The organism is Aliiglaciecola aliphaticivorans, from assembly GCF_054782055.1.
Genome location: NZ_BAAGTF010000040.1, coordinates 4,766 through 62,436, shown reverse-complemented (window position 1 = coordinate 62,436; position 57,671 = coordinate 4,766). Strand labels below are relative to the sequence as shown.

50 protein-coding genes and 1 pseudogene (1 of these 51 cut by a window edge) are annotated in these 57,671 nt (G+C 40.6%); 21 read left to right on the top strand and 30 right to left on the bottom strand.

Annotated elements, in window-relative coordinates:
- Positions 1–398: the 5' end (the start) of a sterol desaturase family protein gene (locus tag ACYVIL_RS17405; RefSeq protein WP_460313760.1), read on the bottom strand. It extends 412 nt beyond the left edge of the window; 398 of the gene's 810 nt are visible here — the first part of the coding sequence; it begins with the start codon at positions 396–398; its stop codon lies off the left edge, out of view.
- A gap of 127 nt (positions 399–525) precedes the next feature.
- Here ACYVIL_RS17405 and ACYVIL_RS17400 point away from each other — a divergent pair, with 127 nt between their 5' ends.
- Both ACYVIL_RS17400 and ACYVIL_RS17395 read left to right on the top strand, forming a co-directional pair.
- Complete coding sequence (locus ACYVIL_RS17400) at positions 526–1,233, top strand: DUF1499 domain-containing protein (protein ID WP_460313758.1); 708 nt, start codon at positions 526–528, stop codon at positions 1,231–1,233.
- A 176-nt stretch (positions 1,234–1,409) separates the two neighbouring features.
- On the top strand, positions 1,410–4,571 hold the full coding sequence (locus tag ACYVIL_RS17395; RefSeq protein ID WP_460313756.1) for an EAL domain-containing protein: 3,162 nt from the start codon (positions 1,410–1,412) through the stop codon (positions 4,569–4,571).
- A gap of 7 nt (positions 4,572–4,578) precedes the next feature.
- Here ACYVIL_RS17395 and ACYVIL_RS17390 read toward each other — a convergent pair whose 3' ends face one another.
- On the bottom strand, positions 4,579–5,268 hold the full coding sequence (locus tag ACYVIL_RS17390; RefSeq protein WP_460313754.1) for a spermine/spermidine synthase domain-containing protein: 690 nt from the start codon (positions 5,266–5,268) through the stop codon (positions 4,579–4,581).
- Between the two features lie 281 nt (positions 5,269–5,549).
- Between ACYVIL_RS17390 and ACYVIL_RS17385 the strand changes: the two genes are divergently transcribed.
- On the top strand, positions 5,550–6,566 hold the full coding sequence (locus ACYVIL_RS17385; RefSeq protein WP_460313787.1) for a polysaccharide lyase family 7 protein: 1,017 nt from the start codon (positions 5,550–5,552) through the stop codon (positions 6,564–6,566).
- 100 nt (positions 6,567–6,666) lie between these two features.
- On the opposite strand, the gene ACYVIL_RS17380 is transcribed toward ACYVIL_RS17385, so the two are convergent.
- Positions 6,667–7,158, bottom strand: a complete 492-nt coding sequence (locus ACYVIL_RS17380; protein ID WP_460313752.1) for a helix-turn-helix transcriptional regulator — start codon at positions 7,156–7,158, stop codon at positions 6,667–6,669.
- Between the two features lie 145 nt (positions 7,159–7,303).
- On the opposite strand from ACYVIL_RS17380, the gene ACYVIL_RS17375 reads away from it, so the two are divergent.
- Genes ACYVIL_RS17375 through ACYVIL_RS17360 form a run of 4 tightly spaced genes read left to right on the top strand, consistent with a single transcriptional unit; the run spans position 7,304 to position 12,901 of the window.
- A complete protein-coding gene (locus ACYVIL_RS17375) occupies positions 7,304–8,497 on the top strand; it encodes a hypothetical protein (RefSeq protein WP_303475148.1) in 1,194 nt (397 codons plus the stop codon).
- Complete coding sequence (locus ACYVIL_RS17370) at positions 8,494–9,531, top strand: efflux RND transporter periplasmic adaptor subunit (protein ID WP_460313749.1); 1,038 nt, start codon at positions 8,494–8,496, stop codon at positions 9,529–9,531. The genes ACYVIL_RS17375 and ACYVIL_RS17370 overlap by 4 nt, the downstream gene beginning before the upstream one ends.
- Positions 9,532–12,597, top strand: coding sequence for an efflux RND transporter permease subunit (locus ACYVIL_RS17365; protein WP_460313747.1), 3,066 nt, complete (start codon positions 9,532–9,534; stop codon positions 12,595–12,597).
- Positions 12,590–12,901 (top strand): DUF3240 family protein, encoded by a 312-nt coding sequence (locus ACYVIL_RS17360; protein WP_303475143.1) that lies wholly within the window; start codon positions 12,590–12,592, stop codon positions 12,899–12,901. Before ACYVIL_RS17365 ends, ACYVIL_RS17360 begins: the two co-directional genes overlap by 8 nt.
- A 49-nt stretch (positions 12,902–12,950) precedes the next feature.
- On the opposite strand, the gene ACYVIL_RS17355 is transcribed toward ACYVIL_RS17360, so the two are convergent.
- Positions 12,951–15,035 carry an EAL domain-containing protein gene (locus ACYVIL_RS17355; protein WP_460313745.1) on the bottom strand — a complete coding sequence of 695 codons (2,085 nt, stop codon included), beginning with the start codon at positions 15,033–15,035 and terminating at the stop codon, positions 12,951–12,953.
- Between the two features lie 516 nt (positions 15,036–15,551).
- Here ACYVIL_RS17355 and ACYVIL_RS17350 point away from each other — a divergent pair.
- From ACYVIL_RS17350 to ACYVIL_RS17340, 3 genes are read left to right on the top strand one after another with little or no spacing between them, the layout of a single operon-like run.
- The gene (locus ACYVIL_RS17350) at positions 15,552–17,135 is read left to right on the top strand and encodes an alkaline phosphatase (RefSeq protein WP_303475139.1); all 1,584 of its coding nucleotides are present in this window, start codon (positions 15,552–15,554) and stop codon (positions 17,133–17,135) included.
- 14 nt (positions 17,136–17,149) lie between these two features.
- Positions 17,150–19,009, top strand: a complete 1,860-nt coding sequence (locus tag ACYVIL_RS17345) for an alkaline phosphatase (RefSeq protein WP_303475138.1) — start codon at positions 17,150–17,152, stop codon at positions 19,007–19,009.
- Between the two features lie 60 nt (positions 19,010–19,069).
- Entirely contained in the window at positions 19,070–19,795 is a 726-nt protein-coding gene (locus tag ACYVIL_RS17340) for a hypothetical protein (RefSeq protein ID WP_460313742.1), read from the top strand.
- Between the two features lie 62 nt (positions 19,796–19,857).
- Here ACYVIL_RS17340 and ACYVIL_RS17335 read toward each other — a convergent pair whose 3' ends face one another.
- The 3 genes from ACYVIL_RS17335 to ACYVIL_RS17325 form a co-directional block, all read right to left on the bottom strand.
- A complete protein-coding gene (locus tag ACYVIL_RS17335) occupies positions 19,858–21,621 on the bottom strand; it encodes a glycoside hydrolase family 9 protein (RefSeq protein WP_460313740.1) in 1,764 nt (587 codons plus the stop codon).
- A gap of 235 nt (positions 21,622–21,856) precedes the next feature.
- Positions 21,857–22,528 (bottom strand): LrgB family protein, encoded by a 672-nt coding sequence (locus ACYVIL_RS17330; RefSeq protein ID WP_303475135.1) that lies wholly within the window; start codon positions 22,526–22,528, stop codon positions 21,857–21,859.
- Complete coding sequence (locus ACYVIL_RS17325) at positions 22,528–22,893, bottom strand: CidA/LrgA family protein (RefSeq protein WP_460313738.1); 366 nt, start codon at positions 22,891–22,893, stop codon at positions 22,528–22,530. Before ACYVIL_RS17325 ends, ACYVIL_RS17330 begins: the two co-directional genes overlap by 1 nt.
- Positions 22,894–23,211: 318 nt before the next feature.
- Between ACYVIL_RS17325 and ACYVIL_RS17320 the strand changes: the two genes are divergently transcribed.
- Together ACYVIL_RS17320 and ACYVIL_RS17315 are read left to right on the top strand one after the other, a co-directional pair.
- Positions 23,212–24,114: a LysR family transcriptional regulator gene (locus ACYVIL_RS17320; protein ID WP_460313736.1), complete on the top strand. Its 903-nt coding sequence runs from the start codon at positions 23,212–23,214 to the stop codon at positions 24,112–24,114.
- 396 nt (positions 24,115–24,510) lie between these two features.
- Positions 24,511–25,110, top strand: a complete 600-nt coding sequence (locus ACYVIL_RS17315; protein WP_303475131.1) for a Yip1 family protein — start codon at positions 24,511–24,513, stop codon at positions 25,108–25,110.
- 69 nt (positions 25,111–25,179) lie between these two features.
- Here the strand turns inward: ACYVIL_RS17315 and ACYVIL_RS17310 are convergent, their stop codons facing one another.
- Complete coding sequence (locus ACYVIL_RS17310) at positions 25,180–25,785, bottom strand: peroxiredoxin (RefSeq protein ID WP_216050339.1); 606 nt, start codon at positions 25,783–25,785, stop codon at positions 25,180–25,182.
- 277 nt (positions 25,786–26,062) lie between these two features.
- Here ACYVIL_RS17310 and ACYVIL_RS17305 point away from each other — a divergent pair, with 277 nt between their 5' ends.
- The gene (locus ACYVIL_RS17305) at positions 26,063–26,257 is read left to right on the top strand and encodes a (2Fe-2S)-binding protein (RefSeq protein ID WP_303475127.1); all 195 of its coding nucleotides are present in this window, start codon (positions 26,063–26,065) and stop codon (positions 26,255–26,257) included.
- A 66-nt stretch (positions 26,258–26,323) separates the two neighbouring features.
- On the opposite strand, the gene ACYVIL_RS17300 is transcribed toward ACYVIL_RS17305, so the two are convergent.
- The gene (locus ACYVIL_RS17300) at positions 26,324–26,665 is read right to left on the bottom strand and encodes a Grx4 family monothiol glutaredoxin (protein WP_303475126.1); all 342 of its coding nucleotides are present in this window, start codon (positions 26,663–26,665) and stop codon (positions 26,324–26,326) included.
- A gap of 337 nt (positions 26,666–27,002) precedes the next feature.
- Here ACYVIL_RS17300 and ACYVIL_RS17295 point away from each other — a divergent pair, with 337 nt between their 5' ends.
- Entirely contained in the window at positions 27,003–27,584 is a 582-nt protein-coding gene (locus ACYVIL_RS17295; RefSeq protein ID WP_303475124.1) for a superoxide dismutase, read from the top strand.
- Between the two features lie 213 nt (positions 27,585–27,797).
- On the opposite strand, the gene ACYVIL_RS17290 is transcribed toward ACYVIL_RS17295, so the two are convergent.
- Together ACYVIL_RS17290 and ACYVIL_RS17285 are read right to left on the bottom strand one after the other, a co-directional pair.
- Complete coding sequence (locus tag ACYVIL_RS17290; RefSeq protein WP_460313733.1) at positions 27,798–29,837, bottom strand: FAD-dependent oxidoreductase; 2,040 nt, start codon at positions 29,835–29,837, stop codon at positions 27,798–27,800.
- Positions 29,838–29,858: 21 nt separating this feature from the next.
- Entirely contained in the window at positions 29,859–30,746 is an 888-nt protein-coding gene (locus tag ACYVIL_RS17285) for a crotonase/enoyl-CoA hydratase family protein (protein ID WP_460313731.1), read from the bottom strand.
- A 176-nt stretch (positions 30,747–30,922) separates the two neighbouring features.
- Between ACYVIL_RS17285 and ACYVIL_RS17280 the strand changes: the two genes are divergently transcribed.
- Positions 30,923–31,546: a TetR/AcrR family transcriptional regulator gene (locus ACYVIL_RS17280; protein WP_460313729.1), complete on the top strand. Its 624-nt coding sequence runs from the start codon at positions 30,923–30,925 to the stop codon at positions 31,544–31,546.
- Positions 31,547–31,552: 6 nt separating this feature from the next.
- Here the strand turns inward: ACYVIL_RS17280 and ACYVIL_RS17275 are convergent, their stop codons facing one another.
- On the bottom strand, positions 31,553–33,172 hold the full coding sequence (locus tag ACYVIL_RS17275; protein ID WP_460313727.1) for a GMC family oxidoreductase: 1,620 nt from the start codon (positions 33,170–33,172) through the stop codon (positions 31,553–31,555).
- Positions 33,173–33,402: 230 nt separating this feature from the next.
- On the opposite strand from ACYVIL_RS17275, the gene ACYVIL_RS17270 reads away from it, so the two are divergent.
- Positions 33,403–34,128 (top strand): DUF1439 domain-containing protein, encoded by a 726-nt coding sequence (locus ACYVIL_RS17270; protein WP_460313725.1) that lies wholly within the window; start codon positions 33,403–33,405, stop codon positions 34,126–34,128.
- Here the strand turns inward: ACYVIL_RS17270 and ACYVIL_RS17265 are convergent.
- Together ACYVIL_RS17265 and ACYVIL_RS17260 are read right to left on the bottom strand one after the other, a co-directional pair.
- Entirely contained in the window at positions 34,125–35,624 is a 1,500-nt protein-coding gene (locus tag ACYVIL_RS17265; protein ID WP_460313723.1) for a wax ester/triacylglycerol synthase domain-containing protein, read from the bottom strand. The two genes, ACYVIL_RS17270 and ACYVIL_RS17265, sit on opposite strands and share 4 nt — an antisense overlap.
- Positions 35,625–35,652: 28 nt before the next feature.
- Positions 35,653–36,303, bottom strand: coding sequence for a TetR/AcrR family transcriptional regulator (locus ACYVIL_RS17260; RefSeq protein WP_460313721.1), 651 nt, complete (start codon positions 36,301–36,303; stop codon positions 35,653–35,655).
- Between the two features lie 342 nt (positions 36,304–36,645).
- On the opposite strand from ACYVIL_RS17260, the gene ACYVIL_RS17255 reads away from it, so the two are divergent.
- Positions 36,646–37,410, top strand: a complete 765-nt coding sequence (locus ACYVIL_RS17255; protein ID WP_460313785.1) for a ParA family protein — start codon at positions 36,646–36,648, stop codon at positions 37,408–37,410.
- A gap of 62 nt (positions 37,411–37,472) precedes the next feature.
- On the opposite strand, the gene ACYVIL_RS17250 is transcribed toward ACYVIL_RS17255, so the two are convergent.
- Positions 37,473–38,675: a DUF445 domain-containing protein gene (locus ACYVIL_RS17250; RefSeq protein WP_303475109.1), complete on the bottom strand. Its 1,203-nt coding sequence runs from the start codon at positions 38,673–38,675 to the stop codon at positions 37,473–37,475.
- A 444-nt stretch (positions 38,676–39,119) separates the two neighbouring features.
- Between ACYVIL_RS17250 and ACYVIL_RS17245 the strand changes: the two genes are divergently transcribed.
- Positions 39,120–40,607: a DUF3336 domain-containing protein gene (locus ACYVIL_RS17245; protein WP_460313719.1), complete on the top strand. Its 1,488-nt coding sequence runs from the start codon at positions 39,120–39,122 to the stop codon at positions 40,605–40,607.
- A 276-nt stretch (positions 40,608–40,883) separates the two neighbouring features.
- On the opposite strand, the gene ACYVIL_RS17240 is transcribed toward ACYVIL_RS17245, so the two are convergent.
- From ACYVIL_RS17240 to fadR, 3 genes are all read right to left on the bottom strand, one after another.
- Positions 40,884–41,495 carry a hypothetical protein gene (locus ACYVIL_RS17240; protein ID WP_303475107.1) on the bottom strand — a complete coding sequence of 204 codons (612 nt, stop codon included), beginning with the start codon at positions 41,493–41,495 and terminating at the stop codon, positions 40,884–40,886.
- A gap of 101 nt (positions 41,496–41,596) precedes the next feature.
- The gene (locus ACYVIL_RS17235) at positions 41,597–41,953 is read right to left on the bottom strand and encodes a phasin-related domain-containing protein (protein WP_303475106.1); all 357 of its coding nucleotides are present in this window, start codon (positions 41,951–41,953) and stop codon (positions 41,597–41,599) included.
- A gap of 272 nt (positions 41,954–42,225) precedes the next feature.
- Positions 42,226–42,936: a fatty acid metabolism transcriptional regulator FadR gene (gene fadR / locus ACYVIL_RS17230; protein ID WP_460313717.1), complete on the bottom strand. Its 711-nt coding sequence runs from the start codon at positions 42,934–42,936 to the stop codon at positions 42,226–42,228.
- Positions 42,937–43,200: 264 nt separating this feature from the next.
- Here fadR and nhaB point away from each other — a divergent pair, with 264 nt between their 5' ends.
- Complete coding sequence (nhaB, locus tag ACYVIL_RS17225) at positions 43,201–44,787, top strand: sodium/proton antiporter NhaB (protein ID WP_303475104.1); 1,587 nt, start codon at positions 43,201–43,203, stop codon at positions 44,785–44,787.
- Positions 44,788–44,810: 23 nt separating this feature from the next.
- The gene (gene dsbB, locus ACYVIL_RS17220) at positions 44,811–45,335 is read left to right on the top strand and encodes a disulfide bond formation protein DsbB (protein ID WP_460313715.1); all 525 of its coding nucleotides are present in this window, start codon (positions 44,811–44,813) and stop codon (positions 45,333–45,335) included.
- 42 nt (positions 45,336–45,377) lie between these two features.
- Here the strand turns inward: dsbB and ACYVIL_RS17215 are convergent, their stop codons facing one another.
- From ACYVIL_RS17215 to ACYVIL_RS17165, 11 genes are all read right to left on the bottom strand, one after another.
- A complete protein-coding gene (locus ACYVIL_RS17215) occupies positions 45,378–45,989 on the bottom strand; it encodes a YcgN family cysteine cluster protein (protein ID WP_460313713.1) in 612 nt (203 codons plus the stop codon).
- Positions 45,986–46,660, bottom strand: coding sequence for a fumarylacetoacetate hydrolase family protein (locus tag ACYVIL_RS17210; protein ID WP_460313711.1), 675 nt, complete (start codon positions 46,658–46,660; stop codon positions 45,986–45,988). The genes ACYVIL_RS17215 and ACYVIL_RS17210 overlap by 4 nt, the downstream gene beginning before the upstream one ends.
- Positions 46,661–47,650 carry a lytic murein transglycosylase gene (locus ACYVIL_RS17205; protein ID WP_460313709.1) on the bottom strand — a complete coding sequence of 330 codons (990 nt, stop codon included), beginning with the start codon at positions 47,648–47,650 and terminating at the stop codon, positions 46,661–46,663. It lies immediately after the preceding gene.
- Between the two features lie 9 nt (positions 47,651–47,659).
- Positions 47,660–47,941, bottom strand: a complete 282-nt coding sequence (locus ACYVIL_RS17200; protein WP_460313707.1) for a YcgL domain-containing protein — start codon at positions 47,939–47,941, stop codon at positions 47,660–47,662.
- Entirely contained in the window at positions 47,941–49,089 is a 1,149-nt protein-coding gene (gene rnd / locus ACYVIL_RS17195; RefSeq protein ID WP_460313705.1) for a ribonuclease D, read from the bottom strand. Before rnd ends, ACYVIL_RS17200 begins: the two co-directional genes overlap by 1 nt.
- 85 nt (positions 49,090–49,174) lie before the next feature.
- Positions 49,175–50,827 carry a long-chain-fatty-acid--CoA ligase FadD gene (gene fadD, locus ACYVIL_RS17190; protein ID WP_303475093.1) on the bottom strand — a complete coding sequence of 551 codons (1,653 nt, stop codon included), beginning with the start codon at positions 50,825–50,827 and terminating at the stop codon, positions 49,175–49,177.
- A 95-nt stretch (positions 50,828–50,922) separates the two neighbouring features.
- The gene (locus ACYVIL_RS17185; protein WP_460313702.1) at positions 50,923–51,777 is read right to left on the bottom strand and encodes an alpha/beta fold hydrolase; all 855 of its coding nucleotides are present in this window, start codon (positions 51,775–51,777) and stop codon (positions 50,923–50,925) included.
- Positions 51,778–51,920: 143 nt separating this feature from the next.
- Positions 51,921–52,562 carry a Slp family lipoprotein gene (locus tag ACYVIL_RS17180; protein ID WP_303475089.1) on the bottom strand — a complete coding sequence of 214 codons (642 nt, stop codon included), beginning with the start codon at positions 52,560–52,562 and terminating at the stop codon, positions 51,921–51,923.
- A gap of 317 nt (positions 52,563–52,879) precedes the next feature.
- Complete coding sequence (locus ACYVIL_RS17175; RefSeq protein ID WP_303475088.1) at positions 52,880–53,200, bottom strand: hypothetical protein; 321 nt, start codon at positions 53,198–53,200, stop codon at positions 52,880–52,882.
- A gap of 123 nt (positions 53,201–53,323) precedes the next feature.
- Positions 53,324–54,007, bottom strand: coding sequence for a tRNA (adenosine(37)-N6)-threonylcarbamoyltransferase complex dimerization subunit type 1 TsaB (gene tsaB / locus ACYVIL_RS17170; protein ID WP_460313700.1), 684 nt, complete (start codon positions 54,005–54,007; stop codon positions 53,324–53,326).
- Between the two features lie 4 nt (positions 54,008–54,011).
- Entirely contained in the window at positions 54,012–55,940 is a 1,929-nt protein-coding gene (locus ACYVIL_RS17165; protein WP_303475087.1) for an ATP-dependent DNA helicase, read from the bottom strand.
- A 639-nt stretch (positions 55,941–56,579) separates the two neighbouring features.
- On the opposite strand from ACYVIL_RS17165, the gene ACYVIL_RS17160 reads away from it, so the two are divergent.
- The gene (locus tag ACYVIL_RS17160) at positions 56,580–56,948 is read left to right on the top strand and encodes a hypothetical protein (protein ID WP_303475085.1); all 369 of its coding nucleotides are present in this window, start codon (positions 56,580–56,582) and stop codon (positions 56,946–56,948) included.
- A 351-nt stretch (positions 56,949–57,299) separates the two neighbouring features.
- On the opposite strand, the pseudogene ACYVIL_RS17155 reads toward ACYVIL_RS17160, so the two are convergent.
- Positions 57,300–57,671 (bottom strand): annotated as a pseudogene (locus tag ACYVIL_RS17155) (transposase); the annotation flags it as partial.

Sequence of the window (57,671 nt, the reverse complement as noted above, 5' to 3'; positions counted from 1 at the left end):
TGAAAACGCAGTCCTGTGGATGCATCCAAATGCGGATCGGCATGGTGGACTCTATGCAAACGCCATAAAATAGGCACGCGATGAAATAAGCGGTGCTGCCAATAAATCAAACAATCTAGCATAATCACTGCCAGTAAAATTGCTAGCCAATCGGCTAATTTCAAGACATTCAATAAACCAAAATGAATATCATCGGCGAAAATAGCGACTACCGCTAACCCTGCAGGAACCAATAACCGACCCACCACGGCGCCACAAAACACCAAAAAGAAATTACTCAGCCAGCGTTTGCCATTTGCTACAGGAGAGACCCTATTTGGCAATATTGCCTCCCACACCATCATAACCATTAGTACCACTAAAAAACTACCAATGCGCAGCCACGCTTCATTTTGCATATGAATTCCATACCTCTTATTAAGAGATTTACAAGTTGAGCCTAAAACAATTACTGACCGTATCTATTTGTTCATATATCATAAGTCCATAAAACACGGATATTACAATAAGATCGGAGTACTCTCTATGAAGACCTTGGTAAGCCTAATTAGCTTTCTCGCTATTTTACTCGTTGCACTACCTGGCCCCCTATACAAATTTGGAATTTTGGAGCTCGGCCCTGCGTTTACAGCTTTGCGTTATGGTGTTTTTACTGGTATTGGGGCAATCGTTTTGATTCTAGTTCAACTCATTTTTTTACGTAAAAACATCAGTTGGCCAAGTGTCGCAGTATCCGCTGTTTTAGCTATTGTTGCTGTGGGTTTACCCCTTAGCATTATGAGCAAAGCGAAATCTGTTCCGCCCATTCATGACATCTCAACTGATCTAGTTAATCCCCCTAAATTTTCGGCTATTGCAGCCTTACGTGCAGATGCTCCCAATCCTGTAGAGTACGCTGGCGAAGAAACAGCTAAACAACAACGTGAAGCTTATCCGCAATTGAAGTCACAAGTATATACTCAATCTTCCGCGCAAGTTTTTGGCGCAACCGAAGCCGCTATGAATGATTTAGGTTGGGAACTCGTTAATGCAGATAAATCAGCAGGCATCATAGAAGCTACAGATACCACTACTTGGTTTGGCTTCAAAGATGATGTAATTGTTCGCATTGCCAATGCACAAGCAGGTACAGTTTTAGATGTTCGCAGTAAATCCCGTGTTGGTAGAAGTGATCTCGGTAAGAATGCCGAAAGAATTCAACAGCTTATCGCAAAAATCAATAGCCGCTTATAAACATATTAAGCCTCAATATTTTAGTTAATTAAAATATTGAGGCATTTTCTGGTTACTCAAACATTAGCTAAATCGAGATAAAAATACGCTATTATTTAAATGCGATATACTTCTATGGCTATAACATTTGAATATTAACTTTTAGATAACTTATTTTCGGATCTAATTAAATAGACATGAGACGCTTTTTAAAATCAATACAATCAAGACTGGTGTTACTCATTTTATTGGTAGCCTTACCTGGTATATTCACCCTTGTTTATATGTCGATTGAAGAGCGCCAGCATGCCATCCATGCGGCTCAGCACGAAGCTATAAAAACCGTAGAGGTTACTACTACTTTTCAAGCTTTATTAATCAGAAGAACTGAGAATTTTTTAAAACATTTGTCTACGTTTAGTGCAGTGCTAGAGCCTGATTCTTCAGCATGTAGCGACTTTTTAGCTGATATTATAAAAATAAAAGATATCTACTTTAATATTGGCGTACCAAAAGTTAACGGTGAATTGATTTGCAACGCCAAGCCCCTGAATAAAAGTATCAATGTTTCAGACCGTCCTTATATTCAAAAAGCCATTGCTAGCCGGGAATTTTCAATTGGTGAATACCAAATAGATAGAGCAGCAAATGTAACCAGCATTAACTTTGCCTATCCTGTCATACACCCTCAAAGTAATGAGATTATCGCCGTCGCCGTGGCCGTACTGTCTCTAGATTGGTGGAGTAAACAACTTTCAGATTCTCGTTTACCGCAGAATTCAGTGGCGTACATTACCGATCATGAGCAAAAGGTCATTGCCGCTTTTCCCTATCAACCAGAAATACTTGGTTCGCACATCTCAACTATTCAACCCAGTCTAGAACAATACGAGTCTGATTACGGCATCGACGACCAAGACAGGTTTTATGTGACAAGGCCCCTGCGAAAAGACAGTGAACTGATTAATATTACAGTCGGCATTCCTTTCTCAGAAGAGCTAAACGCTATAAATTCACGTTTGCTAAATACAGCTATTGTTCTTTTGCTCATCCTTGTTCTAATGCTTGCCATTGCTAGTTGGGGTATCCAAAAGACTTTAGTAAACCCACTCAAAAACCTTTTGCAATCAACCAAAGATTTAGAGTTGGGAAGAGATATCGACGATATTCCTAAACAAGGCACTTCTGAACTAATTGAATTGCAACATCGCTTTATGCTGATGGCCAAAACACGTTTGAATGCGGAAAAGCAACTTCAACAAAGTCAAGCGTCCCTTTTAAAAAGTGAAAGTGAATTTTCTGAACATATTAAAAATACCCCTTTAGGCTGTATATCTTGGGATAGAAACCTATTTTGCACGAAATGGAACAAATCCGCTGAAAAGATTTTTGGTTACAGCGCCGAAGAAGCCGTTGGTAAACACGCAACGGATCTTATTTTGGTGCCCGAGTTACGAGAAGAACTGCAAAATGTTTATCAGTTAATTTTAGAGCAAAAAGGCGGTGCTAAAAATACCAATGAGAATCTAACAAAAAACCGTGAACTGATTATTTGTGAATGGTACAACACACCAATTTTGAATCAAAACGGTGATGTCACTGGTGTCACCACGCTGGTTCAAGATGTCACAAAAAACAAACAGAACGAGGCACAGCTTACCTTAGCAGCCAGTGTTTTTTCCCATGCCCGCGAAGGCATTATTATCACCGATACTAAAGGCCATATTATTGATGTCAATCAGACCTTTGTAAATATAACCGGTTATACACGAGAAGAAGTTTTAGGGAGAAACCCAAGCTTCCTTAAATCTCACAGGCAATCCCGAGATTTTTATCAAAAACTATGGAAATCCATCGGGGATAATGGATTTTGGTGCGGGGAAATCTGGAATAAACGTAAAAATAATGAAATTTATGCCCAACTGCTAACCATTAGTGCAGTAAATGATGAAAAGGGTAATGTGAAAAACTATGTGGCCATTTTTACAGATATTTCAGAATTTAAAGAGCAACAACATAAACTCGAACACATGGCCCATTTCGATGTTTTAACCAATCTGCCTAACCGAACTTTGTTAGCGGACCGATTAGGACAAGCCATATCTCAAAGTAAACGCAATGAAAGAATGTTAGCTGTCGTATTCTTAGACTTAGATGGTTTTAAAGAAGTGAACGATAGTTACGGCCATAGTTTAGGTGATGAACTGCTAGTTATTATCGCATCTCGATTAAAAGAAACCATGCGTGAGTGTGATACATTATCGCGCTTCGGTGGAGATGAGTTCGTGGCCGTATTGGCAGACCTTGAGCAATTACAAGACTTTCAACCCATTATAAATCGTATGCTAAAAGCTGCTTCTACGCCAGTAATCATAGATAATATTAACCTAAAGGTATCCGCCAGCATAGGTGTGACATTGTATCCAGCAGATCAAACCGATGCTGACCAGCTTATTCGACATGCCGACCAAGCAATGTATTTAGCTAAACAGAAAGGCAAAAATTGTTATCACCTTTTTGATATCAAGTCTGAAGATGCCATTAAGGCGCGCCATGAAACTTTACTGAATATTAAAGCGGCTTTAGAAAACCGTGAATTTGTCCTTTTTTACCAGCCAAAAGTTAACATAAGAACAGGTGCAATTATCGGGGCGGAAGCATTAATTCGCTGGCAGCATCCTCAGCGTGGCTTGTTATCTCCTATCGAGTTTTTACCCTACATTGAGAATCACCAACTTAGTATAGATGTGGGAGAATGGGTAATTGAAGAAGCGTTACGACAATTGGCAAAATGGCAAAGAAATGATCTGGTGCTTCCCATTAGCGTGAATATTGGAGCCCTACAAATTCAACAAAATAACTTTCCAGAGCAGTTACAAAAGTTACTGACAGCTTACCCTGAAGTTGACCCACAATTTTTAGAACTTGAAGTATTGGAAACCAGCGCGCTAGGTGATTTATTGGATGCGTCTGAAATAATGAAAAGCTGTATTAAATTAGGGGTAAATTTTGCTATTGATGACTTTGGAACAGGATACTCTTCACTCACCTATTTAAGAAGATTACCCGCTAGCTTAATTAAAATAGACCAAATATTTGTACGCGACATGTTAGTCGATCCAGAAGATCGAGCTATCGTAGAGGGTATAGTCGCCCTTGCCAAATCTTTTAATCGTGACGTCATTGCCGAAGGCGTTGAGACAATCGCCCATGGTGTGTCTTTGCTCCAACTAGGCTGTGACTTAGTTCAAGGTTACGGAATAGCAAGACCAATGCCCGCTGCGGACATACTCCCTTGGACAACTAACTGGAAAAATGATGAAGTATGGCGCTTATGGTCGACCGACAAACAAAACTAAAGTAGCATTAACTAGATGATGAGGTATTCTTTCTAGCCAAAAATATGCTGTGCTGGGTACCGCTTCGTTTTTGCGAACTTACCACGCGAGTATCTACTTCGAACCCTGCATCTTTTAGACGCACACTAAATAAATAATCAGGCCCAGCGGACCACACGGCTAACATGCCCTTAGGGTGCAAAACCTGATAAATAGCTGCAATACCTTGCGTTGAGTACAACCAATTATTGTTCCCCTGAGTCAGCCCCTCTGGACCATTGTCAACATCCAGTAGAATAGCGTCATATGTGGGTTTATTTGTCTCCAAAAGTAATTTTACGTCACCAATAACAACCTGTGCACGAGGATCGTTAAGTGGCCGCTTTGCGCACTCCCCTAAAACTCCTTGATTCCACTTAACGACTTCTGGGATTAATTCAGCAACGCTCACTTGAGCACTCTGATTAACCACTTTCAATACCTCAGCCAAGGTATACCCCATCCCTAAACCACCAACCAAAACATGGGCTTTATCGGTGTTTTTTAAATAGGCGCATCCTAACTTAGCCAATTCTTTTTCTGAATTAAAAACACGACTATTCATTAATTCGCCGCGCTTTCCAGTCAAGCGGATGGAAAACGCCTTTTCTCGTTGAAAAAGTGTCATTTCACCGCCACCGGGAATAGCAGCAGAGTCCAATTGAATCCATGGGAGCATAGTTAGCCTAAAGAAAATAAAAAATAATCGCATAGGCTAACACAATTTTTCATCTCAATAAGTACATAAATAAGTTTACAAAGAATCACATTGCGCTCAATTGTTTATAAATTGGTAAAGTAATTAACTTAAAATTGGTTACAATATTGGTTTAGTTAATTCAGAATTTTAAAGAGATCAGAATGAGTAAACTGCGATTTAAAAAAATAGCGCAAGCCAGTATCATCGTACCTTTATCACTTTCCGTTGTTATCGCTTGTTCCAATACTGACAAGAGCCATATGTCTAGGGATAAACTTTCCCCCCAAAGCCCTATTCCTGCCACTAAATTTGACCTATCAAACTGGAAAATTACCGTTCCTGTAGACATGGACAATAATGGCAAAATTGATGAAATTGATATGGCAGAAATGCAAACCTATGTTCACCCTGACTTTTTCTACTTAGATGAAAATGGCGGTATGGTTTTCGCAACGCCCAATAAAGCAATTACCACAGCATCATCAAGCAATACACGCAGTGAACTCCGTCAGGCTTTTCGAGGAACGAATAAAAAAATAAAAACCAAAGCACCAGGTAATAACTTTGCTTTAGCTGCGCATGCCAATGCCTCTCAATTTGCCTCAATAGGCAGCAAAATAGATGCAACACTGAAAGTAGATCATGTCGCGATAAGGGCAAAAAATCCTAACACCCCTGCGGCCTATTCAGTGGTAGTAGGACAAATCCATGCCGTAAAAGATGATAAAGTCATCGCCCAAAATCAAGGGTTTGGTTATGGTAACGAGCCCATAAAAATTTATTTTAAAAAATGGCCTAATCATCAAATGGGTTCTGTTTTTTGGAATTACGAGCGCAACCTAGCTAAAACGGATCCAAATCGTACAGATATTGCCTACCCAGTATGGGGAAATACCTGGAAAAACCCAAATGAACCTGGAGATAAAGGTATCGCGTTAGGAGAAGAGTTCAGCTATCGCATTAATGTGCACCAAAATACCATGTATTTGACCTTTAGCGCTAAAGGTAAAGACGATGTTAAATACGCGATAAACCTAGCTAACAATATTGACGCATATGGTAAGGTTGACGAGAAAGATAACCCACAAGGTTATGCTGGCGACTCCCATTACTTTAAGGCTGGAGCTTACAATCAGTGCAGTACAAAAGACCAGGCTGGCACTCTTTGGTATGCAGGATGTTTAGGTACTGGGAATTGGCAAACAGACAAGATGAATGGTGACTATACCCAAGTAACTTTTAGTAAGTTGACATTGAGTTCACCTCAGGCCCAGTAGATAGCTCAAGCTTTATCTCTACTCGGCACAAAATGCAAAGCAGATAGCAAACGCATGCTCTTACAAGTGGGAGCATGCGACAAAACTAGCGAGAATAAAGTTAATTAAGAAAGTCTTCTAAAAACCACGCTGACAATTCATGTCGACCTTGTAAGTTGCTTTTTGAATAAAGACTAGAGGCTTGTTGTCTAACAGTGGCCTCTTTTGTTTCCCTGACAGAGGCAATTTCTTTTAAGCTTAGACCTTTTAATATTAGTATTGCAACTTGCTGCTCACCAACAGTCAGCCCCCATTCTTTAAACTGCGCCTGAATCACTTGAGCATAATGTTTACGTTCGGTTTCAATTTCGCCGCTGAGGGTTTTAATTTGCATATCTGCTTGTTTTAGTTTTGTCGCTAAGCGATTTAACGACCTAGAGCGTAACCTTAAATCATGAATAAGAAGTAAGGCTGCAATGGCCGAAACAATAACGATAATGGTCTCCCCTAATACATGCCAAATGGGTACATTTAGTTGTATGTCTACAAACACATCCATTGCATTGAGAACCATAATGGTAATTAGCACTAAAATGATAATTCGATCTTTCATTTACTTTCCAATTCTGTAAATTTAATACCAATATTGGTTATATCGAACATATGTTCGATGCCAAGTCCTACATGTGTTTATTGTCCGATTACGCATAAAAATCAATAATATATGCACTGACCTAACCAGTGAGCACTGCAAAACAATGTTTTACCTTCAACCTATTCGAAAACTACTTTTCCTATTATTTTTTATATGGCCTACGTATAATTTTGCCGCCCAGTTAACCCTTAATGATGCATTAAACGCTGCATTAGAAATCCATAAAAAGGAAAACCAAAGCCTGTTAAAGGGTAATGTTGAACAACCTTCAGATTCTTGGTTTGCTAGTCCTCCTACCGTCGGTCTTCTATATTTACACAATCAGCAGAGCCTGGGTTCCAAAGAAACGGAAATCAGTCTCAACTTAGCAATTAAGTCGCGTTTACAAACGGAAATTGATCGGCAGCTGCAAAGTACCATCCCTTTGATTAAGCAGCATGCTTTGCAACAACAAGCATTATTTCTATCTGGACTGATACGGTTTACGATTTGGGAATATAAACTCCAATATGTATACCGTAAACAAGCAGAGCAAAAACTAAACGTTTTAAATAAATTATTGAAGCATTACGAGCAGATGGAACAAGCCGGCAACACTCCTTCTTATTTAACGTTGCTGGTAAAGCAAGAACGCATTCAGGTTGAACTTGCCTTGTTAGATCACCAAAATCAAACACAAACCTTGTTAGCTCAATACACTGATCTTACTGGCTTAAATGCTCTGCCCGATAACACCGAAGAACTCCCCTTTGATGTGAGTGTTGAGATATCTAGCGAGCACCCCGACATACAGGCTTTAGACGCGGTTTGGCAATTAAATATAGCCCAATTTAATGCAGCTTCCAACCACTCTAGACCTTGGAACCTTGCCATTTTTGCTAAACAAAATGAAACAGCAGGGATCACCGACAATCAAATAGGATTGGGTGTGGAAATGCCGTTGTCGATTGGAAACAACTATACTCCCGCTCAGCACAGTGAATTTGTCGCAGCTCATTCGCTTTATGTGATGCAACGTAATCAGACTCAGCAACAAATTCAACAATCCATCTCAAATGCGGCCGGCCAGCTCAAAATTAGCAAAGCACGGCAAAAACTGCTTAATCAATCATTACAGATAACTCAGAAACTACAACCAACCTTAGAAACATTGCTGACTTCAAATACTACGGATCAAGAATGGATCTTGAGAAGGACGCTAGAGATTGTCGAAATTCAAGGGCAATACGCCATAAATCAAATTAATTTGGCCAAAAACATAGCCATTCTTAATCAAGCTGCAGGAAAATCTTTATGAAAGGTTTCGTAAATTCCATCTTTATTGCCACCAGTTTACTGGTTATCACTTCCACTTCGGCACAACAGTTTAGTCTTGATGTAAAAGATCTTAACGATTTAGCACTACTTACAAAACAGGTAGAGCAAGTAAATGAGTATGCAGGTCTTCCTACCTTGGGTGAAGTCTCAGAATTGCCAGGTCAAGGCTATACAATTCATTCACCGTTTACTGCCCAGCAAGTTCGTTTTCTGCAACCTGTTGGCACTAAACTCAATATTGGAGGGAGTTTCGTTGAATTAAGTGGGCCTGAAGTGCACCACTATTTTAATCAATATCAGGTTAAAAAATCGTTGTTTGAATTGACCGAGCTACAATATAAAAAAAATAAATCATTGTTTAAGCAGTCTTCTATCTCACAACAAGCTTGGCTTGACATCAATAACGCCTACTTCGCTGCTAAGCTAGAATATGATGAAATGCAGCATTTTTTTGAACTGGTAGCTGATTTTAATGACGAGACAGAAACCCTAACGTTAAAAACCCCAATTAACGGTGTTGTGCATTACACTCGCTTTGAATCGCTAACAGAAGGCAATGTGATTGCAAGAGTCATTCCCACACAAAGTATCAGGTTAAATTTTAATATTAGTAATAATGAAGCACAAAATCTTGCTTACTTATCCGCAACAAACTCTCAGTGTAAATTAAATATATATGCCATCGAGCTCGTTGCCACGGGACTGGCTAGTAAAGTATGGAGCGCCCCCTTGACCTCCGACTGTCCTTATAACTTAGGACAGAACTTATCAGTCACCCCATTTTTTAAGCAACAGGCATATCTAGTCCCCAAAAATTCGGTTTTCTCGATGAATGGATCGCAGTTTGTATTTGTTAAATCAGGTGAGCAATTAAACGCAATTAACGTCACACTAATTAGCAGTACTGAGCATAGTTATGCGATCACCAGTCAACAATCTCTCATCAATAGCAATGTACTTATCAGTTCTGTAAGCGCTGCTCAAGGCATACTTCTCGGGCTAGGGAGTGAATAAATGTTATCTAATTTGATTCGATTATCCCTCAGCCAGCGGATTTTTATTCTATTAATGGCGATCGGAGTAATGCTAATCGGCATTGTCTCTTGGATGAATATTCCCATTGACGCTTTCCCTGATATTTCACCCACTCAGGTAAAAGTAATATTGAAAGCACCAGGAATGACAGCTGAAGAAATAGAAGCGCAAGTGACACTTCCCCTTGAAACAGAATTATTAGGGATACCAAATCAACAAATATTACGCTCAACCACCAAGTACGCCATTACAGACATTACCCTTGATTTTGTCGAAGGCACGGACATTTACTGGGCTAGACAACAAGTTGCAGAACGCTTAAACAATATTTGGTCTTCCCTTCCCTCTGGTCTTGAGGGTGGTATTGCACCAATGAGCACTCCTTTGAGTGAAATGTTTATGTTTTCACTGGAAAATCCCCAGCTAAGCTTACTTGAGCGAAGGCAAATACTGGAATGGGAAATTCGCCCCCTACTGAGAACCATTGATGGTGTCGCCGATGTGAATATATTAGGTGGCTATGCGAAAACTTACCAGATCACTCCAGATCCGGTTAAGCTAGCTTCATTAGGCCTAACCTTAAATCAACTAGCACAGCACATTCAGGCAAACAATTTGAATGGCAATATTGGCCGCTTGGATATAGGTAACGATGCGCTAATTATTCGTGGTGAAGGCCGTATCGATACATTAGACCAACTTCGAAACATGTTAATTAGTAATCATCTTCAACAGTCGATAAGACTCTCTAATGTGGCGGATGTTAGCGTTGGTCATTTAACCCGTTATGGCGCTGTTACCCGCAATGGACAAGAAACCACTGAAGCCATAGTTATATCTTTGAAAAACGCCAACACTGCCAAAGTAATAGAAGGTGTCAGTGAAAAGTTAAAATTAATTGAAAAGACCCTACCAGCAGGTTCACAAATAAACGTTTTTTATAATCGTAAAAATTTGATCGATACAGCGATAGGTACCATTCAAGAGGCATTGTTGATTGCCGTTATATTGGTGATCATTGTTTTAACTTTGTTTTTGGGAAATATTCGAGCAGCATTAGTTGTATCAATGATCTTACCTCTTGCAGCGTTGAGCACTTTTTGGTTAATGAATAGCGTTAATATGTCTGCCAATTTAATGAGCCTAGGTGGTTTGGTGATCGCCATTGGCATGCTTGTGGATGCTTCCGTGGTAATCGTCGAAAATGTGGTTAATCAATTAAGTAATAAAAACCACTTACCTAAATTACATCTGGTATTCCGAGCCTGTAAAGATGTTGCTGTACCTGTGGTTTCCGGCACAATAATAGTCATAATAGTGTTTTCTCCATTGCTGACACTAACAGGTTTAGAAGGTAAATTATTTAAACCCGTAGCGATAACAATTGTATTTGCAATGTTTTGTGCACTGCTGTTATCTCTAACTGTTATTCCAGCGTTAGCATCAATATTAATCAAACAGCATGATTCCGGTGAACCTAGTTTTGTCACCGCATTAAAAGCCGCATATCGAAGCACATTATCTACAACGTTGAATCGCCCTGCGCCACTGATCATAGGCATTTTATTAGCATTAATCGTAAGCGCAGTGCAGTTTGTCTATCTGGGTAAAACCTTTATGCCGGTGTTAGACGAAGGCGATATAATTGTACAGCTTGAAAAAACACCAAATATAACCCTAAATGCTTCCACTGCGCTGGATATACAAATTCAAAATGCATTGCTTGAACAGGTACCTGAAATAAGTCAAATCGTTGCGAGAGTCGGCGCTGATGAAATTGGTTTGGATCCAATGAGCTTGAACGAAACAGATATATTTATGGAATTAATCCCACAGGCACAATGGCGATTCAGTTCTAAATCAGAGTTAGTCGATTCCATTCGAAATGTACTCAAACAGTTTCCTGGAATTAATTTTGGATTTACTCAGCCTATTCAAATGCGGGTTTCAGAAATGCTTACAGGCAGCACTGGAGATGTAAGCATTAAAGTATTTGGAGAAGATTTAACCGAGTTGGCACATTTGGCCTCTCGCATTGCCCAGCTCACAAAGTCCACTTCAGGCAGTGTTGATGTAAACACCGCGGTCACTGAAGGAGGCGAGTTTTTAAATATCCGTCTCAAACCGGAAATTGCCCAACGTTATGACATGAGCATTACTGAACTATCCAACTATTTACGCTCACAATTCGAAACCTTTGCAATTTCAGAAATAATTCAAGGAAAACGTAAAACTCCAATTGTATTCGCTGCATCTGCTAGCTCAGCGCTGCGTCCAGGCACATTGCATGAGATTAAAAATAATCTAATTTTGTTGCCAGATGCCAGCTTAGTGCCTTTGCAGGACATCTCTGAAATAAGCTTTAAACAAGGGCCAATTTTAGTTGAGCGAGAAAACAGTAATCGCTATTCCGTGGTAACGACCAATGTGTCTGGCCGCGACATAGTGGGTTTTGTGGAAGAATTAAAAAAGACCCTGACGAATACACTGGAACTGCCTTCAGGCTATGTGCTTAGTTTTGGTGGCGAATTCGAAAACCAACAGCGCGCTACCAATAACCTGATGATGGTTGTGCCGATTTCGTTACTACTTATTCTAATCATCTTATTTACTACCTTTGGCTCGTTAGCAAAATCATCACTTATCTTAGTGAATATTCCTTTTGCCGTGATGGGGGGAATTTTCGCTTTATTTATTAGTGGCCAATATTTGTCGGTACCTGCATCAGTGGGTTTTATCGCGTTATTGGGAATTGCAGTGTTAAATGGTGTTGTGATGGTAAGCTATTTTGAACAAACTAAAATGGAGTTTAATGACACACTCACCCGCGTAATTGATGGGGCGACTCGACGCTTAAGGCCAGTTTTAATGACCGCAATGACAGCCATGTTTGGACTTGCCCCTTTAGTATTTGCATCAGGTCCGGGAGCAGAGATTCAAAAACCGCTGGCCATTGTTGTTATTGGTGGGTTGTTTACCTCTACACTTACCACTTTATATTTATTGCCGGTTTTATATAAATGGATGGAGACTAAAAATGGATAAAAATAATCGTTATCAGCTGCTTATCCTCTTAGCACCGCAAGAGTTAAAAGACAACCTAGTCGATACGTTAATTAGCCATGAAGCATTGTCGGGTTTTAGTTTAAGCAAAATACAAGGTTATAGTCGTGCACACCACCAATACAATATTCAAGAACAAGTTGAAGGCTATAGAGACTTATTTCGATTTGAACTTTTACATGAGCAACTCCACTACCAAGAGCTGTTAACAAAAATCAAGCAAACTTGCCCCAACAATAATATACGCTATTGGTGTGTGCCTGTAATTGAGAAAGGGGTATTGTAATATTTAGTAGATTAACACTGGCACTTATTAATACAAACATTGCAGTAGACTAATGGTTTGATTGCTTACTTGAAAATTTTAGTAATTGGGTGGCAGTTAGTGGTCGGCTAAAATAAAACCCTTGTACTAAGTCACAACCTAAACGTTTCAATATCGCAAATTGCTGCTCCGTTTCAACGCCTTCGGCAACAACGGTTAACCCAAGACTATTTGCCATTGCAATGGTCGCTTTAACTAAATCACAATCTGGTTTGTTGGTTGTGATCCCATGAATAAAGCTACGATCAATTTTAAGCACATCAAAGGGATATTGACGCAAGTAACTTAGCGACGAATAACCCGTTCCGAAATCATCTTGGGACAAGGTTATCCCTAAGGCGCTGATTTGTGCTAAGGATTCATGAATGTAGGCTTGTCCATTCATCAACACCCCTTCGGTAATTTCAAGTTCTAAAAATTCTGCATTGACGCTTATGGTTTGCAGGCTTTTTTGCAAATTCGTAACCAAACTATGATCTCTGAATTGACGAGGAGACAAATTAATTGCCATTGTGTAAGCCTGCTTATCACATTGCTGCCAGTGTTTCAGAAACCCTAAAGCCTGGTTAAACACATACTCGCCCAAGGTAATAATTAAACCTGTATGTTCAGCAATGGGTATAAATTCATTTGGGCTAACATTACCCAGTGTTGCATTGTTCCATCTCAATAACGCCTCCGCCCCAACAATCGAATTCGTTTTAACTTCGAATTTAGGTTGATAGTAGACTTCAAACTCACCACGTTCGAGAGCGGCATGCATTTGCTCTTCAACTTCAAAACGACGTTGCATCGACTTATTCATCTCAACAGTAAAAAATGAGAAAGTATTTCGCCCTAACGATTTGGCTTGGTACATGGCAGTATCGGCATTTCGCAATAAATCAGAGGCACTATTGCCATTCTCAGGATAAATAGCGATGCCAATACTTAAGGTAAGCATTAATTCTCTACCGGCCAATTTAAACGGGGTTCGAAACACTTTTAATAGATTTTCTGCAATGGTTAATACATCGTTATGATTGCTAAACCCCTTCAACAAAACGATAAACTCATCCCCGCCTAAACGTCCTACTGTGTCTTCCTTGCGCACAACCTGGGTTAACCGGTGGGCAGCTTTAACCAGCAACTTGTCACCTATTTCATGGCCCAATGAATCGTTCACTTTTTTAAAATCATCTAAGTCAAGGAAAATGACGACGGCTTTTTGATTGGTTCTTTTCGCTTCGATTAATATTTGCGAAAGCCGATCTAATGCTAAAAAGCGATTAGGTAGTAAGGTTAGGCTGTCATAGTAAGCTTGATGACGAATCAATTCAGCAGATTTATACTGTTCAGTAATATCGCGAATAACAACTATAATCTGCTTATATTCGGTTAAGTAGGTAACTCTCGCTTCAAAATATGAAATTCCTTGAGGCATAGTGAGGTCGTATTCAAAGCTACTCATCTCCTTTTGTTTTATTACTTTATTAATATGCGTCTGAAATTTTTTGGAAATTTCATCAGGTAAAATTTCCGACATGTTCTTGCCAATAAATTGCTGAGGAGAAACGTATAAGTCTTCTTTTTTACTGGTATGATAATCAATAATCCTCCCATCTTTTTCCATCAAAAAGAATAGATCAGGAATGGCTTCAAAAATGGTTTCGAGCATATGCTGTTTAAACAAAGCCTGAGCTTCAGCTTCTCTAATATCCGATAAATCAATATCAATACAGTACATTTGTTGATTACCATATTGATTAGTGAACATGACATGGCTTGAAAATACCGATACATCAGCACCGCTTTTATTTCGTAAGGTTATTTCCGCTGCAGGGATCTCGATACCATTTTTAAGCCAATTTTGGTGAGCGTCGATGACCCCTTGTCGCATATAAGTTGGGATGATGAGATCTTCTAGTTTTTTCCCCGAGGCTTCAGCTTTGGTATAACCATAAAGTACTTCACTGCCTTCATTCCAGTAGATAACTCTACGTTGATCATCATACCCTTGGACCGAAATGACTTTAACAGCATCAAATAATTGGTGGAGAGGATCGTTGAGCTCATATTGATGAGACAAAACTTTGCTTATTTTATCTGAACTCATTGTGTCAACTACTCCAAATTACACTGCTTACATTAATAGTAGAAGTAAATAAAAAATTAACACTATCAATGTAAAAAGCAATTAATCAAAGGTTGCTGGAATATATTGAACGAAAATCAGCAATTCTAAAGGTTACAATAATAGCCGATTCGTAAGGTTCTAAATTGAGACTTAAACGGACCGAAATATCAAAGGGAAAATATAAATTGTAATTTCGTGAATAACGAGGAACATCAAACACTTCCTCTATCTGACTTACTTTCAAACGCCTCGAAACATTGGATTTAGAGGGGTTAACTGTTAACCAATATAAGACAGTGTCATCACAGTGACATAAAACCTTATTTTATTTGTAACACAATTATCACAATTCCAACCTAAGCTTTTTCATCGCAGAAATTGGATTTGCGTGGTATCTGGAATTCCATATTCTAGAGTCTTTTCAACATATTCTGCACCTTTAACTGTTAGCCACAGTCTTTTGACAATACACCATATTAATCGTAGGAAATAAGAATGAAACTCAACTGGAAAGTTACCGCCAGCGCCCTTGCGCTCGCAGTCTCTACAGGTATGCATGCTAATGTATTACCTGAACATCAGTCTGATAGTGCGTGGTTTACCGATGCACAATCTAAAATGCAAGAAAAGTTTGCTGTTGATAATCAATTCAAAGCGAAAAATGTCATATTGTTTGTAGGCGATGGTATGGGGGTTTCTACATTAACTGCCTCGCGTATTTTGAAAGGCCAGCTGCAAGGCGACTCAGGTGAAGAAGCCTACCTAAGCTTCGAATCGTACCCATATACTGCATTAGTAAAAACCTACAATGTTGACGCACAAACCCCAGATTCAGCAGGTACGATGACAGCCATGATATCCGGTTTAAAAACCGATGTTGGCGTGATTGGTGTAGATGAAGATATTGAACGTGGCGACTGCAGCACAGTGGCAGGTAACGAAGTGGTTACCGCGTTAGAATTAGCTGAGGTGAAAGGCTTATCAACAGGGATTATTTCTACTGCTCGCATCACCCACGCAACGCCAGCAGCGACTTATGCAAAATCTGCCGATAGGAATTGGGAAGATATTTCGGATATGCCTGAAGCTGCAATTACTGCAGGTTGTGTTGACATTGCCGACCAATTAGTGAACTTTGAAGCGACTTTAGAACAACGCTACTCCGGTATAGATGTGGATGGTATTGAAGTCATAATGGGTGGTGGCCGCCGTCACTTTTTACCCAACGACGCCAGTTACAATAGTGCAGATGCTGTCAGCAGCATTGAAGGTGACCGCACAGATTCAAGAGATCTCACCGCTGAATGGCAAGCGAAATACGAAGATGGCAGCTACGTTATGGATCAAGCTGGTTTTGATGCCATAGATACGGAAGCCACGTCCAAAATATTTGGATTATTCAATGAGTCTCATATGCAATATGAAGCCGATCGCGAAAATGATGTAGCAGGCGAACCTTCTTTAAGCGAAATGACCTCGAAAGCCATATCGGTGCTTGATAACAATGAAAAAGGCTTCTTTTTAATGGTGGAATCAGGTCGTATTGATCATGGCCACCATGCAGGAAGCGCATACAATGCGTTAACTGATGTATTGGAGCTGGAAAAAGCCGTTCAATATGCATATGAAAATACCGATCCCTCTGAGACCCTCATTTTAGTCACGGCTGATCACGGTCATGTATTTACTATTGCAGGTTATCCTAAACGTGGAAATCCGATTCTAGGCAAAGTAGTAAATGTGGGCGAAGAAGAAGCGGCTACTGCTGCTGATGGCATGCCATACACCACTTTGGGCTATACAAACGGTTTAGGTTACCAAAACCTAGCTGATGAAACGGACGCAGATGCAGCTTACGGTTTTGATATTGCAGCCGGCCGCCATGACTTAACAGATGTTGACACTACCGCTTCCGGTTATCACCAAGAAGCGCTTATCCCACTTGGCTCTGAGACCCATTCAGGGGAAGACGTAGCGCTACACGCTATTGGCCCTGGTAGCCAACTTGTGCAAGGCGTAATTGAACAAAACGTGATATTCCACCTGATTAATCAGGCTTTGAATCTGGTAGAAGAATAAGCGGAGTGATGAAAATGAACCTTTTTAAATTAAGTATGATCTCAATAGCTATTGCTGGACTAAGTGCTTGTACCTTAGACGGTGATGATGGTGCAAATGGAACAGACGGTTCTAATGGCAGCAATGGACTGAATAGCTTAACTTTACAAACCCAGTTATCTAGTGGCAATGAAAATTGTCCAGTAGGTGGTGTGCAAATTGATTCTGGCATAGATGCAAACGGAGATGGAGCCTTATCAACAGACGAAATAACCGCTACAAACTTTGTATGTTCACCTGGCTCAAATGCCCTGTCATCAACTGAACTGCTAACCAGTCTTAATAATGACTGGTTTGTCACTGGCGCTGTAGAAGTTGAAGAGAACAAGACAGTTTGGCAACAAGCAACGAGCTCTGACTCAGCACAAACAATTGAACAACTTCGTGGTAAAGCTAAAAACGTAATCTTGTTCGTTGGTGATGGTATGGGCATTTCAACGGTTACGGCCAGTCGCATATTAGCCGGCCAATTAAATGGCAATGACGGTGAAGAAAACCAATTGAGTTTTGAACGTTTTCCGTTTTCTGGATTATCTAAAACTTACAATGTGGATGCACAAACCCCCGACTCAGCTGGTACCATGACAGCTATGATGAGTGGTGTGAAAACGGATGTTGGTGTCATTGGTGTTGATGAGGCTATTGAACGAGGTGATTGCAGTACCGTTTCCGGAAATGAACTTGTAACCGCCCTTGAACTTGCTGAAATTTCAGGTAAGTCAACTGGCATCATTTCAACCGCGCGTATTACTCACGCCACGCCAGCAGCAACCTATGCTAAATCCGCTGATAGAAACTGGGAAGATATTTCAGATATGTCGACTGAAGCGGCTGAAGCGGGTTGTATCGATATTGCAGATCAACTGGTCAATTTCGAAACCAACCTAGAAGATCGTTATGAAGGTCTTGATATCGATGGTATCGAAGTCGTTATGGGTGGCGGACGTCGTCATTTTTTACCTAATGATGCCAGTTTCAACAGCCCTGATGCAGTAAGTGGCGTCGAAGGAGATCGCACTGACGGTCGTGATTTAACCGCTGAATGGAAGGCAAATTATCCTGCAGGTACTTACGTCTATGATCAATCAGGTTTCGATGTTATTGATACTGAAAACACGCCACAACTATTTGGTCTTTTTAATGAATCACATATGCAGTATGAAGCTGACCGTGGCAATGATATTGCTGGCGAACCGTCTATTGTTGAAATGACAGAGACAGCCATCAAAGTACTTGATAATAACGACAATGGTTTCTTCTTAATGGTTGAATCGGGCCGTATTGATCACGGTCATCATGCTGGAAGTGCTTACAACGCGTTAACTGACACTATTGCATTTGCTGAAGCCGTTGCTAAAGCAGATGAGTTAACCAGTGACGAAGATACCCTGATAATAGTCACGGCTGATCACGGTCATGTTTTCACTATTGCTGGATATCCTAAACGCGGCAATCCAATTCTGGGTAAAGTAGTCAATGTTGGCGCTGACGAACCAGCCACCGCTGCGGACGGCATGCCATACACCACTTTGGGTTACACTAACGGGCTTGGTTTCCAAAACTTGGGCGACGAGACTGATGCAGATGCAGCTTATGGCTTTGCTAATGCCGCTGGTCGCCATGACCTGACAGATGTTGACACTACCGCCTCTGGTTATCATCAAGAAGCGCTAATCCCCCTTGGTTCAGAAACCCATTCTGGAGAAGATGTAGGTATACATGCAAAAGGTCCTGGTGCTTGGTTAGTGAATGGCACAAATGAACAAAGCGTGATATTCCATGTTATGGATTACGCTGCAGACTTGGTTGAAACTGCCAATGAAGTAGTTCAATAATCAATTACTTAACATCATCGAGGTAGCCTTCAGGCTACCTCTTTGTTTTTTGGAGTCACAATGCAACGTTTCGTTATACTATGTATATTCTGCGGTTTTAGCTTTTCTTCAATTGCCCAAAACTGCGCCTCGAAAGCCGATGATTTAATTGCTAAATACACTATAGTCACCTCAGTAAAACATGCCCAAGAGCAAACTAAAAAACTCGAATTGTGGCGACGTGTAAACGCTGTTATTCATGTTTATCCACAAACTGAAATAACTGAGGGATGGGAAAAATCACATAAAAACACCATCAAACCCACTCGCTACTTTGATAATTACCAAAGAGCAATAGAATATCAACCTGGTGAGCGTGTGCATGGAAAGCAAGATAAAGATTGGTCTTTTCGCTATCAATTGATTAGCGATAAAATGCTCAAAGCAATGGAACACAAAAGCACTTCGGGTACCGGTTGTAATACTGTGGATGTATTCGAATATACCAACCCACAGCAAAAACTAATACTACATTGGCAACCAGAATTGCAGCTAATTCAATCGTTTAAAATTATCACCAGAGGTCAAGAAATTAACTGGCAGCTGGATTCAGTCACCTTTGATAAGCAAGTTATTGCTCAGCGTTTTAAAACACTAATGCGTTATCAAACCACTGATTTTGCCGATATCGGTGACGACCATTCAGATCCGTTTTTAACCAAAATGGTGACGCAAGGTTTCATCGAACCAGGTGCCAGTGGCTTTTTTGACGATAAGGGACATGCGTTAGGAAAGCACACACACTAATTTTGGTTTCTATCATAGTAATTCATTTTACTATGATAGAAACTCTAGCCATTATCGGTTATTTACTCACTGGCTAGTAGACTACCCAGTACGTAAACCAAAGGCGCATTCCAGTTAATCGCCACTTCGTTACTCGCATAGCTGCACCAGTCATCAAGATAGCTCGCAGCCGCAAAGTTACTCTCATAATCGCATTTATCTTGTTGCCCAGGTTGTGGCCCCCCAGCCAACATACCGGGCACAGGTTCATCTATTTTATCGCCAGCAGAGATGCGGTGATGTGGATTTTTCGGGCTTTTTTCACCAAAGCCAGTTAAAAAGGAATAACCTGTGGGATTGCGGCCGAATACAAAATTAAGGTTTCCTTGGGCAACCTGTCGATACTTTTCATCGCCTGTAATGCGAAACGCGTTCAGCAACATAATACTTTTATTTAAGACAACCGCATTACTTCCCCACACGAAATCGTCCGAGTTCATCGTCACACCGTACCCTGTGTTTTCATATATTTTTATAGCAGCATCGGCGTAGTCTATCAGTTCTGATTGAAGTGTATGAAAATCCTTAGACGCTAAAAATGGCTTCCCTTCTCTGGCCAGGCTAAAGTAACCCAGCGCTGCAACGTTGCTCCAGTCAGGCTCTTTAAGCTGTTTATTGTATTGTTGAAATGCCCGCCAATATTTCTGTTCTTTGGTGGCTAAAAACAATTCAGCTCCAGCCCAAGCAAACTCATCTGCAAAATCATCATCCCCATACTCACCACTGCTCACATCTGCAGGTTGCTGATAGACATAATCTGGGTGGGCACTCGCCCAGTCCCATGCTTTTTGAGCACTTGTTAACCACTGTTCCAGTTGTTGGGGATTATCCGCAAACAAAGGGCGTAAAATGCGGCTCGCCGCGGCAAGGGTGGCTGCGTAATCCAATGCAGCAGATGTCGAGAAACCAATGACATAACGATCTGCAGTGTCCTCGGCCGGCATATCTTTACCTGGCCACTGCAAGGTAGTGAGTTTATGATAAACCGCACCTTCCTCATTTTGCATGGTATGCAACCACTCAAGATTCCACATAAGTTCATCAACAATGTCGGGAAGCTGATTATTGCTCTCAGGAATTGTCAGTGAAAGATTGTCATAATAGTCTGGATAATCAGCATAGGCAGCTAATAATGTATAGGTAGCAATACTGGCATTTACCGTATATTTACCGTAATCACCTGCGTCATACCACCCCTTAGGTGAACTGATTGTGCTAAATGCCGGTTGACTAGTACTGGCTGCGGAGGGATGCACAATCACGTTTAGATCTGAGTGCCCTTCTTGACGTTGAAATTTGCCCGCATAAGGCGCAGTTAATGCCATCCCCGCGCGATTAAAGTAGAAATATTTTAAGGCCGCATTATGTGCTTGTTGGTTAATTTGCTCATCAATTTTTATTTGCCGGGAAAGCTCAGATCCTGCTCCCATAATGGTTAAATTATAAATACCGGGCTCAGAAAAGCTCGAAAAGTTGGCAAATTGAAATTTCTCAGGTCCTCGGGCAGACCAGCTTTTCGGCTCACTCAATGGGCCTTCAAATACAAAATCTCCTTGCAAATTTCGCAACCGGAAAGAGGTCTCTTGGGTACCTGACACAATAGCCCCTTTTTCACCATTTATGAAATATCCCAGTTGATTAACCTGAATGGATTGCTCTGATTTTTTTATCCCTTGTGCCTTGAGAGCGGGAGAAGTTTTATCTGCTGTTTTACAGCCGACTAGAGCCGAGGTTACTGCGCAGCATATTAAACCAGACAGCAATGTTTTTTGATGAAATTTAAGCATTTAGTTCCCTCAATTAATGGGCGATAAAATGGATTCATGACAAGCAGTACGGGTCTAAGCAAGCACCTCACCAATGAATCAACCGCAATTAAAGCCTAAACGCATATCTGAAGCATTTTGGCTCCCTAAAACACAGTGTGAAAGAATGGATTAATAAGGAAATTTATACCAGTCAGTTTTCATTGCTTTTTCTTCTTTTGTAATTTCGAAAAAACATAATGAATCGGCTGAACGACTAAATCCATATAAAAAATTGATACGCCAAGGGAGCAAGAAATGATGAAAAAATCGCGGTTATGATCAGTGCGACCGAACTGAAAGCGGTATCTTTAGAGGAATGCTTCACACTGACAGAAGTACCAATAGCATGAGAAAGACTGCCTAAAATGATCCCACGATGCGCCGCATCTTTCACCCCTAATAATCGAAATATAGGATAAAACAAGGTTGCGCCTGTTAATCCAGCAATTAACACTAAGATCACCACTATAGCGGTTTGCCCATCTAAACTTGCACTAATTTCCACGGCAATAGGCGTGGTGACAGATTTTACAATAATGGATGCTAAAAGTGGTGCTGGCGTATCATACAACCAGGCAACAAAACCCGTTAAAAAAATTGAGATAAAACAGCTACTAAAACACGATAGCAAAATGAACTTTAGGTTAGAGCGAATTTGTGGCAATTGCTCATACAATGGATAAGCTAACGCCACTACCGCAGCTTGCATGAAATAGTTTATCCAACTGGTTTGTGCATAATAAGTTTCATAGGGTATATCGAATCCGTAGAGCACCAACATAACCATTGTCATGCCTAGCAACAATGAATTCAGAAACGGCACTTTCAGATGTTTTAAAACAAACAAGGCAACAACATAAGCAATGATTGTTAAGCCAATCCACATTATTCCTTCTCCCCAGAGTTAAGCATTCTAAACAAATAACTGAGCAGTATAGCGACCAAAATATTTGCACCTAGGGTGCAAGCTAAAAACAGCCCCATTTGTTGATAGAGAACATCAAAATAATTCATTAGTCCTACAGAAATAGGAATGAAGAACAACAGCATATGTTTTAGCATTAATTTGGCTCCCCCTTGCAAAAATTGAACGGGGACAATGCCGACTGATAAACAGAAAAATAAGAGCAACATACCGATGATACTGCCGGGGAATGATATTCCTGATAAGGCTTGAATTGAAATGCCTGTCCACAAAAATAAGAAGATCATAGCGATGGAAAAGAAAAGCTTAAAGATCGTACTTAACACACTGATTTAATGCCCATTAATAATAGATACATTGATAATACCAGAATGTTATCACAAGTCTGCGCACCAGGTTAAATTAAACAGGAAATTAATAGTCCGTAAGTACTATTTCAATTAAACAGGTTACTTAAGGAGGATGTTTATCAATGGGGCAAAAAACTAACGCAATTTACTATTTAACTTTTTGACTAATTTAAATATTTAACTATCAATATATTCAAATAGCCCACCATTTTCCCACATTAAGCATTTGAATAAATGAACTATAATGGTACATTTTGGTTTATTCATGAATTTTCTTCATAAGATTAGTCAACTATGTTGGATCGTAGTCATCTCAGTATCATTAAAGCCGTTGCCGAAACAGGAACGGTTACCCAAGCGGCTTCACAACTTTGTTTAACCCAATCCGCCCTCAGTCATGCAATAAAAAAAATAGAACTCCATTATGAGGTGCCAGTATGGCAAAAAAATGGGCGTAAATTGCGCCTAACCCAAGCAGGTAACCAACTACTTGGGCTAGCTAACCGCTTGTTACCGCAATTTGAGTATGCGGAACAGCAGTTAGACCAAATTGCCCAAGGCAAAAAAGGCATTCTACGAATTGGCATGGAATGTCACCCCTGTTATCAATGGCTACTAAAAGTAGTGAATCCCTTTCTCACAGCTTGTGAAGGCGTAGATGTAGATGTTCGCCAAAAATTTCAGTTTGGCGGCTTAAGCGCCTTACTTGGGTATGACATAGACTTACTTATCACCCCTGATCCGTTGATCCATCAAAACGTGATTTACACCCCAGTTTTTGATTATGAACACGTTTTGGTTGTATCTGGGAAATCTTTGCTAGCCACTAAAAAACAAATTGTGCCACAAGATTTAACAGAGCAAACTCTGATAACTTACCCCGTAGAACCTACCCGGTTAGACATTTTCAGTCATTTTTTAACCCCAGCGGGCGCCAGTGTAAAACAACACAAATTCATTGAAAATACGGAAATTATGCTGCAAATGGTAGCCGCAAATCGCGGTATTGCTGCACTGCCACGTTGGTTAGTAGAAGAGTATCAACAACACATGGATATCAAACCAATATCGTTAATTAGTGCGATAGCGAAAAACGGAATTCGAAAATCAATACACTTAGGAATTCGCGCCAATGAAGCACCACCGGATTATTTAACTACGTTTATGAATTTATCTAAACAAGTGAAAGTGGTATAAAGTTGCACCAGTGAAGCCTTAGACTGTGACGCAATATCAAACCAAAATTAGCCTATTTCAACTGATTTACCGATCCAAAATTTTTTATTTAAGTTAAATGCGAGAAATCCTGTTTTGCAATATTGGTTGGATGCAACAGCAAATATCTAAAACCCACGCTTTTTCCTCCCCAATTCCACCCCTCGTTCTTTACATAGCTCTTTAAATAGTTATTTGCATACGCAATTGAATTGAATATTTTAGTCATAATGCAACCAAAACTAATTATTTGGCGTAAAAGTAAACAAATCAGTTGACGAAAAATCGTTTGTAAAAGAAACTGTTGTTAATAGATTGTTATTTATTGGTTATTTAATAATTAACGATCGTTCAAAAAGCCATCAAAGGAGTCATATCTTGGTACTAAATCACTTATGGGGTTTTTATACTCATCCAAAAGAAGAATGGCATGCAATTGACGAAAGGCATGAAAGTTATTTCTATAGCTTGAGTCATATAGGCATCATTTCACTTATTCCTGCTCTTTTAAGTTATTACTCTTCCTATCATTTGGGTTGGAGTATTGGCGTTGGGGAAGTTATTAAGTTAGATCAGATGTCGGCGGCATCACTAGGCATAGGTATGTATTTTGGCCTAATTGCGGGCGTCATTGCTTTGGCAATTATCATTTATGAACTGGCCAAAGTATTTGACTCTAACCCAAGCTATACACAGTCTTTAGAACTAGCTGCTTATACGGCAACACCCTTATTTATGTGCGGGTTTGCCGCGTTTTATCCCGCGCTTTGGTTTGTTATGGTGGTAGCCTTTATTGGTATCTCCTATTCTATTTACCTGTTGTACTCAGGGGTTCCGATCATGCTACACATACCTGAGGACAAAGGTTTTATTTATTCGAGCGCTGTAGTGACAGGTGGTCTGATTCTGCTTGTGGTACTTATGGTGGGTTCGGTGCTGATGTGGAGTGTCATTGGTGATCCGGTGTTTACCCACTAACGTTTTCAAATAGCATAAAAAAAACCGCGTCACTTTGCAGCGACGCGGTTTTTTGTTATCTATTGTTTCTTAAAGCGCGTCAGAATTCTCTGCAAGATATTTAGCTACACCTTCTGGAGATGCATCCATACCTTTTTTACCTTCTTGCCAGCCAGCTGGACACACTTCACCATGCTCTTCATGGAAGTTCAAGGCGTCAACCATGCGTAGCATTTCATCAACGTTACGACCTAGTGGTAAGTCGTTAACGACTTGGTGACGTACGTTACCTTCTGCATCAATTAAGAAAGAGCCACGGAAAGCCACGCCTGCATCAGGATGTTCTACATCATATGCTTGGCAGATTTCATGTTTAGTATCAGCTACCAAAGTATACTTCACTGGACCGATGCCACCTTCGTTTACTGGGGTATTACGCCATGCGTTATGGCTAAATTGTGAATCAATTGATACACCAATAACTTCAACGCCGCGCTTAGTGAACTCTTCATAACGTTTATCAAACGCTATCAACTCTGAAGGACATACAAAAGTGAAATCTAAAGGATAGAAAAAGATAACTGCTTTTTTACCTTTAATGTTTTCGCTAAGGGTAAAACTATCAACAATCTCTCCGCTGCCAAGAACTGCTGCTGCAGTGAAATCTGGGGCTGGACGACCAACTAGTACACTCATTTTTTTCTCCATTTATTAGTGAAAGCATTTTAAACGCAAATGCATGATAGGTAATATTTTCATTACTGATAAGCAGAATATAAGACTAGTTTATTAAAACCCAAGGAAAACAATTAAGTTTTTTCAATTTATTTGAAAATTAATTTAGATTTGAACACTGGATCCCGCTGTCGCTCGTAATAAACCCGTTTAAAGTATAACAAATAGCCAATTTAATACTTGTATTCGATACAAATAACAACTATTATCATTTGCATAACGATTGAGGTGTATTTGAATGTACGTTTGTTTGTGCCACGGCATTACTGATAAAGCTATTGAAAAAGTTGTCCGCGAAGACGGTATTGGTAGTACCCGTGAATTACGCGCTAAGTTGGGTGTTGGTAGTCAATGTGGGCGCTGTATCCAAATGGCTCAAGATATTATCGATACCACAATTGTTGACGAGAGTTTATTCAAAGAAGTGAGTTAAATCGAACTTTATTCACCAAAAAAGGAGCATTGAGCTCCTTTTTTCGTTTCTAAGGTTAGGAAAAGTCTAGCCTTCTTTGCCTTCTTCAGCATTTTTTTCTGCCGTTTCTTTAATCAAAGGCTGTAATTCACCTTGCTGAAACATTTCCATAATGATGTCACAACCACCAACCAATTCACCGTCAACCCACAGTTGCGGGAATGTTGGCCAATCTGCATATTTAGGTAATTCGGCACGAATATCAGGGTTTTGCAAAATATCGACATACGCAAATTGCTCACCGCAAGACATTAGCGCTTGTGAAGCTTGAGAAGAAAAACCGCAACTTGGCAGCTTCGGAGACCCTTTCATATATAATAAAATTGGGTTTTCATTAATTTGTTGTTTGATTTTCTCTACAGTGTCCATTTTACCACTCTCTAAATATAAGTTAGTTTCAATATGGGTGTTAGTTTACCTCTTTCAAGCTCTCCTTTCCAAAAGGTTTGCTAAATTACATAGATTTGTCACAATCACTGGCAGTAGTTGAATAAATGCAAATTCAGAAATAATCTAACGACTACGTAAAAAGTATTTGTAATTCGGGTTGATAATAAGCATCTTATCCCCAGATCATCATTTATAAATCATATAATTATATTAGAATGTAAAGCTGATATTGATGCTTTACATTCTTGAAATTCACGCTAGCATTTAGCTGAAAGTAATTTAATAAACGCTAAGCTCACATTAATGGAGAATTTACATGGCTTTTGAACTACCCCCGTTACCCTATGAAAGAAACGCTCTAGAACCGCATATTTCTTCTGAAACTCTTGATTACCACTATGGTAAACATCACGCTACTTATGTAACTAAGTTAAATGGTTTAGTTGAAGGTACTGCAATGGCTGATATGTCATTGGAAGATGTGGTTAAGCAATCAGACGGCGGTGTATTTAACAATGCTGCGCAAATCTGGAACCACACATTTTATTGGAACAGCCTAAGTCCAAATGGCGGCGGCGAACCAACTGGTGCTTTAGCTGATGCAATTACTGCGAAATGGGGTTCTTTTGATGACTTCAAAGCGGCTTTCAATGATAAAGCGGTTAATAACTTCGGTTCTAGCTGGACATGGTTGGTAAAAACAGCTGATGGCAGCCTAGATATCGTCAATACCAGTAACGCAGGTACGCCAATCACAGAAGAAGGTCTAACACCTCTTATTACTGTAGATTTATGGGAACACGCTTACTACATTGATTACCGTAACGTGCGTCCTAACTACTTAGGTGGTTTTTGGGCACTTGTTAACTGGGATTTCGCGGCATCTAACTTCGCTTAATTCTGCGTTAAAACGTTAAAACAAAAAACCAGTCGAATGACTGGTTTTTTTATGGGTGTTGCTAAATTGTCTGCGGAGTTTGTAGCATGGTCTTTAGGCCATGGGATGGCAATACAACCTCTCAGGGCTGAAGCCACCGACTACAACAATGCCTGTAGCATGGTCTTTAGGCCATGGGATGGCAACACAACCCCTCGGGGCTGAAGCCACCGACTACAATGTAGCGGCCAATCGGGTACCTTGATTGATGGCACGTTTTGCGTCTAGTTCTGCTGCTACATCCGCTCCCCCTATCAAATGATAGGGTTTGTTTAAACCATCGGCTAATTCACGCAACGGATCTTGCCCGGCGCAAATAATCACGTTATCCACATCTAAAACTTGTACTTCATCGTCTACCTTAATGTGTAAACCTTGGTCATCAATGTTTAAATATTCGACACCGGCTACCATATGCACACCTTTGGCTAACAATCCTACTCGATGGGCCCACCCTGTAGTTTTTCCTAAATTAGCCCCTACTTTCGTGGTTTTACGTTGTAGCAAATAGATTTCTCTTCCAGAAGCGCTAGGTTGAGGCTTCACGCCTTCAACACCCGCTCGCGCGCTGAAAGTCATGTCTATCCCCCACTCTTTCATAAAGGCTGGAATATTTTGACTGGTAGATTCACCTTTATGGGCTAAGTACTCAGATACATCAAAACCGATTCCACCAGCACCAATAACCGCTACTGAATTACCAACCGGCTTTTTATCTCGTATCACATCTAAGTAACTTAATACTTTTGGATGCTCAACGCCGGGTATTTGCGGGGTTCTCGGTTTAATTCCAGTCGCAATCAATACTTCATCAAAATCACCGCTGTTCAAGCGTTCAGCATCTACTCGAGTATTTAATTTCACCTCTACATGATGTAATTCTAATTGTTTTGAGAAGTAGCGAAGGGTTTCATAAAACTCTTCTTTGCCTGGAATTTGCTTCGCTATATTGAATTGTCCGCCAATTTCACTGGCACTATCAAATAAGGTCACTTTATGACCCCGTTGAGCAAGGGAAACTGCTGCTGCTAATCCAGCTGGCCCTGCGCCAACTACAGCCATATTTTTAATCACATCGGCTGCGACTATATTCAGCTCAGTTTCATGACAAGCTCTTGGGTTTACTAAACAACTGGTATCTTTGCCTTCAAAAACATGATCTAAACAGGCTTGGTTACAACCGATGCAAGTATTGATTTCATCAGCACGATTCTCCATTGCTTTAACAACAAAATCAGCATCAGCGAGAAAGGGCCTAGCCATAGAAACCATATCGGCATCACCACGGGCTAAGACTTCTTCGGCAACCTCAGGCGTATTAATGCGATTAGAGGTGATCACTGGAATGTTTAACGCTTTTCGAAATTTAGCCGTCACCCACGTAAAGGCAGCGCGAGGAACTTTGGTGGCGATGGTGGGAATACGCGCTTCATGCCAGCCAATCCCAGTATTAATAATAGTTGCACCGGCTTTTTCAATCTCTAAACCCAATTCAACAACTTCATCGTAAGTTGAACCACCTTCCACTAAGTCGAGCATGGATAGTCGATAAATAATAATGAATTCATCACCAACGGCTTCTCTTACACGGCGGACAACTTCAATAGGTAGGCGAATCCGATTACGGTACTCTCCCCCCCATTTATCATCGCGATGATTAGTGCGGCTGGCTATAAATTGATTTAAAAAATAACCTTCTGAGCCCATGATTTCAACACCATCGTAGCCAGCTTTTTGGGCTTGTTTCGAGGTGAATACAAAATCGTCGATTTGTTGTTGAATCCCTTCTTCATCTAACGCTTTGGGCTTAAAAGGATTAATTGGCGCTTGAACCGCTGAAGGTGCAACTAGCTTGGGATTATAAGCATAACGTCCTGTATGCAAAATTTGCATGCATATTTTGCCACCTTCCGCGTGCACTGCATCAGTAATAAATTTATGTTCATCTATACGTTTATCACTATTGAGCAAATTAGTTTTCGCATGAGTTGCCCCTACTTCATTTGGTCCAAACCCACCGGTAACAATAAGGCCAACGCCACCTTTAGCGCGCTCTTTGAAAAATGCGGCCATACGAATATGACCATTTTCAGCCTCTTCAAGACCTGTATGCATCGACCCCATGATCACGCGATTGCGAATCGAAGTGAAGCCTAAATCAAGAGGTCGAAACAAATTTGGAAAGGGTGTACTAAGGTTTACATCTGCAGTCATTCTATTGGTCCTGTTTTACAATTATTTGTGGCTCATCATCGAGCTTTTATCTAATAACTCAGCGTATCGCGGCAGGCGTTTTTCGGTTTGTGATGCCATAGCTTCTTGAATATCAGGCATTTGGAACATGCCAGACTGCCATGTCGCCATATAATTAAGGCTATCTTGCACATTATGATCACGCGTATAGTTAATCATCTCTTTACATCCTGCTACTGCCATTGGGGAATTGGCCGCAATCTTTTTAGCAAGCTTCATCACTGTCGAAAGCATGGTCTCATGATCTTCAAACACAGCATTCACAAAGCCCTGAGCCAACGCTTCTTGCGCACTCCAATTCCTACCTGTAAACGCCAGCTCCCTTACTAAGCCCTGGGGAATAAGATGAGGCAACCTTTGCAAGGTACCCACATCGGCAGTCATACCGATTTCTGTTTCTTTGATGGTAAAAAACGTATCTTGGGTGCAATATCGACAATCAGCCGCGCAAATCATGTCTACCGCGCCGCCAATAACTCCACCATGGGTAGCAACTAACACCGGCATTCTGACTTGTTCAAGGGCATTAAAGGAGTCTTGTAATTCCAAAACTGAACGTCTTAGTCTTTCCGCTCTGCGCGCGGGTTCGCCTTTAAAGTCTTTTGCCATTTGCGAAAATACGGATAAGTCCATACCCGCACTAAAATGTTTTCCTAGGGCTGAAATAACGATCACTCTCGCTGCCGACTCATGATCAATTTTTCGAACAGTGTCAGGCAATTCCTGCCAAAACGCTGGGATCATGCTGTTAAGTTGCTCTGGTCGAGACAACTGAATATGGGCAATATGATTTTCTATTGTTACCGTTAATGTGGTTAATTGTGAAAAATCAAAATTTTTATCTACGTTTTCCAAGGTGGTCTTCTCCAAGCTAGTACACCGACAATAAGTAAAGCACGCCTACAAAGTTGAGGCTGTTTAGTTAGCTTATGCGTACCTATAAATCGGATGAATTCCTTGCCGGAACGCTTAAACTTACCTTATCTAGACAACGTCAAGATAAGGTAAGATGTTGACGCTGTCAAGATCTATGATAAAGTGCCCGAATGACCGATAAAAAGCCCCTCAAAGCCCGATACCACCACGGTGATTTGCGCACTAGTCTTATACAAACGGCGTCCTCTATGCTCAAAGACTATGGTGTGGAGAACCTGTCATTGCGCAAGCTCGCCGATCAGGTGGGTGTTTCGCGCACAGCGCCTTATCATCATTTTAAAGACAAAAATGAGCTTTTATGTGCCATAGCTGAGCAAGGGTTTAGCCATTGGAAACTACAGATGGAGGAGTTATTCGAGAATCCAGATTTAAATGAAGAGCAGAAATTAAGAGCTTTTATCCATGGATATATCACTTACGCTGCGCAGAACCCAGAAATGTATGATCTTATGTTTGGTCGAACAATATGGAAACAAAATAGCGCCACAGACTCACTGAAAGATATCGCCTACCCGACATTCCAATTTCAAGTTAAAATGACCCGAGATTGGCAACACAAAGGCTTATTACCAGCCAGGTTAGATACACTAAGGCTATCTCAAGTTACTTGGGGGACCATTCATGGAATTGCACGATTGCTAATCGATGGTATTTATGCAGATGCTGGTCATATCGATGAAATGTGTGAAACTGCCTTACGCATGTTTGTAATACATAATCAGCAGATAGGTTAGATAAAACTATAGGTTATATTGCTGTTTTATCATATCAGCCGCTTTTTCAGCTATCATGATAGTTGGAGCGTTAGTATTACCACCAATTAAACTCGGCATCACCGATGCATCAACCACTCTTAAACCTGTAACCCCTTTCACTTTTAGTTCGCTATCGACCACCGTCATCGGATCCTCAGTATTTCCCATTTTACAGGTGCCAATAGGGTGATAAATGGTTTCTGCCCGTTTACGTAAGTACGCTAAAATTTCCTCATCAGATTGAGCAGCGATTCCTGGCCCTATTTCCCGCGCGCCGTATTGATCAAACTCCCTAGTGGCTAATATTTCACGGGCTTTGCGTACACCATCGATCATCACAGCTATATCATCTGGATGAGTTAAATAGTTTGGATCGATAATAGCGGGTTCCAGGGGATCTGATGATGCTAATCTAATTTCACCTACGCTTTTAGGATATAAACAACACACATGGATACCGTACCCATAACCAAACGCAGTGCTGCGTCCATGATTTAATAAAATTGCGGGCAAAAAATGATATTGCAGATCAGGGCGGTCCGTAGCATATTTAGATTTAACAAATCCACCAGCCTCGGCAATGTTCGACGTCATTAATCCTTTACGTCCAAATAAATACTGGAATACGGATTTGACATACATTGGCAATGACGGGAGCGCCACAGCGTAACTTTCTCGGGCTTTACAGCGCTGTTGAACAATTGCATCCAAATGATCTTGTAAATTCTGCCCAACACCGGGTAAATCAACATTAACTTTTATGCCATGCTCTGCAAGATGAGCTTTAGGGCCAATTCCAGATAACATGAGCGCCTGTGGACTATTGATTGCCCCGCCGCACAGCAACACTTCCCGCTTAGCATTAAGATGTATCAAGCTGCCTTTAAAATGCAGTTTAACACCGGTGGCAACGTTATTTTCAATCACAATGTGCTCCACCTGTGCATGGGTAAGCACGGTTAAATTAGAGCGCTCTAATGCGGGCTTTAAATAGCCTTTTGCACTTGAGCATCGTTGTCCATTGACTTGGGTTACTTGATAAAACCCGAACCCTTCTCGTTCCTCACCATTGAAGTCTTGTAATATCGGCACGCCAACTTGTTCTGCACTTTTAACGAACGATTGGGATAATCTATTGGTATGCCGCAGGTCATTGACATGCAACAAACCCTCATCGCCATGGTTTTCACTGGCGCCATGTTGTTGACGTTCAGATTTAATAAAATAAGGTTTAACGGATTGCCAATCCCAGCCCTGAGCCCCTTGAGCTTGCCAATCATCATAGTCTTTCTGATCACCACGTATATAACACATAGCGTTAATAGAGCTAGAGCCACCTAAGGTTTTACCGCGAGGCCAATATAGTTCACGGTTATCTAAATTGACTTGTGCTGCCGTATTATAATTCCAACCGACATTTTTAATTCTGGATAACAACGACAAACCAAATGGAATATGGATTAAAGGATTTGAGTCTTTGCCACCGGCTTCAAGTAAACAAACCTGAACATTAGGATTTTCACTTAAACGAGATGCTAAAGTAGAACCAGCGGAACCTGCGCCAATAACAATAAAATCAAATTGGGTCTGTTTTAATTCATGCATGCCGGTTTCTGCTTTAAAGGTTGTAATTAGTTAAGGTTACGAATAAATAGTTATTTGAGTTCACAAGACAGGTCAACTGCTCTGATGTCATACCAGTTAGTTTATCAAAAAATAAAACGGGTTGTTACTTTAATGTACAGGTTGATCTAAATAAATAACGACAAACTTGACATTAAAAGCCCCTCACCTTCACACTTAACAATAGATTAAGGTAAATAAGTTAAAACTAAGTGGCAAACACTCTTCGAAAACGATTTTCATTAGCACTCCACGAATGGATGGCGAAATGGATGATCAAACTTGGCAAATTGCGCCATGTGGATTATACCATTGAAGAGTTAAATGCATTAGCACGGCCACATTTTCCCCAAACCTTTGACGTGGAGGTTCCAGTGGGAAATGGCAAATTGGCCATTCTCGAGGCCGAGATAGACATCCCCCATAATAGTGATGTTGTGAAAGTGCAGCTCTACTCAAGCCTCAATATAGATGCTGTTGGCAATCCACTTTACCGAGCTCATTTGTTGATTATTTTAGAGCTAACGCCGAAATACAATGCCGTGAGCAAAACGGTGGAAATTGATTCTTTGAATTTAGCGTCAATCAGATTGATTAATGACGAATATGCATTACTTAACGATTCTAAACAGTTACTTTCCTTAGTCTTTCCTAAAAGCGTGCAGAGCTTAATATCAGGTACTTTTAAGTCAGCACTGGGATTAATGACTGCTGGTAGTTCAGATGTTGCAGCAGATTATCTAAAGCTTTATTTATCGGGCAGCAAGCAACGAGTACTGGATTACCACAAACCGCAGATTTCAAGCCTGTTAGACAAAACCAAACACAATCCAGAATTCGTTTACAAACTAGACCCCGATGATTGGCAAGAAGCATTGTTCATACAACATGGCCGCAGTGTTTGTGTAGAGCAACGCTGCATTCGGTTTAAGTTTTAAGCAGATTTTTTTGTGGCTTCTTCGGTTTCCAAATGATCATGCTCGTCTTCTTGATCATAAACCTCATCATCGACAATCGATAGATCCGTTTGCCGCACGCGTTCACCTATATCATCAATATTCAGAGAAGGATCATCAATACACTTTTCAAGCATTTCAAAAGCTTCGGTGAAGTAAACCGACAACGTTTCCAGGGATTTTACGTTTTTATCACAGCAAACAATCCCAACATTAGCCGTTCCCGCATAGGTAATTAAAGTAATATTTACTCCCCCACCTGGCGTCATAGTTGAAATGGGATAGCAAGAAAGTAACTTACTGTCTTTTAAGTAACGTATATCTGTGGGGCCAGGCACATTAGAGATAAGAATATTGGCAATTGGACGGACAAAATCCGATAATCGTAACATTTCAAATATTAACGAATAAGACTGTATTAGCACAGTGTAATAACTGAATGCTAGAGGTCTGGAACGCTTTGCTGCGCGTTTTACAATGCGGTGATTTTCAATTATTTGACGCAAGCGTAAATAGGGGTCGTTCTTACCGTGGGCTAAACGTACGGGGACTATGGCTATTTTGTTCCCTGCTGCCTGATCGCCAGGCTTACGCAAATTAATTGGCATGTTGGTGTATAGGGCTTTTTTAAAGGTGTGACCTCTATCCATCAAAAATCGATGTACCCCAATGTCAAAGCAGCAAAGTAAAATCTCATTAGCAGATGCCCTGGCACGCTTACTTAATCCCCTTACCCGGGCAAAGTTCAAATCTACCGTTGAAACAACCCGGCCTTTTTTGACTTGGCCCGTTAATAAGGTTTTGGTTCCTGAGAAAGGTAACGGCATATAAGTAGAGTTGATTCGCGTTAACTTCATCAGTAAGCGCAGAACAATATAAAGTAAGTCGAACACCACCATAAATAACTCAAAGGCACCGCCAAAAATTAACGTTAAGATCCCTAACTTTCTGCGCTTACGAGTACGTCTTTTAGCTGCCCAAACCGGTATAAAAGTATCAGTATTTTTTTCGGGTAAATAACCTGCTTGGAACCAACGAATTAATGTCGCCCCATCACCGTATAAATGATGCACTTTGGCATAAATGGCATACACATTACTGTGGTTATCAGTAATGAAGTGGTACTGCCAAAGGGGTTTGTCACGATCCAACCACTGTTCATGTAGTTTGGCGACAAATTTATGCAACGCTTCTTTATCATTTACATCGTCAACCACATGATATTGAACATGATAATCCATATCTAAGGTATCAATTTCATTAAGGCCAATGGGAAACCCCATAAAACTTTTAACTGTGCCATTGAAAGGGCTCACACCTTTGTCGAATTGTTTTACCTCGTTACACAAATCTTCAACATAGGTAGAGGAAGCATTTTCTGGCATTTCCAAAAGCTGCAAACTGGCAACGTGTTTTGGGTTATCATCAGACTCAGTAATCCAAAATGTTTTGTCGAGAAATGATAGTTTCTTAGTCAATCTCAATATTCCTTAAACGTACGGATTTCTAGGAAACGCCTAACGCGCTTACCAAAGTTTGAGTTGCGATTGCTTCTTGCAAATGATGCAGCTCCCCGGGCGGTAGATCAATATATGGTAATACCGCAAATAGAATAGTCGCCAAGCCTTTATATAAGTAAGTTTCATCGCTTATATTTTGACCTTTTAAAGCATAATAGTTCGCTGATTGACTAAACACTAGACCAACCAGCTCAACAATCTGAATTCCTTGGTGAAAACTCGCCTTTAAACTGCCCTTTTTAATGAAAACATTGATTAATTTTTCAATACTTCTTTCTTGTGAAAGTATCAGCAACTTAAACTTTTTAGCCACCATGGGATAATTTTCAGCGAGATTAGCTTGATTATGGAAGAGGAATTGAAAGTGATGACCTTTTTCTAAAATGACGTACAGAAAATAAAAAAACTCTTCAATAGTCAAATCTTTGTTAGTTGCTGAATTAAATGCTGTATCTATTTGATTTTTATATAATTCAAACAGTGCTGATACTATCATCTCTTTGCCTTTAAAATGATAGTAAAGATTTCCTGGGCTAATATCTAATTCAACCGCAATATCAACGCTACTGACATTACTCTCCCCGTGTTGGTTAAATAAATCCAACGAAGTGACTAGTATTTTCTCTGCCGTTTTCATACTGAACAACCAAAGTTAGTCGAATAAATTTTCTTGCATGGCCAATTTAAATAACAAACGCACACCGGGAAGTAACATGGGTTTGTAAATTGGATAAAATATTTTCACCTATCATTCCATAAAATATTAGCAACATACAAGTGCTAGAAATAAAATAATAGGTTATTCATTTGAATCATGTTTAGGGTAAATTATGTTTACTTTTTGGCCATTAACATTATTATTTGTCTGTAACATCACAAATTGTATAAATGTTTAACGCCAAAGGTCGCCCCCGATTAGTTAGTAAATAGATGAATCAATTTTAGCAACCAATAACCAGAGGCAATTCCCTTGATAAGAGTGCTATTTAATAAAAAAGGTGGCGTAGGAAAATCGAGTTTAACCGTTAACCTCGCAGCTATTTCAGCCCATAACGGCCTTAAAACCTTATTGGTCGATTTGGATACTCAATGTAATAGTACTGCCTACCTAGATGCCATCAAAAAAGATGATGATTGCACTATAGCCAACCTGTTTGAACAAACGATTACGTTTCACTTGCATCGCAAACCAGCAAACGCATTTTGTCAGTCCACCAAAGTGAAAAACTTGGATATCATTGCCGGTTCTGCACGATTAACTGAATTGGAAAGTGAGTTGGACAGTAGACACAAAATTTATAAGCTAAAAGAAGCGCTAGAAGCCCTTGAACAGGATTATGACCGTATTTATATCGATACTGCTCCTGCCCTAAACTTCTTTAGTTTATCGGCACTTATCGCTGCGTCACGCTGTTTAATTCCCATTGATTGTGATGATTTTGCCAGACAAGGCTTGTACAGCTTGCAACAGAAAATTGCCGAAATTAAAGAAGATCATAATCCTGATTTAGAGATAGAAGGTATTATTGCCAATCAGTTTATGAGTAATGCGAATCTGCCAAAACAGATCATCAACGAGTTATTAGACGAAGATTATCCAGTACTACCGGAATATGTTGCGCAATCAGTGAAAATGCGTGAATCCCATCAAGCTAAAAAACCGTTAATTGAACTTGCGCCTAAACATAAATTGACCTTGTCATTGATCGGTATTTTTGACCTTATTGAAGGCCAGAATAATTAAACGATTATTCTATTATAAACAGCAAGCAAGAAGACAGAAGCGAGTGATTGACTGATGGAGGGTTAAATTAGATAAAGCTGCATAAAACCGGCTATCATCCCAAGAATAGCTCCAACCACAATCAACTTCCATTCATCGGCCTGGTAAGCAGGGCGTAATACCCCTTCAAACTCTTCCGGCGTAAGTAGTTGCATTCTTGCGCACAAATCATCCCCAACTTTTAAGGCATCATTGGCATATTCATGGGCATATTGCAGATACTTGTCAGAACTATCAAAAATCATTTTCACGGCAAGCTCTTTCATTCGGTAATACTTCTCAGAGCCAACACCTAATGCAAAGTAAGGCTGAGCTATTGCCACATAACGCTCGATAGCATCATTCACATGAAGCTCAATCAATTCCAAAAGTTGAGCCGATCCTGAGCCATGCAGCACTATATCAGTGATGTTTTTAGAGTTGATAAGCTTTTTCTCGATGATCTCAGAATACACTTCAGACACTTCTTTTTGGCGTTTTAAAAACATACCTTGAAAGGTCAACCCTAAGAATCGAATGGGCTTCTTTGGCTCGAATATTATTTTAATTGCGATCCAATTGGTGGCATAGCCTACGATTAAACCACCTAAGGGTAAAATCCACCAACTTTGAAACCAATACCAGAAAGCCATAGTAGGCAAACCGAATAGAAAGCCGAAATAAAGACCTGAACGCTCGATAAACGGAAACTCTTTTTCACCGGATCTTAAAAAAATCTCATTGATAAGCTCGGGGTCATTGACTAAGTGTTCCACCACTAATTCTTTGATATCCAGAATTTCATCTACATTGTGTTTGAAATCGTCGACCATTTTAGCAACGACGTTAGGAATATCAGCTTCAACACGTTTGTACACCAAATTTTTAGCTTGCACGGGCATAGACGCCCACATTTGAGGAGCAGACTCCTGCATGACCTGGTTGACAACTTTTCTTAACACTTGTTTGAGTCGACGTTGAATGGACGCGGTTAATTTATCTGCTTCTATTCTATCAGCGAGTTCTTGGACACTTAACAGTTTGCCTAAGACCAGTTCGACTTCTATTTCGGCCATTTCCTTGCGCTTCATAGGAATAAGTCCTTGCCAGCCGAAAAAAGGACGAATACCAATAAACTCTATTGGATAAAACATCATTTTGACTGCTAGAAAGTTAGTTGCCCAACCTACTATCCCGCTGGTGATTGGGATCAGCAACAGCAGGTAATTTTCTAAAATCCATTGCATAAGTAGCGTGGATGCCTTTATTAAGTTAATCAGAAATGAAAAACAAACTCGTAAGATAGTTACTTAGCGAAGCTCGCTGTTCAATAAATCATCGCTTTTGAGTCTACGCTAAGCCCGATACTTAGGTCAGGCTAAACGCTGCCATTACAATGGTCAATCAAATTTATGCTGTTGATTATTAATATTATAATTATGCATTAAGGTTAACGGACTTCAACCCTATAATTTCCGTTAAATTGGGTAGCGTTTTCTAATTTAATGTTTTATTAATACAGCATACTAATGGCTAATATTTTTTTAGCTGATGAGATGTTAGTTTTTATAACGACAACAGTTTATTATAGTTTTAATTTCTAGCTCTTTTGACTAAAAGGGCTAGGTTTAAAGGCTTTTAATTAAATAGTCTTAGTATCTAATCGTACTAAGTTAAATAGGTTGAACCATATGGCGTACCGGGATTCCCTTAGCGAATTGAATGCTGCAATCAAACATGCAGAAAGTTACCAAGAGTACAAGGAAGCCTGCCAAGAACATGATGAAATTTCTGGTGCAGAAGATTGGAAAGCAAAAGATGCCTGTAAAGAATACGATTACCGTCTTATTCGCAAACGTGTACAGCGCATTAAATTAGCCCGTTCGCGGGGCGATGCACTGGGTTTGATGTCGATTTTGCATGAAGGAATTCATGGAAACCTAGGTAATATTGCCAACTCAGCGATAAAAAATCACAGCAAAATTGGTACAAAATACCTCATCCAAGAATTTATCGACCAAGTCTGTGAGTCCTTAGATTTTATTTATCACGCAGATGAGTCTGAAATCGATTTTTACGAGAAACTATCGTTCTTTGATGAAACTGCCCATGCGTTTGGTCAAAGTTGTCTAATGCTAAGTGGCGGCGCGGGTTTAGGATTTTTCCACGGTGGCGTGGTCAAGTCTTTGAGCGAACATGATTTACTGCCAGACGTTGTCTCAGGGGCAAGTGCCGGCTCAATCATTGCGAGCCTCATTGCTACCCGCACCAATGAAGAACTAAAAGAAGCTTTAGAACCGCAAAATATTTACGAAAAATTTAGTAATTGGCGTATATGGCAAGGCTTTGGGCGCAACAGCCTAATGGATAGCTCAAACTTAGAAAATGCATTAATCGAATTATTCGATTTAATGACATTTGAAGAAGCCTACGAGAAAACGGGCCGTCACGTTACTGTAACGGTCTCACCGTCAGATTTGCACCAATATTCTCGTTTACTGAATGCTAAAACTTCGCCCAATGCAATTATTACCCAAGCGGTCAGAGCTTCATGTGCCATCCCATTGGTATTTAGCCCGGTGCAACTCAAAGCTAAACAGGCAAATGGTGACATAGTGCCCTATATTCCCAATCGACGTTTCGCTGATGGCTCCTTGATGGCTGATATGCCTTTTAAGCAGTTAGCTCGCCTTTATGGTGTTAACCATAGTATTGTAAGTCAAACAAACCCTCTGGCTGTGCCGTTTTTATCCCGTGATAAAAAAGATACAAGAGGCATTGCAGCCCTTACCTGGCGACACATTGCAAATATCACTAAGATGAATAGCATATACGCATTTGACGTTTTAGAAGGCGTTACGTCTCACAAAGGTGCCAAGTTAGGCATTCATAAACTTCGCTCGGTCATCGATCAACAATATGTAGGCGATATTAATATTTTGCCTCAACGGGGTTTTGCCAGCTTGAAGCATATCTTAGCGAACCCGTCGTTACGCAGTATTGAAAAATTGATTTCTAGTGCAGAACAGGCAACCTGGCCGCAAATTGACCGTATTAAACGGGATACACAAATTAGTGAAACATTTAGCAAGTATCTTAAAAAGCTAAAGAGCAGAGAACAAAGAGTACTTACTCAGCACAACGGTCTCCGATTGGTGGATTCACCAAAATCAGCCTAAAAGTCTCTTTCATGGTGCGGTTCAGGTATGGGAACTTAGGTGACAAGCCTGTTACAGTGATATTGTGTAGTGTGACTTGGCATATACATTGACATCTATGGTCTGTCTGAATAGATCCCCTTACAACAGTCAAAACCAAAAAATCCTCAGACTCAACTGGGGATTTTTTAATTATATGGCACTTTAGGTGCGTCTTATTTGTAAGGATTGCCTGTTTTCTGCGTAAAAACGTATTTTAGTTTTGGCTAAAATAGAGACGCTTCCCGCCCCTAAAATCTACTCTTTATCGTCAGTGCTTTTAGTGGTTGTGGTTTTTTTAGCGGCAGGTTTGCGCGTTCTTGTACCCGTAGTTGTTGCACCTGCGGTTTTGGCTGCAGTTGTTTTAGTCGTGCTAGTGGGTTTACTAGCAGCGGTCGACTTAGCAGTGGTTGTTTTTTTGGCCACTGTCTTGCGCGTACTCGCGGGCTTAGCTGCAGTTGTTGACGCTTTGGTGGCCGTCGATTTCGTTGCAGACTTTGCGGCAGCTTGTTCAGCAGCCTTTTGCTGTGCAAGCTTAGCGACTACGTCAATTAGGTTATCAACTTTGTTAGAGAGTATTTCCAGTTGAATTTCGCGACTTTGACTCTGCATGCCCAATTTACTTTTGAACATTGCAATTTTGCTTTTTAACATCGACTTCCCCTTAAATAGTGAGCTGTGTTCTAGTTTAGCTTTAATATCCGCTTCCACCGATTCACCGCGTACGATCAGGTCTTGAACTAAAGCATTGCCGTCTGTATACAATTTGTCCAGTGCATCAGTGGATTTGTTTAAGCTTTCTCCATATGCGCCAACACTTGCCAACCAAGACTTACGCCCGGTTTCTTCTACAGATTCTATCGCTTTCATAACTCCCCCGACTTTATATCTCACTAGAGACGTATAGAAGTTCAGGTACTGTAAACCTTAAGATGACTTAAGGCTCACAGCAATTCCTGAACTTATTGATATTACTTAGCTGCTAATTTTGCAACTGCATCAGTTAATGCATCAATTTTTGCAGAAAGTTCTTCCACTTTGTCTTCAGAACCTGAAGATGCATCTAAACCTAACTTTTTACGTACTTCAGAAACACGCTCTTCAACATTGGTCTTAGCTTTGATTTTCGCTTTGGCTTCAGTTTCTAATACTTCGCCCTTTTCTACTAGCTCTTCAAATACTTTACCTGCTTCAGTGGTCAATTTTTCGTATTGACCTTGAGCTTCGTCGAAACTCTTACCATAAGCACCTAAACCAGCTAACCAGATTTTACGTGCAAAATCTTCAGCGTCTGAAACTTTACTTTTGATTGCGTCTAAATTAGTCATGATTATTTCCTCGATTTGTTGACTGTAATCAAGGTTAACGATCAAAATTAGAAAGCGCATACTAATCTTACAAATTAATCCAAATTAATTCGAAACATTAGTGCAACCATTTGAAATTAAATGACTTTAAAATATTAATAATGGATCGTAGGGATAGGCGTTTTGAGGAGAGATTTCAACTTATAAACTAACATTCATATTATTAGCGTTATGTTCACAGAAGCACTGCGGTGTATTCACTATCTGCGAACAATGAATACACAGCAAAATATTTAATCAACCAAATCCTTAGGAATTTCGGCGCGAATTTCATGCCAAATTTTACCTGACTCTATTCCATATTCGCGTACAACAGACACAACTTTATCAAATTCTTCTGCATCAGCTAATTCCATTAATTTTTGATAATAGTTTCGAGATAATTCACGAGATTTAGGGCAAGAGAAATAGTATCCACCAATTCGAGAATACAAACCTCTAAAACCATTCATCATCAAAACATACACTTTGTTACCTGAAGCAAACGCCATGTCGTGGTTAATTTGATAATCGAATAAGGCAAACGCAGCCCCGTCTTCGGGAATATCTTGATATCCTTTGAGGATCTCCTTCACTCGTGAAGCATTATTTTTAATTGCACCACGAATAAATACTGCACTTAAATTTGTTCTCGCCGCTAACAGGTGATCAACTAATTCGGAAATCCCTTCTTGATCTAAACGTGCCAGTGTTTCAAGGATATTTAAACCCGACGTTTCCCAAAAATTATTCACTTTGGTAGGTTTACCATGCTGAATTGTTAGCCAACCATCTCGGGCAAGTCTTTGAAGTACTTCTCGCAGAGTTGTGCGAGTCACGCCTATGAGTTCTGACAACTCACGCTCCGCCGGTAAAATCGTCCCTGGCGGAAATCGCCCACTCCATATTGACTCAACAATATATTCTTCTGCAAATCCTGCTGGACTTTGTGCCTTGTAAATCATGCAACGGCTCTCTTATTATCATTTTAGTGTCATGTTGATAACTCATTGTACCAGATGAATTTTATATGGAACAACGAAAGTTTAACAGTATGTTAATTATTTAATAGACTTTATCTGTCGCAAAGCTGAGCAATATCTGTTCAAATAGTATCAATTCACTGATTAACAACAGATTTACCTTGCATTTATTGCGCTTACCTTTTAAAAATGAAGGGATAAATATTTGCGATTGCACTTCAGGTCGATGAGTAAAAGGACTCCTCTATGCAAGTTTCAATGACTCAAGCTATTTACAAAAACTTTTTAGGCCATGCTCCGGATTGGTACAAGCAGGTTATTGTAGGGTTTTTAATCTTAAACCCAATTTTATTTTATTTTGTTAGTCCCTATATTGCTGGTTGGGTGTTGGTTTTGGAATTTATCTTCACCTTGGCAATGGCCCTAAAATGCTACCCGCTGCAACCCGGCGGGTTATTGCTCATAGAAGCACTTTTCATAGGCATGACATCTCCAGGTCATATGTATCATGAAATAACTGTAAATATTAGTGTGGTTTTGCTGCTGGTATTTATGGTCGCAGGCATTTACTTCATGAAAGATCTGCTGATGTATTTGTTTACTAAGCTATTAATAAAGATAGAAAACAAACGCGCACTATCCTTAGCCTTTATTATCGCTTCGGCATTTTTATCTGCATTTTTAGATGCATTGACGGTAATTGCAGTAATTATTGCTGTAGGTTTAGGCTTCTACAGTATTTATCATAAAGTGGCCTCAGGTAAAGATTTCCACATCGATCACGATCATTCCAGTGATGATGAAATAGCCCAACCAAGTCGTGATGATTTAGAGAACTTCCGAGCATTTCTTCGTAACCTGATGATGCACGCAGCTATAGGAACAGCGCTAGGTGGCGTTATGACCATGGTTGGTGAACCGCAAAACTTGATCATTGCAGACAAAGCATCATGGGGTTTTGGTGAATTTTTCGTTCGCATGGCGCCGATTACGATTCCTGTTTTCTTTTCAGGCTTGCTTACCGCCTATTTCGTCGAAAAAATGGGATGGTTCGGATACGGCGCGCAATTGCCGCCTGTCGTTAGAGGCATTTTGAGTGATTACAACACTCAGATGGATAAACAACGTACAAAATTAGATACCGCTAGACTCTTTACCCAAGCCATTATCGGTATTTGGTTAATCATCGGCTTAGCTTTACATTTAGCAGAAGTGGGTCTTATTGGTTTATCAGTAATTGTACTGGCCACCACCATGTGTGGCGTTATTGAAGAGCATTCTATTGGTAAAGCGTTTGAAGAAGCCTTACCCTTTACTGCCCTGCTATGTGTGTTTTTTGGTGTTGTGGCGGTGATCATTGACCAAGGCCTATTTACACCCGTAATTAACTACGTGCTAACGTTTGAAGGTAAAACTCAACTGGTGATGTTCTACCTCGCCAACGGAGTGTTATCTATGGTCAGCGACAATGTCTTTGTAGGCTCGGTCTACATTACCGAAGTCACCACAGCGCTGCAAAATGGACAAATCACCCGAGATCAGTTTGATTTGTTAGCCGTCGCTATCAACACAGGAACGAATTTACCCAGTGTAGCCACCCCGAATGGACAAGCGGCATTTTTATTCTTGTTAACGTCCGCTATCGCGCCTTTACTACGCTTATCATATGGTACTATGGTTTATATGGCATTCCCCTTTACAATTGTCTTAACCCTAGTAGGTTTGGCTACAACCTATTTTGGTTTACAGGAACTGACCGACGTTTTATATAATCTGCATTGGATAAACCATCATGTTCCAAGCGAAGCCGCGGGTGCCCCTAGCGCTCACTAAAATTTAGGATAAAATTCATCAAAATGAACATATTTGTATACTTGGGCAATTTAGCGTCAACGCGATGGGCTTGGTTGACGTTGACGTTGTCTGCATTGGCCTTGATTGTAACCGCGCTGTTTTTTCAATACGGATTAGATCTTAAGCCATGCATCATGTGCATTTATCAACGCACAGCCGTATTTGGTTTACTGTTCGCAGGTTTACTCCCTACCCTCAAAAACAATATCATCACTCGATTTATCGGTTTTGTGACCTGGGGGATCTCGGCTATATGGGGCATGTTTATCGCCATGGAGCACGTAGATATCCAGAACGAAACTAACCCGTTTTTTGTTTCCTGTGAAATTGTCCCTAATTTCCCTGCATTCCTTCCCTTGCACAATTGGTTGCCCAACATGTTTGCTGCCACTGGTGATTGCGGCAGTATTGATTGGGAATTTATGAATATGAGTATGCCTGAATGGATGATTGTGGTGTTTGCAATTTACAGCGCCGTGTTTACCGTGGTTTTATTCAGTCGACTTTTTACCCGCCGCAGCTTTTAAGTCAAACCAACGGCTAAACACAGAAATCGATTAACCCGCAAGTTAATCGATTTCGTTCAACGGCCAAATCACGATGTGATCTTCAAAGTCGCGCTCATCCACGTCTTTGTCGAATACCGTTTTTCCCCGCACAGACATACCAGCCTTGTGCATTTCTGACTTTTTATTCTTATGCAGTAATGGATGCCAGCTAGGCAGCCCTTTGCCTTCGTTAAGTCTACGATAACTGCAACTAGGCGGCATGTAGGCAAGCTGATGAAGGTTATCCTGGGATAATGTGACACATTCTGGCACCAGTTCATCACGGTCTGCGTATTGGGTACAAGCACATGTTTTAGTATTCAAATAGCTGCACACAACATTGGTAAAATGTAACTCTTCAGTGTTAGGCAATTGCGCGGTTTGGGAAGGCGTGACTTGATTGACGGAGTCTTCTTGAGGCGCGTTTACGGCGAGTTCATCAACTTGCCCAGCACTAACTTCTGACAGAATGTCTTCTGTGGCGCTTTCTTCTTTGACACTGTCTTCTTTGTCACCTTCATCTATGATTTTGTGTAAGCAACATTTAGCGCAGCCGTCACAAACGGCCTCCCACTCTTGACGATTCATTTGTGCTAACGATTTCGTCTGCCAAAAGTTTGCTGCTAAGCTCATGTTTCCACCAGCACTTTGCTGTTTACACTAAAATGCTCATGTAAACTCAAACACAATTGATCACCAGGATGCAAGGGCCCCACCCCTTTGGGTGTCCCTGTTAGCACTATATCACCGGGCAACAAAGTGAAAACCTCGCTAATTTGTGACAATAAAGAAGCAAGGTTCCAGATCATCAGAGACGTATTTCCGTGCTGTCTGAGTTGTTGATTAATGTGCAAACTAAAATCTAAACTTTGAAGATCAGCCAGTTCCCCAACCTCAACAAAACCCGACATCGGACAAGCCCCATCAAAGGCTTTAGCTCGCTCCCAAGGTAAACCTTTAGATTTAAGTTTACTCTGCAAATCTCGTAGGGTTAAATCCAGTGCCAGACCCACTCCATAGATAGCATTGAGGCAATCTGCCTGGGAAGCGTTTTTTAACGGAGACTGCATCAGAATGGCCACTTCCAATTCGTTATGACAATTTCCTAAGGTTTCGGGAGGTAACGAAATCGGATTATTTACATCACATAGGCTAGTCGAAGGTTTCATAAATAATAATGGGTTATCGGGTATTTCATTAGCCAATTCTTCAACATGGTCCACATAATTACGTCCCACGCATACAACTTTGCCAACAGGTAGCTGAATAGGCTGACCATTAATCGTTTTATGACTATATTCCATCTAAGACCCCTTTTTAATTCGATCGGCCAGATAACTAACTGCACTGCCAAAATAGGTTGAACGATTCCAGCGCATAAGCGTATGAAAGTTGGAATAAACCAAATAGATCCGACCATGCTCATCATCGGGCATAATTAACGAGGCTTGTAAGTCTACATTGGGCAAATCTGCACCATTGTAGCGTCTCACTCCTAGTGCCTGCCATGCACTTAATGATTGCATCTTAGATTTAGTTAAACCCGCTAAGCTCAAATCAAAATCGGCAGGAATACGAACTTGGCGTCCCCAGGTTATACTGTCATCCCATCCTTCTTTACTTAAGTAATTAGCAATGGATGCAAAGACATCTTTGGGGTTGCTCCAGATATCTTTTTTACCATCTTTATCATAGTCAACTGCGTAGGTAAGAAAAGAAGTTGGGATGAACTGGCTTTGGCCCATAGCTCCCGCCCAAGAACCGAGAAACTGTGACTTTTGAATATGACCTTGCTGTAAAATCGTCAAAGCCGCAAACAACTGCTTTTTAAAGAACGTTTCACGTCGTCCTTCATAGGCTAAGGTAGATAGCGCAGAAATAACCGAATAATTTCCCATTATCTTTCCAAAATTACTTTCGTTACCCCATAAGGCGACAATAAAACGCGGTTGCACACCGTATTCTTCACCTATTTTTTCTAAAACCTGCTGATGTTGAGAATACAAATCGATGGCTTGTTTCACCTTCCAATCTGGTACCCGCGTGCGCAAATATTTATCTAAGGTGATTTTAGACTCTGGTTGATTTTTATCTGCTTTGATGGCGCGTTTGTAGAATGTTATGTCGGCAAACGTTTGTTCAACAAATTCAACCTCGAAACCTTCTGAAATCGCTTCCTGCTTAAGTTGCTCCACATAATCGCCGTAGCCTTGTTCTGATTTTTGAGCACAAAGGGGAAAACTTAACAGCAGAATTAAAAATAGAATGCAGTGCCGGTTCACTAATTTGATCATGTCGCCAATTTAACCTTTACTCTTTAGTTGTGATTGTTTGTGTGCCTTTAATAAGTCTTCATTTGGTGGAGGTAGTTGTAAATAAAAACCTTTTGAATTCAATTCAGTGGTTAATTTATGAATATCCACCTGGGCCAATTTTTGACGTTTTTGCAAGGCTAGAATCATTACAAAACTAGGGCTACCAAAGGTTTCCATAAGGGGTTTTGGCACATCATCAAAGTTATCTTTTTGTAAAACGTAGAGATAGGTTTGCTGCTTTTTATTACTTTTGTACACATACACAAGCATTATCGAATCTCCCCATATTTGGCCACTATTTTAAGGGCCTCATCACCTAGCAACTCCTCTCTCCAGCCTTGCATTAAATCAGGTTTTAATCCCATTTCCCGCAGTTCATCTTGTTGATGCCAATGATATTTTAACAATTGTTGGATTTGTTTTTTAGAGCCTATAACTTCAACGGGTATTTCAAGCTCATCTGCTTTTAATTGACATAAAGCTCGTATTTCAGCAGACGCTTTTTTGAATCCTTTGTGGGTGATTAACCTTTCAACAGGCGGCGGGTAGACCTCAACGGGCGCGAGTTTGGCTTCTTCCACCAAACTCAGTAAGGCTTCTGAATGGATCCGCGCTTCCTGTGGCGTCATACCATCAATGGCAAATATCGCGCCTTTGTGACTAGGCAAGGTTCTTGCGACTTCAACGAGATTGGATTCACGCACGACAAAATTTAACGCCAAGTCACGAATTCGCGCCTGCTCGATGCGCCACTTGGCTAATATTTTAAGTAAATACAATGAAATTCCTGACAACTTCCAATTGTTTTTAATATTTAAATAAGCCAGCTCAGCCGGAAGGTTAATGGACTTTTTCAATGCCAGTTGACGCATTTCTTGATAAATCCATTCCGTTCTTCCTAACGCTGCAATTTGTTCACTTAATTGAGGATAAATTTGCAACAAGTAGAGAACGTCATTTGCAGCATATTGACACTGCTCTTTACTAAGGGGACGAGCTATCCAATCTGTCCGCGACTCACCTTTATCGAGTTTAATATCTAACATTAGCTCAATGAGATTAGCGTAACCTAATGTAGCTCCCATATTTAATAAACACGCTGCAAATTGGCTATCAAAAATAGGCGTCGGGATCACTTTCAGGCTATGCCAAAACGTCTCTAAGTCTTCAGAGCAGGAATGCAAGACTTTCACAACATCCGGATTAGCTAAAAGGTCCACCAGAGGTGATAAGTCATCAATTTCTAAGGGATCGATAAGAACCAGTGAAACACCATCAAAAACTTGAATCAAGCCTAACTTAGGGTACAAGGTTCTGGTTCGCACGAATTCGGTATCAACGGCAATGGCAGACGCGTTGCTGGCTTGATCACAAAAGGATTGTAATGCTTCGAAACTAGTTATAAGGGTATATTGCATATGAAAAGATGGACACCTAGAAAGTAAAAAACCGACATGAGCCGGCTTTTTGATTTAAATGAAATAGTAAAAGATTTCGTTTAATTTAATCGCGCAGCTCTTTGCGCAGTATCTTACCAACATTTGTCTTTGGAAGCTCGTCTCTAAATTCAACAAATTTTGGTACTTTGTACCCGGTTAAATTTTTACGACAGTGATCGATCAAGATTTTTTCCGTCAATTCATCTGAGTTACGGACGACAAAGAGTTTTACTGCTTCCCCGGATGATTCACTAGGCACACCAACAGCAGCGACTTCAACGACTTGATCGTGCATTGCTGCGACTTCCTCAATTTCATTAGGAAATACGTTAAACCCTGACACTAGAATCATGTCTTTTTTTCTATCGACGATATAAAAATAGCCTTGTTCGTCAACCGTAGCGATATCACCGGTTAATAACCAACCATCTTGAATCACCTCGTCGGTTGCCTCGGGACGATTTAAGTAACCTTTCATCACTTGCGGCCCTTTAACGTACATTTCCCCGGGTTGGCCCATAGGGACTTCATTGCCATCATCGTCACACAATTTAATGTCTGTTGAGGAAACCGGCATCCCAATAGAACCTTTATAACTCTCCAGTTGCGGAGGATTCACGCTGACCACAGGACTACATTCGGTTAACCCATAGCCCTCCAACAAGACTTTGCCTGTTACTTTTTGCCACTTTTCAGCCACCGAGCGCTGCACCGCCATGCCGCCACCTAAGGCAAACTTCAAATCTGAAAAGTCAAGATCGTTAAATTCGGGAGTATTGAGTAAACCATTAAATAAGGTATTCACCCCAGTGATCACTGTCCACGGATGTTCCGACATTTCTTTTACAAAGCCGGTCATATCTCGAGGGTTTGTGATTAACAGGCTTGGACACCCAAACTTAACAAATGTCAGGCAATTCGCTTGCAAGGCAAATATATGATAAAGCGGTAGCGCAGTGACCACCAGTTCTTTTCCCGGTTGAATAACCGTCTGTAATACTGACGAAATTTGTTCTAGGTTCGCTACCATATTGCGATGAGTGAGCATCGCCCCTTTTGATACACCAGTCGTGCCGCCGGTATATTGTAAAAAAGCAATTTCATCATTGCTTATTTCAGGCCGGGTATAGGTTAAGGAAGCTCCTTTTTTAATAGCAGATAGGAAACTTTCAGTTTTCGCAATAGAGAACTTCGGCACCATTTTTTTAATGTATTTTACGGCAAAATTCATAAGCCAACGTTTAGGTGCCGGAAACATATCAGCAACCTGAGTGAGCAGAACCTTTTGCACATTGGTTTGCTCAATGACTTGCGCCAAAGTAGATGCAAAATTCTCAATTATGACAATAGCTTTGGTATTCGAATCGTTTAATTGGTGTTGCAGTTCTCGTGCAGTATAAAGTGGATTGACATTTACCACGGTTAATCCTGCACGCAAAATGCCAAATAGTGCCACGGGATATTGAATAACATTAGGCATCATAATGGCAACAGGATCACCTTTTTGTAACCCTTCACTTTGCAAATAAGCTGCAAATTGTGCAGATAAAGTGTCTAACTCGGCAAAGGTAATACTGTGACCCATATTGATAAACGCAGTATTATTCGCGTAAGTCGAAACCGATTGTTCGAATATATCAACTATTGAAGAATAACGCTCTGGGTCAATTTCTGCAGGAATATTGGGGTCGTAGTGCTCTAACCAAATTTTGTCCATTGTGCCTCCAGGGCTTATGCTTCTCAATACAGTTACATGATCTTAACGAATGAACATTAAAATTAATACAGGTAAGACCTGATTGTTTTCTAATTTTATTGTTTTAATGGCGTGTCCGCCAGAAAATTAAGCAATTTAGCTGCAATTTGTTGTGGGTAATCCATATGTAAGTGATGCCCCCCTTCACAAGTCACATGAGAAAGGTTCGTCACCCAATCAAATCTTTCCTGCATTTTTTCACGCATAACTTCATATCCAGAGGTACCCATAATCGCTAACGTAGGAGCTTGAATATTTTGCATGAAATGTTTGGCTTGTTCATCTGTTAGTCGAATAGACGACAGAGTGCGAAGCCGTCTATCTGTGCGAAAACGGAGCTGTCCATTTTGTTCGAGCAAATTTCGATTCACTAAAAGTGTAGCAGCCTCTTCGCTCAAATCGCCAGCTAATGCTCTAGCATTAACAACAGAATCATAACTTTTGGGGTGTTTCGCTTCCCTCGCCCGCAATTTCAAACGGCTTTCAATAGACTCACGCATTTGCACAGGACTAGTTTGCGCATCCTTAGACATGGGGCCAAATGATTCAATGGTAATGAAATGAGACACAAATTCAGGGAAGCTACTGGCATACAATGAGCCGACAATTCCGCCCATTGAATGTCCAAGTAAAATAAAGTTTTTATAGCCTTGACTCAATACAAGTTCATGTAAGTCATGCACAAAGTCAATTTGGTGATAATGGGCATCCGCACTGCGATGGCTAGAATGACCGTGCCCTGCAAAATCAATAGCGATCAAGTGATAATCATTCAAATAGTGAGATAAAGGGATAAAACTGGCCGCGTTATCCAACCATCCGTGCAAAGCAATAATAAGGGGTTTATCGGTATGACCATTAGCAAGTCCAGCTAACTCAAGGTTAGGCAAAGAAAACCTGACATCATGCATTTTCATATCCTTTTAGGCATGTTGTGAAAAACAAAAAAGCGGCAAGTACATGCCGCTTTTTAACACTTTATTGCCACCACCGGAAATTATCCGCCGTGATACACCGCTATCGTGATTAGTTATAATTGCCTAAAAATCACTGTTTAAGGCTCTTTATCAATGGTTCTTACACTGTTATTTCGTGACTGTGACGAACGACTAGGTTGCTGCGTTCTGATTGGCGTTGAAGCACCACCAGAGGGGCTATCGTTACTACGACGGATAAACACACGCTGATGATAAGGGCGGTATGGCCATCCCCAGTAGTTTCCATATGGCCACATACTTATGGTTCTTACGTTGACTTGCTCTAATTCTTTCCAAAGATGATATCCGGTAGATTGAATTGTTGGGAAGACAAACTTGTGCTCGCCCACCATTCCCTCTTCTGAACCTGTAACTTTTCCGGTAAAGGTAATTGCACGACCTTTTTCAAACACCACGGGATCAATAAAGCCGTCGATATAAACCCGAAATCGCCCCATACTCTGGTTTGATACAGAAGGTCTGCCATAGGAGCGAAGCGGAAAGTCTACAACTTCAACCATAGTGGCATCTGGTAAGTTGGTTATTTCAGCAATCACGCCCCCCCAACGAACAATTTTCCCAATATTGTTTTCGGGATTGCTAGTAACTTGCTGATATTCAAGTAGCGTGGTTCCTTCATCTACCTGAATGCTATCAGGGATGACCGTACAGCCCGCCATCAGAACTACTGATATAAATATCGTGATTTTCGCTAACATGAGAATCCCCTTTACTACTTAAATTCAATTAACTAGATTTAATACAACCTGAGATGATTAGGCTCCGTATTTATCTTCTACTCGTCTTTTCGCTAAACAGACCATGAATCTATCACTTCATGTTATTAAATCAATTGGACTTGCTTCTAAACTCACTCTAAATAATAGTAACACCCCATACTCACAATAGGTTTGAATATTGGTTGAATCAACTTCATTTTGGGATATAAATGCCAAACCCACTATAAATTAGCTTAGCAAATAAGCGCAAAATATTACACTAAAACTGTATGCGACAGGATTTAAAAAAGCCGATACTAGACGAATGTATCAATCCCCATTAACGATTGAATTTCACTACGTTGGTTTTCCTTGGCGAGAGATTGGTAGGCGTCTATCGCTTGACGAGCAGTAAAATCTTGAGGTTGTGAGGAGTTGCTTTTTTGTTGGCTAAAACGTTCGGCTTGAGCAAATGCTTCTGGTGTATTTTGACGCGTAACAACCTGCTGACGAGGCAACTCAGTGTCACGTCTTTGATTTTGTTGCTCTTGCGCTTCCGCTTGTTTTTGCGGTTCACGAGCAGTGGGCGTGATTGTTAGTTGATTTTGCGCAGCAACTAACGAAGATTTAATTTCCACTAAGCTAAACTCTAGCCTCCTTTTTACCTGTCAAACCATTTTAAACAGCAATAATCATGCACAAAACATGTGCGTGTGTAAAAAAGAACAAAATCTGAAAAAGGACGTTCGGCAATCAAGGGGTTATTCTCTGCCTGGTAGCTTTTTCCAGGTGACCTTATCACGTAAATATACCGGTTGAATGTTCTCAGCCTCACCAAAACGCCCTTGAGCAATAGCTTCGATTGCTAATGGCATCATAGCCGCACTAGCCGGATAAAGAATTGATGCCTGTCCTGTTTTTTCTACTATTGTTTGAAAGGCAGGGTAAGCCGCCCAACCGGTTCCGCATAGTACGTCCGGTTCCTCGGTTAATAGCGCCAACACAGCATCAGCTGAAAGCACTTGCTCTTCGCCAACCAAACTGGCTAAATTATTCTCATTGCGATATAACGCAAAATACACTTCATCCATTCGAGCATCTATGGCAACCGCAATTAACTTGGCCTGCGTTTCATCAATGGCTTGCTGTGCCATGGCCGCCAGGGTAGAAATACCAATAACCGGTTTTTCAGTGCCGAGTGCCAAGCCTTGAATAATACCGGTTGAAATACGGACCCCCGTGAAGCTGCCTGGACCGCGTCCAAACACCAAATAATCCATTTCTGCTAATGTTTGATTGTTCCGCTGTAATAACTGTTCCACCATAGGCAGTAATTTTTGGCTATGCTGCTGGGGACAAACTTCAAATATGGAATCCGTTTTTTGTTCAATAAGAATCGCCGCAGAGCAGGCTTCAGTGGCTGTATCTATCGCAAGTATCTTCATCAATTCACAGGCCTTCAGAGGAGTTTAATTCAGTTAAAAAATCGACCGCCACCGATAAATCACGGGTACGCTTCATTGGCGGTAAACTAGCTAAAAACGTTTTTGCATAATCTTTGGTGATCAGACGATTATCGCATATCACCAACACCCCTTTGTCTTTTTCATCACGAATGAGTCGCCCTGCCCCCTGTTTTAGGGAAATAACCGCTTGGGGGATTTGTATTTGCGCGAATGGATTTGCGCCTGATTTTCGACAATCTTCAATTCGCGCCTGCAAAAGTGGATCATCCGGTGCCGCAAACGGGAGTTTATCTATCATTACACAGGTCAAATCGTCACCGCGCACATCTACTCCTTCCCAAAATGCACCTGTACCTAATAGAACCGCTTGTTTGTTGCTGACATATTCGTCTAGTAAGGCTCGTTTGGTCGTGGTGCCTTGCACTAAAATTGGGTTATCAATATGTTCCTCTAAACTTTCAGCGATAATTTTCAGCATTGCATGGGACGTAAATAGCAGGAAACAACGCCCTTTACTCGCTTTAATTAAGGTTATAGCGACTTCCAGTAAATTTTGTCGCATCTCCCAACTACTAGGTTCGGGTAAATACCGAGGCACGCACAGTACCGCTTGTTGTTGATAATCAAAGGGGCTATCTAAAGCTAGGGTTTTAGCATTATCCAAGCCCATTAGACGTTGAAAGTGGGCAAAACCACCATCCACCATCAAAGTGGCAGAAGTGAAAACCCAACTGCGTTTAGGCTCTTCAATAAAACTGGCAAAACGTTTAGCAATGCTTAATGGCGTTAAATGCAAAACAATGTGCTTGGGTGTTGTTTCATACCATAAGCTCACCCCTTTTTGATTGACATCGTTTAACACTGCCAATTTTGCTTTGGCATGAGTTACCCTTTCAAATAGGGTATCCAGTTCTTTCTCTCGCCCCAAATGAATTTTAATCACTTCATAAAGCACCGTTAACGACTCGTCCAACTTACTAATTTGCGCTTCAACCTCTGGACGTTTTAACATCTGTCGCCAATTACCACGTTCTGGAGTGACGGGAAATAAAATCCGTAAATCCGCTGCAATCAAACGACATTTTTCAGCAACCTTAACCAGTTGTTCTGCGTCTTTGAGTTGAGTCCGTTTTATAATTTCAATATCTCGTGCTAAATCATGTATTTGTCGACTGGAAAGCGCTTCTCCAAAATACTCACTGGCAATATCGGGAATTTGGTGGGCTTCATCGAATACCACCACATCCGCTTCGGGAATTAATTCCCCAAAACCTGTATCTTTTAATGCCATATCAGCGAAGAACAAATGATGATTGACCACGACAATATCCGCATCCATCGCTTTATTGCGAGCTTTCACTAAATAGCAATCTTCGTAGTCAGGACAATCTCGGCCAAGACAATTATCAACTGTAGAGGTGACTAAGGGCAGAACTCTGGCATTTTCAGCCAATGATTTAAGCTCTCCCATGTCGCCAGTGTTAGTGGTGGAGGCCCATTGTCTGACTTGGGTTAACTCATCTAAGGTTGTGCGCTCTAGCAAAGTGCTATTACCACTGTGTTGTCCTAATCGGTGCAAACAAAGGTAATTAGACCGCCCCTTGAGTAACGCCGCTTGGCGATTACTTTTTAAGGCTTTTTTAAGTAGCGGCAAATCTCGGTGAAATAGCTGCTCTTGAAGATTTTTTGTGCCCGTTGAAATAATCGCTTTTTTATTGCTGATCATCGCAGGGGCTAAATAAGCAAAGGTTTTCCCTGTGCCGGTACCCGCCTCAACAATGAGTGGAACTTGATCATCAATACATTGCTCAATGGCGTTAGACATAGCAATTTGTGAAGCGCGGGGACTGAACCCTTCAATAGCAGTAGACAATACTCCATCTTCGGCAAACAACACTGACGTTTTATTCATATTCTGCTTGCCTGCCTATTACTGTCACAAATTAGTATCACTATTGTTATCCATTTAACCAAAATTGCTTTCTCGCTCCGCAACGGGAGAAATTGGCGGTGAGTATGCCAAAAAAATTAAAAAAATGTTAGCGGAAGATAACCTTTGAGTGCAGTTGTGTTGGATATAATGCTTAAAAAATTGCCCCAAAAAAGACAAGTCGCACCAAAGGTGTATTAAAAAACAGACTAATTTATCCAATATAACCCCACCAAACAGCACCAAGAATAATAAAACCATTAATAATCAAATAGATGAAACTTTGGCATAGATTAAGCAATACTTAAAATATTATTTAATTCATCATAAAACAGTAAGATTTATTTGCTATTTTTCTGTTTTCACTGATGGAAACGACAGGTTGACAATCAGTTGTTTCAAGTGGCACATAGAAAGGAGTTCGATTATGTTATTCTGGTTAATATTAGCGACTGTTGTCACCTTGATGGCAATTTTCAAGCCTGCCGATTTATCTAGTAGGTTAATGTCGGCTATAATTTCTACGATATGCTACGTTGGTATCTTTTTATTTGTGACATTGACCTTCGCTCGATCACTTAAAAAAGAAACAGCACTTTAAAATGGACTAAAGGAAACACAATGAAAACAATCAATCAGAAAATTGTATTATCACTATTTATCGCTAGCTTAGGCCTTGCTGGGTGTTCAGAAGCCCAAAAAGAATCAACCAGTGAAACCAAAGCTGAAATGACTGAAGAAATGGAAGAGATGAAGGAAGAAACTTCAGATTATCTTGACGACGCCAAGGATGAAGCGGCAGACATGATGGACGACGCAAGCGAAAAAGCGTCAGAAATGAAAGATGCAGCACAAGATAAAGCCTCAGAAATGATGGAAGATGCTGGGGATGAAGTAGAAGAAATGAAAGAAGCTAGCGCTGACAAGATAAAAGAAGCCTGCATCAAAATGAAAGAGAAAACGGGTGGAGACGTTTCTGATTGTAATTAATCATAAACGGGTGTCTTTTAAATGAGACACTATGTGTAACACCAAAAAAGAGCGAATTTTCGCTCTTTTTTCTTTTCATGGACACCCACCTTTTTGTCATGGACAGCCAGAGTTCTTTTCATGGACAGCCAGCATTTTTTTTATGGACAGGCACCTTTTAAAATACTAACCAGCTCGGTTAATTATTTGTAAAAATAGTTAACAAAGTGTTTTTTACGCCCTTATTTTAGATAAATGCATGCAGCGATTCGGTATCTGCGTTGGGTAAGTGCTTTTGAGGTGAATTTAGTACGAGGCTAGGCCTCCTTCTTGTGAAAAAATGCCTGAAATGAAAAGTGATTCAGAAGGGCGTTAACCCAATGAACTCGTTTGCCGACGCTTTCGTTTGTAGTGCTTTAAAGTATCTGTTTGTCCGGCTGCCACACTAAAATGTGTTTCAAAGGTTAAAAACATATCTTGCCAGGTGTGTTCGTCGAATCCTAAGCGTTGCAATATGGGGGATTCACTCATATCTATTGCCCCTCGTTGGTCAGGATTGATTCTGCGGCCCGATAGGTCCACTAATTGTAGATAGTCGACTAAATCAAACGTTAGTCCTGCCGGTTTTGGCTGCATTGAGTTACCGACAAAGGGCATTAACGTAGAGGGCTGATACCCTTTTTTAAAATCATGAATGCGGCGCTTTATGCTGGTGTGGTGAGATGATTCTGGGGTGGTTGCCAC

What these genes read in the sequence shown, in the direction of transcription:
- ACYVIL_RS17245 (WP_460313719.1), top strand. Translation starts at nt 39,120, where the DNA reads ATGGCGTACCGGGATTCCCTTAGCGAATTGAATGCTGCAATCAAACAT.
- ACYVIL_RS17260 (WP_460313721.1), bottom strand. Translation starts at nt 36,303, where the DNA reads ATGAAAACGGCAGAGAAAATACTAGTCACTTCGTTGGATTTATTTAAC.
- ACYVIL_RS17395 (WP_460313756.1), top strand. Translation starts at nt 1,410, where the DNA reads ATGAGACGCTTTTTAAAATCAATACAATCAAGACTGGTGTTACTCATT.
- ACYVIL_RS17380 (WP_460313752.1), bottom strand. Translation starts at nt 7,158, where the DNA reads ATGAAAGATCGAATTATCATTTTAGTGCTAATTACCATTATGGTTCTC.
- tsaB (WP_460313700.1), bottom strand. Translation starts at nt 54,007, where the DNA reads ATGAAGATACTTGCGATAGATACAGCCACTGAAGCCTGCTCTGCGGCG.
- ACYVIL_RS17310 (WP_216050339.1), bottom strand. Translation starts at nt 25,785, where the DNA reads ATGAGTGTACTAGTTGGTCGTCCAGCCCCAGATTTCACTGCAGCAGCA.
- ACYVIL_RS17280 (WP_460313729.1), top strand. Translation starts at nt 30,923, where the DNA reads ATGACCGATAAAAAGCCCCTCAAAGCCCGATACCACCACGGTGATTTG.
- ACYVIL_RS17300 (WP_303475126.1), bottom strand. Translation starts at nt 26,665, where the DNA reads ATGGACACTGTAGAGAAAATCAAACAACAAATTAATGAAAACCCAATT.
- ACYVIL_RS17290 (WP_460313733.1), bottom strand. Translation starts at nt 29,837, where the DNA reads ATGACTGCAGATGTAAACCTTAGTACACCCTTTCCAAATTTGTTTCGA.
- rnd (WP_460313705.1), bottom strand. Translation starts at nt 49,089, where the DNA reads ATGCAATATACCCTTATAACTAGTTTCGAAGCATTACAATCCTTTTGT.
- ACYVIL_RS17340 (WP_460313742.1), top strand. Translation starts at nt 19,070, where the DNA reads ATGCAACGTTTCGTTATACTATGTATATTCTGCGGTTTTAGCTTTTCT.
- fadR (WP_460313717.1), bottom strand. Translation starts at nt 42,936, where the DNA reads ATGATTTACAAGGCACAAAGTCCAGCAGGATTTGCAGAAGAATATATT.
- dsbB (WP_460313715.1), top strand. Translation starts at nt 44,811, where the DNA reads ATGAACATATTTGTATACTTGGGCAATTTAGCGTCAACGCGATGGGCT.
- ACYVIL_RS17250 (WP_303475109.1), bottom strand. Translation starts at nt 38,675, where the DNA reads ATGCAATGGATTTTAGAAAATTACCTGCTGTTGCTGATCCCAATCACC.
- ACYVIL_RS17350 (WP_303475139.1), top strand. Translation starts at nt 15,552, where the DNA reads ATGAAACTCAACTGGAAAGTTACCGCCAGCGCCCTTGCGCTCGCAGTC.
- ACYVIL_RS17240 (WP_303475107.1), bottom strand. Translation starts at nt 41,495, where the DNA reads ATGAAAGCGATAGAATCTGTAGAAGAAACCGGGCGTAAGTCTTGGTTG.
- fadD (WP_303475093.1), bottom strand. Translation starts at nt 50,827, where the DNA reads ATGGACAAAATTTGGTTAGAGCACTACGACCCCAATATTCCTGCAGAA.
- ACYVIL_RS17400 (WP_460313758.1), top strand. Translation starts at nt 526, where the DNA reads ATGAAGACCTTGGTAAGCCTAATTAGCTTTCTCGCTATTTTACTCGTT.
- ACYVIL_RS17210 (WP_460313711.1), bottom strand. Translation starts at nt 46,660, where the DNA reads ATGGAATATAGTCATAAAACGATTAATGGTCAGCCTATTCAGCTACCT.
- ACYVIL_RS17360 (WP_303475143.1), top strand. Translation starts at nt 12,590, where the DNA reads ATGGATAAAAATAATCGTTATCAGCTGCTTATCCTCTTAGCACCGCAA.
- ACYVIL_RS17330 (WP_303475135.1), bottom strand. Translation starts at nt 22,528, where the DNA reads ATGTGGATTGGCTTAACAATCATTGCTTATGTTGTTGCCTTGTTTGTT.
- ACYVIL_RS17370 (WP_460313749.1), top strand. Translation starts at nt 8,494, where the DNA reads ATGAAAGGTTTCGTAAATTCCATCTTTATTGCCACCAGTTTACTGGTT.
- ACYVIL_RS17200 (WP_460313707.1), bottom strand. Translation starts at nt 47,941, where the DNA reads ATGCTTGTGTATGTGTACAAAAGTAATAAAAAGCAGCAAACCTATCTC.
- nhaB (WP_303475104.1), top strand. Translation starts at nt 43,201, where the DNA reads ATGCAAGTTTCAATGACTCAAGCTATTTACAAAAACTTTTTAGGCCAT.
- ACYVIL_RS17345 (WP_303475138.1), top strand. Translation starts at nt 17,150, where the DNA reads ATGAACCTTTTTAAATTAAGTATGATCTCAATAGCTATTGCTGGACTA.
- ACYVIL_RS17185 (WP_460313702.1), bottom strand. Translation starts at nt 51,777, where the DNA reads ATGCATGATGTCAGGTTTTCTTTGCCTAACCTTGAGTTAGCTGGACTT.
- ACYVIL_RS17305 (WP_303475127.1), top strand. Translation starts at nt 26,063, where the DNA reads ATGTACGTTTGTTTGTGCCACGGCATTACTGATAAAGCTATTGAAAAA.
- ACYVIL_RS17355 (WP_460313745.1), bottom strand. Translation starts at nt 15,035, where the DNA reads ATGAGTTCAGATAAAATAAGCAAAGTTTTGTCTCATCAATATGAGCTC.
- ACYVIL_RS17365 (WP_460313747.1), top strand. Translation starts at nt 9,532, where the DNA reads ATGTTATCTAATTTGATTCGATTATCCCTCAGCCAGCGGATTTTTATT.
- ACYVIL_RS17215 (WP_460313713.1), bottom strand. Translation starts at nt 45,989, where the DNA reads ATGAGCTTAGCAGCAAACTTTTGGCAGACGAAATCGTTAGCACAAATG.
- ACYVIL_RS17385 (WP_460313787.1), top strand. Translation starts at nt 5,550, where the DNA reads ATGTCTAGGGATAAACTTTCCCCCCAAAGCCCTATTCCTGCCACTAAA.
- ACYVIL_RS17205 (WP_460313709.1), bottom strand. Translation starts at nt 47,650, where the DNA reads ATGATCAAATTAGTGAACCGGCACTGCATTCTATTTTTAATTCTGCTG.
- ACYVIL_RS17180 (WP_303475089.1), bottom strand. Translation starts at nt 52,562, where the DNA reads ATGTTAGCGAAAATCACGATATTTATATCAGTAGTTCTGATGGCGGGC.
- ACYVIL_RS17335 (WP_460313740.1), bottom strand. Translation starts at nt 21,621, where the DNA reads ATGCTTAAATTTCATCAAAAAACATTGCTGTCTGGTTTAATATGCTGC.
- ACYVIL_RS17160 (WP_303475085.1), top strand. Translation starts at nt 56,580, where the DNA reads ATGAAAACAATCAATCAGAAAATTGTATTATCACTATTTATCGCTAGC.
- ACYVIL_RS17390 (WP_460313754.1), bottom strand. Translation starts at nt 5,268, where the DNA reads ATGCTCCCATGGATTCAATTGGACTCTGCTGCTATTCCCGGTGGCGGT.
- ACYVIL_RS17295 (WP_303475124.1), top strand. Translation starts at nt 27,003, where the DNA reads ATGGCTTTTGAACTACCCCCGTTACCCTATGAAAGAAACGCTCTAGAA.
- ACYVIL_RS17320 (WP_460313736.1), top strand. Translation starts at nt 23,212, where the DNA reads ATGTTGGATCGTAGTCATCTCAGTATCATTAAAGCCGTTGCCGAAACA.
- ACYVIL_RS17275 (WP_460313727.1), bottom strand. Translation starts at nt 33,172, where the DNA reads ATGCATGAATTAAAACAGACCCAATTTGATTTTATTGTTATTGGCGCA.
- ACYVIL_RS17165 (WP_303475087.1), bottom strand. Translation starts at nt 55,940, where the DNA reads ATGAATAAAACGTCAGTGTTGTTTGCCGAAGATGGAGTATTGTCTACT.
- ACYVIL_RS17375 (WP_303475148.1), top strand. Translation starts at nt 7,304, where the DNA reads ATGTTTTACCTTCAACCTATTCGAAAACTACTTTTCCTATTATTTTTT.
- ACYVIL_RS17235 (WP_303475106.1), bottom strand. Translation starts at nt 41,953, where the DNA reads ATGACTAATTTAGACGCAATCAAAAGTAAAGTTTCAGACGCTGAAGAT.